The sequence below is a fragment of the Nocardia carnea genome, assembly GCF_029868325.1.
In the GTDB taxonomy this organism is placed as follows: domain Bacteria; phylum Actinomycetota; class Actinomycetes; order Mycobacteriales; family Mycobacteriaceae; genus Nocardia; species Nocardia carnea_C.
This window is the reverse complement of the sequence record NZ_JARWNW010000096.1, coordinates 1-54786: the sequence shown is the minus strand read 5'-3', so window position 1 is coordinate 54786 and position 54786 is coordinate 1. Positions and strand designations below refer to the sequence as shown.

The 54786-nt window shown below is 67.7% G+C and carries 62 protein-coding genes (1 of these 62 only partly in view); 33 read left to right on the top strand and 29 right to left on the bottom strand.

Features of this window, described 5'->3' with window-relative positions:
- On the bottom strand, positions 1-1028 hold the 5' portion of the coding sequence (locus QH196_RS06335) for a hypothetical protein (protein WP_280414851.1). 346 nt of this gene lie to the left of the window's left edge; 1028 of the gene's 1374 nt are visible here — the first part of the coding sequence; the start codon lies at positions 1026-1028; its stop codon lies beyond the left edge, outside the window.
- Positions 1029-1213: 185 nt separating this feature from the next.
- On the opposite strand from QH196_RS06335, the gene QH196_RS06330 reads away from it, so the two are divergent.
- From QH196_RS06330 to QH196_RS06320, 3 genes are read left to right on the top strand one after another with little or no spacing between them, the layout of a single operon-like run.
- Complete coding sequence (locus QH196_RS06330) at positions 1214-1969, top strand: NUDIX hydrolase (protein WP_280414805.1); 756 nt, start codon at positions 1214-1216, stop codon at positions 1967-1969.
- The gene (locus tag QH196_RS06325) at positions 1969-2799 is read left to right on the top strand and encodes a RibD family protein (protein WP_348538051.1); all 831 of its coding nucleotides are present in this window, start codon (positions 1969-1971) and stop codon (positions 2797-2799) included. The genes QH196_RS06330 and QH196_RS06325 overlap by 1 nt, the downstream gene beginning before the upstream one ends.
- On the top strand, positions 2769-3221 hold the full coding sequence (locus tag QH196_RS06320; RefSeq protein WP_280414804.1) for a deaminase: 453 nt from the start codon (positions 2769-2771) through the stop codon (positions 3219-3221). Before QH196_RS06325 ends, QH196_RS06320 begins: the two co-directional genes overlap by 31 nt.
- Positions 3222-3428: 207 nt before the next feature.
- Here QH196_RS06320 and QH196_RS06315 read toward each other — a convergent pair whose 3' ends face one another.
- Positions 3429-3749, bottom strand: coding sequence for a hypothetical protein (locus QH196_RS06315; protein ID WP_280414803.1), 321 nt, complete (start codon positions 3747-3749; stop codon positions 3429-3431).
- A gap of 400 nt (positions 3750-4149) precedes the next feature.
- Between QH196_RS06315 and QH196_RS06310 the strand changes: the two genes are divergently transcribed.
- A complete protein-coding gene (locus QH196_RS06310) occupies positions 4150-5277 on the top strand; it encodes a CHAP domain-containing protein (protein WP_280414802.1) in 1128 nt (375 codons plus the stop codon).
- 152 nt (positions 5278-5429) lie between these two features.
- On the opposite strand, the gene QH196_RS06305 is transcribed toward QH196_RS06310, so the two are convergent.
- The 6 genes from QH196_RS06305 to thiO form a co-directional block, all read right to left on the bottom strand.
- Positions 5430-6194 carry an adenylate/guanylate cyclase domain-containing protein gene (locus QH196_RS06305; RefSeq protein WP_280414849.1) on the bottom strand — a complete coding sequence of 255 codons (765 nt, stop codon included), beginning with the start codon at positions 6192-6194 and terminating at the stop codon, positions 5430-5432.
- Positions 6195-6911: 717 nt separating this feature from the next.
- Positions 6912-7679 carry an ABC transporter permease gene (locus tag QH196_RS06300; RefSeq protein WP_280414801.1) on the bottom strand — a complete coding sequence of 256 codons (768 nt, stop codon included), beginning with the start codon at positions 7677-7679 and terminating at the stop codon, positions 6912-6914.
- Positions 7679-8671, bottom strand: a complete 993-nt coding sequence (locus QH196_RS06295; protein ID WP_280414800.1) for an ABC transporter ATP-binding protein — start codon at positions 8669-8671, stop codon at positions 7679-7681. The genes QH196_RS06300 and QH196_RS06295 overlap by 1 nt, the downstream gene beginning before the upstream one ends.
- A gap of 173 nt (positions 8672-8844) precedes the next feature.
- A complete protein-coding gene (locus QH196_RS06290; RefSeq protein ID WP_280414799.1) occupies positions 8845-9603 on the bottom strand; it encodes a thiazole synthase in 759 nt (252 codons plus the stop codon).
- Positions 9596-9844, bottom strand: a complete 249-nt coding sequence (gene thiS, locus QH196_RS06285; protein WP_280414798.1) for a sulfur carrier protein ThiS — start codon at positions 9842-9844, stop codon at positions 9596-9598. Before thiS ends, QH196_RS06290 begins: the two co-directional genes overlap by 8 nt.
- On the bottom strand, positions 9841-10929 hold the full coding sequence (gene thiO, locus QH196_RS06280) for a glycine oxidase ThiO (RefSeq protein WP_280414797.1): 1089 nt from the start codon (positions 10927-10929) through the stop codon (positions 9841-9843). Before thiO ends, thiS begins: the two co-directional genes overlap by 4 nt.
- A 52-nt stretch (positions 10930-10981) precedes the next feature.
- Here thiO and thiE point away from each other — a divergent pair, with 52 nt between their 5' ends.
- A complete protein-coding gene (gene thiE, locus QH196_RS06275) occupies positions 10982-11677 on the top strand; it encodes a thiamine phosphate synthase (RefSeq protein WP_280414796.1) in 696 nt (231 codons plus the stop codon).
- 370 nt (positions 11678-12047) lie between these two features.
- On the opposite strand, the gene QH196_RS06270 is transcribed toward thiE, so the two are convergent.
- Complete coding sequence (locus QH196_RS06270) at positions 12048-12203, bottom strand: hypothetical protein (protein ID WP_280414795.1); 156 nt, start codon at positions 12201-12203, stop codon at positions 12048-12050.
- 168 nt (positions 12204-12371) lie between these two features.
- On the opposite strand from QH196_RS06270, the gene QH196_RS06265 reads away from it, so the two are divergent.
- The 8 genes from QH196_RS06265 to QH196_RS06230 all read left to right on the top strand — a co-directional run bounded on the left by QH196_RS06265 (position 12372) and on the right by QH196_RS06230 (position 22443).
- Positions 12372-14087 carry an acyclic terpene utilization AtuA family protein gene (locus QH196_RS06265; RefSeq protein WP_280414794.1) on the top strand — a complete coding sequence of 572 codons (1716 nt, stop codon included), beginning with the start codon at positions 12372-12374 and terminating at the stop codon, positions 14085-14087.
- Positions 14084-15235, top strand: a complete 1152-nt coding sequence (locus QH196_RS06260) for an acyl-CoA dehydrogenase family protein (protein ID WP_280414793.1) — start codon at positions 14084-14086, stop codon at positions 15233-15235. The genes QH196_RS06265 and QH196_RS06260 overlap by 4 nt, the downstream gene beginning before the upstream one ends.
- A complete protein-coding gene (locus tag QH196_RS06255; RefSeq protein WP_280414792.1) occupies positions 15232-16830 on the top strand; it encodes an acyl-CoA carboxylase subunit beta in 1599 nt (532 codons plus the stop codon). Before QH196_RS06260 ends, QH196_RS06255 begins: the two co-directional genes overlap by 4 nt.
- Before the next feature lie 8 nt (positions 16831-16838).
- Complete coding sequence (locus QH196_RS06250; RefSeq protein WP_280414791.1) at positions 16839-19049, top strand: acetyl/propionyl/methylcrotonyl-CoA carboxylase subunit alpha; 2211 nt, start codon at positions 16839-16841, stop codon at positions 19047-19049.
- 2 nt (positions 19050-19051) lie between these two features.
- Entirely contained in the window at positions 19052-20212 is a 1161-nt protein-coding gene (locus QH196_RS06245; RefSeq protein ID WP_280414790.1) for an acyl-CoA dehydrogenase family protein, read from the top strand.
- Between the two features lie 176 nt (positions 20213-20388).
- The gene (locus tag QH196_RS06240) at positions 20389-21273 is read left to right on the top strand and encodes an enoyl-CoA hydratase family protein (protein ID WP_280414789.1); all 885 of its coding nucleotides are present in this window, start codon (positions 20389-20391) and stop codon (positions 21271-21273) included.
- A gap of 6 nt (positions 21274-21279) precedes the next feature.
- Positions 21280-21882: a TetR/AcrR family transcriptional regulator gene (locus QH196_RS06235; RefSeq protein ID WP_280414788.1), complete on the top strand. Its 603-nt coding sequence runs from the start codon at positions 21280-21282 to the stop codon at positions 21880-21882.
- Between the two features lie 141 nt (positions 21883-22023).
- Positions 22024-22443 (top strand): nuclear transport factor 2 family protein, encoded by a 420-nt coding sequence (locus tag QH196_RS06230; RefSeq protein ID WP_280414787.1) that lies wholly within the window; start codon positions 22024-22026, stop codon positions 22441-22443.
- Between the two features lie 21 nt (positions 22444-22464).
- Here QH196_RS06230 and QH196_RS06225 read toward each other — a convergent pair whose 3' ends face one another.
- Positions 22465-22917 (bottom strand): MarR family winged helix-turn-helix transcriptional regulator, encoded by a 453-nt coding sequence (locus QH196_RS06225; RefSeq protein WP_280414786.1) that lies wholly within the window; start codon positions 22915-22917, stop codon positions 22465-22467.
- A 19-nt stretch (positions 22918-22936) separates the two neighbouring features.
- Between QH196_RS06225 and QH196_RS06220 the strand changes: the two genes are divergently transcribed.
- Positions 22937-23602 (top strand): SgcJ/EcaC family oxidoreductase, encoded by a 666-nt coding sequence (locus QH196_RS06220; RefSeq protein ID WP_280414785.1) that lies wholly within the window; start codon positions 22937-22939, stop codon positions 23600-23602.
- Between the two features lie 39 nt (positions 23603-23641).
- On the opposite strand, the gene QH196_RS06215 is transcribed toward QH196_RS06220, so the two are convergent.
- Complete coding sequence (locus tag QH196_RS06215; RefSeq protein ID WP_280414784.1) at positions 23642-24076, bottom strand: DoxX family protein; 435 nt, start codon at positions 24074-24076, stop codon at positions 23642-23644.
- A 4-nt stretch (positions 24077-24080) separates the two neighbouring features.
- Positions 24081-24848 (bottom strand): ankyrin repeat domain-containing protein, encoded by a 768-nt coding sequence (locus tag QH196_RS06210; RefSeq protein WP_280414783.1) that lies wholly within the window; start codon positions 24846-24848, stop codon positions 24081-24083.
- 104 nt (positions 24849-24952) lie between these two features.
- Between QH196_RS06210 and cynR the strand changes: the two genes are divergently transcribed.
- Positions 24953-25822, top strand: a complete 870-nt coding sequence (gene cynR, locus QH196_RS06205) for a transcriptional regulator CynR (protein WP_280414782.1) — start codon at positions 24953-24955, stop codon at positions 25820-25822.
- Between the two features lie 230 nt (positions 25823-26052).
- A complete protein-coding gene (locus QH196_RS06200; protein ID WP_280414781.1) occupies positions 26053-26376 on the top strand; it encodes a hypothetical protein in 324 nt (107 codons plus the stop codon).
- A gap of 86 nt (positions 26377-26462) precedes the next feature.
- Here the strand turns inward: QH196_RS06200 and QH196_RS06195 are convergent, their stop codons facing one another.
- The 4 genes from QH196_RS06195 to QH196_RS06180 all read right to left on the bottom strand — a co-directional run bounded on the left by QH196_RS06195 (position 26463) and on the right by QH196_RS06180 (position 28903).
- The gene (locus QH196_RS06195; RefSeq protein ID WP_280414780.1) at positions 26463-27350 is read right to left on the bottom strand and encodes an oxidoreductase; all 888 of its coding nucleotides are present in this window, start codon (positions 27348-27350) and stop codon (positions 26463-26465) included.
- A 125-nt stretch (positions 27351-27475) separates the two neighbouring features.
- A complete protein-coding gene (locus QH196_RS06190; RefSeq protein WP_280414779.1) occupies positions 27476-27901 on the bottom strand; it encodes an organic hydroperoxide resistance protein in 426 nt (141 codons plus the stop codon).
- A gap of 8 nt (positions 27902-27909) precedes the next feature.
- The gene (locus QH196_RS06185; RefSeq protein ID WP_280414778.1) at positions 27910-28353 is read right to left on the bottom strand and encodes a MarR family winged helix-turn-helix transcriptional regulator; all 444 of its coding nucleotides are present in this window, start codon (positions 28351-28353) and stop codon (positions 27910-27912) included.
- A 121-nt stretch (positions 28354-28474) separates the two neighbouring features.
- The gene (locus QH196_RS06180) at positions 28475-28903 is read right to left on the bottom strand and encodes a pyridoxamine 5'-phosphate oxidase family protein (RefSeq protein ID WP_280414777.1); all 429 of its coding nucleotides are present in this window, start codon (positions 28901-28903) and stop codon (positions 28475-28477) included.
- A 143-nt stretch (positions 28904-29046) separates the two neighbouring features.
- On the opposite strand from QH196_RS06180, the gene QH196_RS06175 reads away from it, so the two are divergent.
- The 3 genes from QH196_RS06175 to QH196_RS06165 all read left to right on the top strand — a co-directional run bounded on the left by QH196_RS06175 (position 29047) and on the right by QH196_RS06165 (position 30984).
- The gene (locus tag QH196_RS06175; protein WP_280414776.1) at positions 29047-29847 is read left to right on the top strand and encodes a class I SAM-dependent methyltransferase; all 801 of its coding nucleotides are present in this window, start codon (positions 29047-29049) and stop codon (positions 29845-29847) included.
- Positions 29848-29936: 89 nt separating this feature from the next.
- The gene (locus QH196_RS06170; RefSeq protein ID WP_280414775.1) at positions 29937-30425 is read left to right on the top strand and encodes a cupin domain-containing protein; all 489 of its coding nucleotides are present in this window, start codon (positions 29937-29939) and stop codon (positions 30423-30425) included.
- Between the two features lie 88 nt (positions 30426-30513).
- The gene (locus tag QH196_RS06165; protein ID WP_280414774.1) at positions 30514-30984 is read left to right on the top strand and encodes a PPOX class F420-dependent oxidoreductase; all 471 of its coding nucleotides are present in this window, start codon (positions 30514-30516) and stop codon (positions 30982-30984) included.
- A 1-nt stretch (position 30985) separates the two neighbouring features.
- On the opposite strand, the gene QH196_RS06160 is transcribed toward QH196_RS06165, so the two are convergent.
- The 3 genes from QH196_RS06160 to QH196_RS06150 all read right to left on the bottom strand — a co-directional run bounded on the left by QH196_RS06160 (position 30986) and on the right by QH196_RS06150 (position 33553).
- Complete coding sequence (locus QH196_RS06160; protein ID WP_280414773.1) at positions 30986-31726, bottom strand: DUF2332 domain-containing protein; 741 nt, start codon at positions 31724-31726, stop codon at positions 30986-30988.
- 290 nt (positions 31727-32016) lie between these two features.
- Entirely contained in the window at positions 32017-32601 is a 585-nt protein-coding gene (locus QH196_RS06155) for a hypothetical protein (protein ID WP_280414772.1), read from the bottom strand.
- A gap of 238 nt (positions 32602-32839) precedes the next feature.
- Entirely contained in the window at positions 32840-33553 is a 714-nt protein-coding gene (locus QH196_RS06150) for a GntR family transcriptional regulator (RefSeq protein ID WP_280414771.1), read from the bottom strand.
- 99 nt (positions 33554-33652) lie between these two features.
- Between QH196_RS06150 and QH196_RS06145 the strand changes: the two genes are divergently transcribed.
- Genes QH196_RS06145 through QH196_RS06125 form a run of 5 tightly spaced genes read left to right on the top strand, consistent with a single transcriptional unit; the run spans position 33653 to position 38734 of the window.
- Positions 33653-34339: a phosphonatase-like hydrolase gene (locus QH196_RS06145; RefSeq protein ID WP_280414770.1), complete on the top strand. Its 687-nt coding sequence runs from the start codon at positions 33653-33655 to the stop codon at positions 34337-34339.
- Between the two features lie 34 nt (positions 34340-34373).
- The gene (locus QH196_RS06140; protein ID WP_280414769.1) at positions 34374-35333 is read left to right on the top strand and encodes a phosphate/phosphite/phosphonate ABC transporter substrate-binding protein; all 960 of its coding nucleotides are present in this window, start codon (positions 34374-34376) and stop codon (positions 35331-35333) included.
- Positions 35334-35337: 4 nt separating this feature from the next.
- Entirely contained in the window at positions 35338-36156 is an 819-nt protein-coding gene (gene phnC / locus QH196_RS06135; RefSeq protein WP_280414768.1) for a phosphonate ABC transporter ATP-binding protein, read from the top strand.
- Entirely contained in the window at positions 36153-37745 is a 1593-nt protein-coding gene (gene phnE, locus QH196_RS06130; RefSeq protein ID WP_280414767.1) for a phosphonate ABC transporter, permease protein PhnE, read from the top strand. The genes phnC and phnE overlap by 4 nt, the downstream gene beginning before the upstream one ends.
- Complete coding sequence (locus tag QH196_RS06125; protein ID WP_280414766.1) at positions 37721-38734, top strand: zinc-binding dehydrogenase; 1014 nt, start codon at positions 37721-37723, stop codon at positions 38732-38734. The genes phnE and QH196_RS06125 overlap by 25 nt, the downstream gene beginning before the upstream one ends.
- Positions 38735-38741: 7 nt before the next feature.
- Here the strand turns inward: QH196_RS06125 and QH196_RS06120 are convergent, their stop codons facing one another.
- Complete coding sequence (locus tag QH196_RS06120; protein WP_280414765.1) at positions 38742-39038, bottom strand: HigA family addiction module antitoxin; 297 nt, start codon at positions 39036-39038, stop codon at positions 38742-38744.
- A gap of 25 nt (positions 39039-39063) precedes the next feature.
- Complete coding sequence (locus QH196_RS06115; RefSeq protein ID WP_280414764.1) at positions 39064-39345, bottom strand: type II toxin-antitoxin system RelE/ParE family toxin; 282 nt, start codon at positions 39343-39345, stop codon at positions 39064-39066.
- A 330-nt stretch (positions 39346-39675) separates the two neighbouring features.
- On the opposite strand from QH196_RS06115, the gene QH196_RS06110 reads away from it, so the two are divergent.
- Positions 39676-40059: a nuclear transport factor 2 family protein gene (locus QH196_RS06110; RefSeq protein ID WP_280414763.1), complete on the top strand. Its 384-nt coding sequence runs from the start codon at positions 39676-39678 to the stop codon at positions 40057-40059.
- Between the two features lie 56 nt (positions 40060-40115).
- On the opposite strand, the gene QH196_RS06105 is transcribed toward QH196_RS06110, so the two are convergent.
- Together QH196_RS06105 and QH196_RS06100 are read right to left on the bottom strand one after the other, a co-directional pair.
- Positions 40116-42272, bottom strand: a complete 2157-nt coding sequence (locus QH196_RS06105; protein WP_280414762.1) for a glycosyltransferase family 39 protein — start codon at positions 42270-42272, stop codon at positions 40116-40118.
- Positions 42269-43522, bottom strand: coding sequence for a bifunctional glycosyltransferase family 2/GtrA family protein (locus QH196_RS06100; protein WP_280414761.1), 1254 nt, complete (start codon positions 43520-43522; stop codon positions 42269-42271). The genes QH196_RS06105 and QH196_RS06100 overlap by 4 nt, the downstream gene beginning before the upstream one ends.
- Before the next feature lie 94 nt (positions 43523-43616).
- Here QH196_RS06100 and QH196_RS06095 point away from each other — a divergent pair, with 94 nt between their 5' ends.
- The 3 genes from QH196_RS06095 to QH196_RS06085 are packed head-to-tail and all read left to right on the top strand — an operon-like array spanning position 43617 to position 45020.
- A complete protein-coding gene (locus tag QH196_RS06095; RefSeq protein ID WP_280414760.1) occupies positions 43617-43769 on the top strand; it encodes a CopG family transcriptional regulator in 153 nt (50 codons plus the stop codon).
- Positions 43770-43798: 29 nt separating this feature from the next.
- On the top strand, positions 43799-44173 hold the full coding sequence (locus QH196_RS06090; RefSeq protein ID WP_280414759.1) for a VOC family protein: 375 nt from the start codon (positions 43799-43801) through the stop codon (positions 44171-44173).
- A complete protein-coding gene (locus tag QH196_RS06085; protein ID WP_280414758.1) occupies positions 44163-45020 on the top strand; it encodes a class I SAM-dependent methyltransferase in 858 nt (285 codons plus the stop codon). The genes QH196_RS06090 and QH196_RS06085 overlap by 11 nt, the downstream gene beginning before the upstream one ends.
- Before the next feature lie 153 nt (positions 45021-45173).
- Here QH196_RS06085 and thiD read toward each other — a convergent pair whose 3' ends face one another.
- The 3 genes from thiD to QH196_RS06070 form a co-directional block, all read right to left on the bottom strand.
- The gene (gene thiD, locus QH196_RS06080) at positions 45174-46013 is read right to left on the bottom strand and encodes a bifunctional hydroxymethylpyrimidine kinase/phosphomethylpyrimidine kinase (RefSeq protein WP_280414757.1); all 840 of its coding nucleotides are present in this window, start codon (positions 46011-46013) and stop codon (positions 45174-45176) included.
- A gap of 120 nt (positions 46014-46133) precedes the next feature.
- A complete protein-coding gene (locus QH196_RS06075; protein ID WP_280414756.1) occupies positions 46134-46712 on the bottom strand; it encodes a Uma2 family endonuclease in 579 nt (192 codons plus the stop codon).
- A 118-nt stretch (positions 46713-46830) separates the two neighbouring features.
- On the bottom strand, positions 46831-47388 hold the full coding sequence (locus tag QH196_RS06070; RefSeq protein WP_280414755.1) for a TetR/AcrR family transcriptional regulator: 558 nt from the start codon (positions 47386-47388) through the stop codon (positions 46831-46833).
- A gap of 31 nt (positions 47389-47419) precedes the next feature.
- Between QH196_RS06070 and QH196_RS06065 the strand changes: the two genes are divergently transcribed.
- From QH196_RS06065 to QH196_RS06055, 3 genes are all read left to right on the top strand, one after another.
- The gene (locus QH196_RS06065) at positions 47420-48676 is read left to right on the top strand and encodes a KasA/KasB family beta-ketoacyl-ACP synthase (protein WP_280414754.1); all 1257 of its coding nucleotides are present in this window, start codon (positions 47420-47422) and stop codon (positions 48674-48676) included.
- A gap of 128 nt (positions 48677-48804) precedes the next feature.
- The gene (locus QH196_RS06060) at positions 48805-49197 is read left to right on the top strand and encodes a YciI family protein (RefSeq protein ID WP_280414753.1); all 393 of its coding nucleotides are present in this window, start codon (positions 48805-48807) and stop codon (positions 49195-49197) included.
- The gene (locus QH196_RS06055) at positions 49194-50444 is read left to right on the top strand and encodes an RNA polymerase sigma factor (RefSeq protein ID WP_280414752.1); all 1251 of its coding nucleotides are present in this window, start codon (positions 49194-49196) and stop codon (positions 50442-50444) included. Before QH196_RS06060 ends, QH196_RS06055 begins: the two co-directional genes overlap by 4 nt.
- Before the next feature lie 164 nt (positions 50445-50608).
- Here QH196_RS06055 and QH196_RS06050 read toward each other — a convergent pair whose 3' ends face one another.
- On the bottom strand, positions 50609-50962 hold the full coding sequence (locus QH196_RS06050; RefSeq protein WP_280414751.1) for a nuclear transport factor 2 family protein: 354 nt from the start codon (positions 50960-50962) through the stop codon (positions 50609-50611).
- A 117-nt stretch (positions 50963-51079) separates the two neighbouring features.
- Here QH196_RS06050 and QH196_RS06045 point away from each other — a divergent pair, with 117 nt between their 5' ends.
- Positions 51080-51859: a helix-turn-helix domain-containing protein gene (locus tag QH196_RS06045; RefSeq protein WP_280414750.1), complete on the top strand. Its 780-nt coding sequence runs from the start codon at positions 51080-51082 to the stop codon at positions 51857-51859.
- Positions 51860-51973: 114 nt separating this feature from the next.
- Entirely contained in the window at positions 51974-52597 is a 624-nt protein-coding gene (locus tag QH196_RS06040; protein WP_280414749.1) for an NAD(P)-dependent oxidoreductase, read from the top strand.
- A gap of 48 nt (positions 52598-52645) precedes the next feature.
- Here QH196_RS06040 and QH196_RS06035 read toward each other — a convergent pair whose 3' ends face one another.
- Positions 52646-53794, bottom strand: coding sequence for a GTP-binding protein (locus tag QH196_RS06035; protein WP_280414748.1), 1149 nt, complete (start codon positions 53792-53794; stop codon positions 52646-52648).
- Between the two features lie 19 nt (positions 53795-53813).
- A complete protein-coding gene (locus QH196_RS06030) occupies positions 53814-54413 on the bottom strand; it encodes a hypothetical protein (protein ID WP_280414747.1) in 600 nt (199 codons plus the stop codon).
- Positions 54414-54786 lie beyond the last annotated feature (373 nt).

Below are 54786 nucleotides of genomic sequence, written 5' to 3'. Positions count from 1 at the left end.
TCGTTGAGCCGGGTGATGTTGGCGTCGAAGGTGTGGTCGTAATCGCCGGTGGTATCGCGCCGCACCAGCTTCAGGGTTTCCGCGGACCGCGCCTGCTGCGCCAGGATCCGGCTCTCGGTGAGCCGGGCAGCCGGTACCGTGCCGTCGGAGCGCCCGCCCGACATCGCCGACGCCGATACGGATCCGGCGATCACCGTCCACAGCAACAGGATCAGTACCGCAGCCGAGGCCAGCAGCAGGCCCGGGTTGAATGTCCGGTGCCAGCGCCGCGCCATCAGCCGCTGCGCCCAGACCAGCGCGGCCAGCGCGGCCAGCAGGACGACGATCGAGACCAGCGGCGGCCGCACATGCCGGTCCTGCGCCTCGTCCACGGCGTCCGCCCGGCGGACATACAGTTGTTCGGCCATCGGCAGCAATTCGCTCTGCATCTGGTGTGACGCCTCGCTGAGATACGCCGCCCCGACCGGGTGACCCTCGCGGTTGTTCGCCCGCGCGGTCTCCACCAGACCCGAATAGACCGGCAGCCCGGAACCGATACCGATCCGCTGCCGATCGTCTTCGGCGCCCTCCCCGGACAGGGTCACCAGTTCGGCGCCCGCCTCCCCCAGCGCCTGACTGTAGCGGTCGCGCACCTGCTGTGGTTCCAGGCCGGCGGAGATGAAGGCGGTGGCCGCGGCGGCGTCGGCGACCGAGAGCGAAGTGTAGAGCCGGTGGGCGGCATTGGCGTCGGGTTCGGTACCGGCGAGCAGGATGTCGAGATCGTGCTGGCGGTCGTGCACGCCGGCCGCGGTGATCGCCCCGGATCCCAGGCACAGCACCACCAGTAGCAGTCCGACCCCGATGAGCCGCCCCGGCGACGATTGCGCGAACTGACGCAGCCGCGTGGGATCCAGCCATTTCCAGGCCGTTTCGACCCGGGGCCGGACAAGGCCCGACCACCCGGTCGTGGGCGCGGGTTCCGGCCGGTCCGGTTCGGGCTGGGCCGGTTCGGGTTCGGAGACCACCCGATCCACCGCCGACCGCGTCATGTCCACCCTCCAACTCTGGGCGCCGTGTGCGCTGTATCGCTCTGCGGTATGTGGGCGATCCCGCTCACACCGCTGTCCTGAGCGTATTCGGTATTGTGCCCGCTCGCGCTTCGACGGCCACAACGACCATCCCCGCAGCCGGGTACGGCAGGATGGAAGGGGACGGTCGACGAGGACGGTGCGAGATGCGCGGTGATGGAGACGGGTGGGCTGTTAGCCCCGGTGGGGTACGGCACTGGGGGAAATTCGGTGCGGCCGGGCTGCTGCTGCGCGCCCCGATCGGGGCAGGTGGCGTGGCGGTATTGCTACAGCACCGGGCGCCCTGGAGTCATCAGGGCGGTACCTGGGCGCTACCCGGCGGGGCCCGCGACAGCGACGAGACCGCGGTGCACGCCGCGGTGCGTGAGGCCGACGAGGAAGCCGGGATCAAGGCCGCCGATATCCAGGTGCGCGCCGAACGGGTCACGGCCGTCGCACCCAGTGGCTGGACCTACACCACTGTGATCGCCGACGCCGGTAAGCCGTTGCCCGTCGAGCCCAATATGGAAAGCGTCGAACTGGCCTGGGTGCCGGAGCACGAGGTGGATCAGCGGCCGCTGCATGCGGCGTTCGCGGCGGCATGGCCGGACCTGCGCGCGACGCCGGCGCGAATGGATACCAGTGAATGCCCGCAGACCGATATCGCCGAGCTGGCCGCGACCCTTCCCCGCACGATCGATCTGGGGGCCGAGTTCGTGTGGTTGCACGCCGACCCGGAAGGCCCCGGGGAGCGTGCCGTCCTGCTGAACCCGCCGTATCCGGCCGAGAGGGCCGATGACAGCGAGGTGGTAGCAGCGGTATCGGCGGCCGGTGACCCCGCCGCGGATCCGGGTGCGGCCGTCCCGGCGGAGGCCAGGGTGCTGGGTATCCCGCGCAGCCGGGTGCTCGGCCCGGAGGCGTGATGGTTGCCGCGGGCGAGAACGGCCCGGGCGGTACCGCGGGCTCGCACGTGCCGGCCAGCACTCCCGGCGTGCCCCGCCCCTTTGTGTTGCTCTCGGTGGCGGTGAGTGTCGACGGGTATATCGACGACACCGCCGACGAGCGACTGCTGCTGTCGAACGAGGCCGATTTCGATCGGGTGGACGAGCTGCGCGCCTGGTCGGACGCGATTCTGGTGGGGGCCGAAACGGTGCGCCGTGACAATCCGCGGCTGTTGGTGAAGGACGAGGGGCGCCGTCGGGCACGCGTCGCCGCCGGGAAACCCGAGTACCCCCGGAAGGTCACGGTGACCGCCGCCGGCGACCTGGACCCGACCGCCCGATTCTGGCATCACGGTACGGCCGAACACCCACCGCTCGTCTACACCACCGAATCCGGCGCGCGACGGCTGGCTGAACGGCTGACCGCGCCTGCGGAGGAACGACCGACAGCGCCCGCGCAGGACCGAGGGACCGCATTCGCCGAGATCGTCGCGCTGGGTGCTGAGCTCGACTTCGGGGCTTTGCTCGACGACCTCGCTGCCCGCGGAATCTCGCGGTTGATGGTCGAGGGCGGTGGCCGGATCCACACCGCGTTCCTGGCCGGCGGTCTGGCCGACGAACTTCATCTCGCCGTCGGCCCCGCCCTGGTCGGCGACCCGGAGGCACCACGTTTCCTGTACCCCGCAGCATTCCCGGGTGGCTCCACCCACCGCATGTCGTTGCTCGGGGTAGCGCAGCTCGGGGATGTGGCAGTGTTGCGTTATCGACTCCAGGAGGCCCGATGCCCGAACCCGACCACCACCACTGGATGAACCGGGCGATCGGGCTGGCGCGGCGCAGCCCACCGGTGCCGGGTGCGTTCTCGGTGGGTGCGGTGATCGTCGCCGACGGGGTCGAGCTCGCCACCGGTTTCTCCCGGGAAGCCGATCCCAAGAATCATGCCGAGGAGGCCGCGCTGGCCAAACTCGATCCGGCGGATCCGCGGCTACGTCACGCCACCCTGTACAGCACCCTGGAACCCTGTTCGGAACGCGCCACCAAGACCAGGCTGCCGTGTACCGACCGGGTGCTCGCGGCGGGGATCCCGGCCGTGGTGATCGCCTGGCGGGAACCGGCGACGTTCGTCGTTAACTGTGTGGGTGTGGAGAAACTGCGGGAGCACGGGGTGCAGGTGCTGGAACTCCCGGAGCTGGCCGAGGCCGCGATGTCGATGAACCGGCATCTCGAGCTGTGAACTACACCGGGTAGCGCGCATCACAACCTGGCGGGAAATAGCTCGCCGGGTGCCCGGGTTGAATACCCATGTCGGCGTTCGGACAGCCCCGGGCCGCACCCCATTTGTCGCTACGAGCGACCACCCGCCGAGAGGCGCTTGTTGGACGTCGACCTCGAACAACGCCGCCGGGACCACCACCCGGCGGCGTTTTCGTGCCCGGAGCGTTCAACGCAGACAGGCCGGTCCGAACAGCGCTTTCAGTTCACCCATCAGAGCGGGTGAGGCGGCGATCCGGAACCGGGGGTCCAGCGCGAGCAGCCGGGGCCCCCGGGCGCCGATCAGATTGATGCGGAGCTCGGTGCCGCCGGGATGACGCTGCAGCGTTTCCCGCAGGGCGCGCACCGACCGCGGTGTACACGCGGTGGCGGCCAGGGTGAGAGTCAGGGCCCGGCCGGACCCGTCGGCGGTCAGTTCCGGATCACGCACCTGATCGCCGAGCAGCGACTGCCGGCCCTCGCGGATGCTGACCTGTGCGCCGACGGCCACGACGGCGTCCTCGACCAGAAGCGTGGCGGTATACCGGACAGCGACAGAGCACTGTTCATGCCGTGAACAGTGCCCAGCCGCCGCTTTGCGGGCGGGGGCTGCTGGGGGTTGGGTGATCCTGGCCCGGTCACTGTCCATGCGCTCATTTTGCGGACCGATTACTCTGCGGTAGTACAGGATCCGGCGCTGTGGCTGTTCCACGGCTCGCCCTCTTCGTGGTCGGGGGCTACAGTCCCCGGATATCACCAATGCCGGGAATGTCCGATAATCGAAGCGATCTGTGGTGGAGCACCGCCGATGAGCGACACGGCGGCCGAGACGAGTGCGTTCGTGAGGTGCTGATGAGGGTCGAGTGCTCGTTGGTCGGTCGCCTCCGCCTGGGCGTGAGACGGGCGTTCCTATGACAGACAAAGACCACGGCAAGCTGAATATCGAACTGACGCCGCCCGAGGGGATTCGGGAGGGCGCCAGGGCCGTCATAGAGGGTGTCGAGGAGAACATTCAGTCGCAGGTTCTGCTGCTGGCGTCGAACGAAACGACCTATGACCCGGATATGGTGAGCTGGCTGGACGATCGGGGCATGCTCAGCCCGAAAGGGCTCGACGCCCCGGAGGGCGAGTCCGTCATGATCGAGGGTTACGGTGGGCGCCGCGGTGAAATCGAAAACAGGACCGCGGATATGCAAGCCAACAACGATTCGGTCGACGCGGAGACCTACGCGGCGTTCAAAACCACGAATCACACCTTCCAGGACATCATGTCGAAGGTCCGGGCGCTGCAGGAAATCTTCGACGGGCTGCCGGGCGCCGTAGACATCGACGGCGACGGTGACGTCGACGGCAATGACCATATGCCGATCTCCGCGGAAGCCGAGGCCGTCGGCAGCGCCCTGAACACACTCGCCGAGGTCATCGAACTCGTCGACGGTGTCCAAGCCGAGTACAACGCCGGCGCCGAAAGAATCGAACGCCTCACTCCCGGCAACAGCGGGGACCCGAACACGATCTGGGGTGACCGTTCGCCGACCAGCAACATGACCTTCACCGTGACAGGCGACGCGACCCGGGACAGCATCCTCAGTATTGCCCGCGACGAACTGGGTCGCGGTGTGGCCGAGCGGGGCGGCAGTTCCAATACCGCGTACTACACCGATACCGGGAAGAACACCCCGTACAACATCGGCGACGCCTGGTGCGCCTCGTTCACCAGCTATGTCTGGGAGAAGGCCGGTTACGAGGTCGACTGGACGAACAAGAACTACGTGCCCGCGATCTGGAACGACGCCAAGGCCAACCTCGAGACCGCCACTGCCAACCAGGCCGAGCCAGGCGATCTGATCGTCTTCGATTGGCAGGGGGACGGGAACCCCGATCACATCGGCATCGTGGAATCGGTCAACGGAAGCACCATTACGACCATCGAGGGCAATTCCAGCAATCAGCTGCGGTCCAACAGCTACCAGATGGGCAACGCGGACCTGGTCGGTGTCGTCAAACCGCCCGCCGGCAAGTCGGGCACCGTCGTATAGCGCAGACCCGCTGCCCGCCTGTGCCGCAGCAGCGGATGCGGCTGTGCGCGGCAATCCTGCGCTGTGGGCGCGCACAGGGGCCGGGGAGCGACGATCCGTACGACGAACAGGCCGGCAGCAGTATCGCCCGGCCGCCGGGCCCGGAACGGTCGCTAGCCGGAGCTGACCCGGTAGATACGCAGATCCTCCGGAACTCCGCTGAGCGGCGCGGCGAAGAAACTGCGCCGGTAGGGGCGGGCGGTATGCCCGAGATCGGCCAGCGTCTCGGGTTCCAGCGCGGCGAGCGTGGATTCGGAAATCATCATCCGGCCGTTGCCCGCCGCCTCCATCACCCGGGCCGCGATGGTCACGTCCACGCCCAGCCAGTCGCCGCCGATCTCGCGCGGCGAACCGGTGTGCAGGCCGATCCGCATCCGGGGCCGATAGGTGCCGACGGTGATATCGGCGAGGTTGCGCCGGGCCGCGATCGCGGCTTCGACCGCGCGGTCGGCGGACGGGAACACCGCCATCACACCGTCGCCCATCCGTTTCACGACCTGCCCGCCGCGTTCGGCGATGGGCGGTTCGATGGCGCGGGCAACCTTGCGCAGCAGGTCCAGGGTGGCCTCGTCGCCGGCGGTCAGCGACCACGACGAGAACGACACCAGGTCGGTGAACATCACCGTCATTTCCTGTGTGCCCTTACCGCGGCCGAGGCGTTCGAGCGCGGCCTGCCACACCTGCAGGGCGCCGAAACCGATCTCCCGGGCAGCGCTGGGGCTGTCGCCGACCAGCCGGTCCGCGGCGCGGGCTACGGCGCGGGCGCCGCCGGGGCCGCTGACCGAGAGCGGATCGCCGAAGGCGGGATCGCCCGGGAGCTGCCGGCGGGCCTTACGCAGGACATCGATCACATCGGGACGGTTGTTCGCGGCGTACATGAATGCGGAGAGCGGACCGATCCTGGGGCGGGCCGGTTCGTCTACGTCCCCGGGGTCGGTGTCGACTGCGTCCTGCGCGGTGGTGCTGCCCGCGGCCTCGACCGGCGGGTACGACCCGGCCGTGTCACCGTATCGCCGGCGCTGCCCCCGTCGTGATCGTGTGGTCGCCGTATCACCGTTCTTCCGGACGGGGCTCGGGTCGACGGTCGGGCCCTCGTCGCCGACGCGAGCCGCGGTGTCGTTGTCGACCTCCGGCTCCGGCGCGGTGCTGCCGGAGGGTTTCTCGTTCACGTCCCGAGGGTATCTCAGGGGGTCTGCCGTGGTGGGAGTGCTGAGAATGGTCACCTGTCACCTCTCTATCGGAGGAGTGCGGCACGCCGTTGGGTCCGCCGATGGAAAACGTGTGGTGCCTGACCTCGTCGGTCTCGGGTTCGATAGTAGCCAGCGCCGCGGGGCAGGAGGTGAACTCCCGGTTACCGATAGTGGGCGTTCGCGCCGGCCGCGGATCGATGATCAGGTCAGACGTCCAGGCTGTGATAACGACCACCGGTGCGCGGGGTGGGGGCCCGCGCCCGGGGGGGGGCGCCCCCGCCCGGGTGGTTACCCCCCCCCGGCGGCGGGGCTGGGCCCGCCGAGGCGCGGGGCGCGCGAATTCTCCCGACAAGGTCGCGCACCCGATACCCGAGCGGCGAGGGAAGCGGCTCGGGCGATTCGGGGTCAGGCGTCGCGCCGGTTCACCACCAGCACCGCGATGCCCGCGACGACTACGACGAAGGCGGTGAAGTAGGCGAGGCTGCCCCACACACCCCAATGCCAGTTCGCCGAGGACAGCGAGTCGTCCATCGTCGCGAAGCGGCTCGCGTTCTGGAACGGCAGGAACGCGCTGATCTCACGTCCCACTTTACCCAGTGCGCCGACCAAGGGTTCGATGATCAATTGCCACAGGACGAGCAAGGAGATCGCCGCGGCGGATTGCCGGACCAGCACACCGATCGCGATGGCCAGCACCACATTGAGGAAGGCCAGGATCGGTACCGCATACAGCGCCCGCCAGTTGCCTTCGAGTACCAGCGTCGTGCCCGCGTCTCCCGCGACCGCCTTGGCGATGGCGTAGGCGGCGAACGCCAGCACCGTGGTCAGCACCGCCGCATACAGGCCCACCAGGAGCGCTTTCGCACCCATCACGGAGGTGCGGTTCGGGATGGCCTGGAACGTGGTCCGGATGATGCCGAACCGGTATTCGCTGGTCACGGTCAGGGTCGCCATGATGGACAAGACCAGGATGCCGAAACCGGTGACGCCGAGAAATGCGGTATCGACCGTGATGGCGGGGGGACCGGCGGCCTGTGGGTCGTCGGCGGCGATCCGCCCGATCAGACCGAACAGGGCGGCGAACCCGACGGCCAGCGCGACCACGATCACCGAACACCACCACGGCGAACGAGTGGAGGTGAGTTTGATACGTTCCGCGGCGATCACGCCCATTACTTCGTACCTCCCGTGAACAGCGGCTCCGAATCCGCCGGTTTGCCCGTGATCACGGTGGCATCCGCCGGTGATCCGATCTCGCCGTGGTACTGCACGTCCCCGCCGGTCATCCGCATGAACGCCTCCTCCAGGGAGCCGCGCTGCGGAGCGAGTTCGAAGAGGGTGATCTGATGTTCGGCGGCCAGCGTCCCGACGGCATCGCTGGTGACACCGTTCACGATGAGCGCCGCGCCGTCGGCATTGCCGTCGTTTTCCTTCACCGTCATCCCGTGCGAGGTCAGCAGGCTGCGCAGTTCGTCCAGTTGCGGGCTGCGCACCCGCACCGACGCCTCCGACGCCCGTTCGATGAAATCGGAGGTCGTGGAATCGGAGATGAGCCGGCCGCGTCCGATCACCACCAGATGGTCGGCGGTCTGCGCCATCTCCGACAGCAGATGGCTCGACACCAGAACCGTGCGCCCCTCGGCCGCGAGCCGCTGCATGAACCGGCGGATCCACAGGATCCCCTCCGGATCGAGGCCGTTGACCGGCTCGTCGAACAGCAGCACCTTCGGATCGCCGAGCAGCGCCCCCGCCAGACCCAACCGCTGCGACATCCCGAGCGAGAATCCGCCTGCGGATTTCCCGGCCACCTCCGAGAGGCCGACCAGCCGCAGTACCTCCTCGACCCGCGATTTCGGCAGATCGTTGGAGGCGGCCATCCATTCCAGATGGGCGCGCGCGGAGCGGTTGGGATGGACCCATTTCGCGTCGAGCAGCGCGCCGACCTCACGTAACGGATGCTTCAGCTCGGCATACGGCTTGCCGTGGATCAACGCGGTACCCGAGGTGGGCCGGTCCAGGCCCAGGATCATCCGCATGGTGGTGGATTTACCGGCGCCGTTCGGTCCGAGGAAACCGGTGACCTGCCCCGGTCGCACGGCGAAGGTCAGGTCCTGGACCGCGACGGTCTGCCCGTAATGCTTGGTCAAGCCCCGGACTTCGATCATGCCGACCAGCATGCCCTATCCCCGGAGTGCGCGCGTCGCCCGATGGTCGTGACTCGCGGTCATCCTCGAGGATGAGTCGCCCCCGAGCCACACCCCCGCTGAGTACGCGGGCAGACCAGGGGTACGCCGGATGCAGTATCCGGAGTCGCGACCTCGCGTGGCGGCGACCGCTTCTACAGCCCGGGCGACGAGGCCTGCGCCCAGAACCGTTTCGGTATGCGGCCCGCCTCGCGCGCCCGGTGTCCGGCCCGTACTGCATCCGCCATGGCGGCGGCCATCAAAGCCGGCTGCCGGGCCCGGGTGACGGCGGTCGCGAGCAGCACGGCGGAACAGCCGAGTTCCATGGCGAGGGCGGCGTCGCTGGCGGTGCCGATACCGGCGTCCAGGATCACCGGCACCTGCGCGCGGCTCACGATCATCTCGATATTGTGCGGATTACCGATCCCCAGCCCGGTGCCGATCGGCGCGCCCAGCGGCATCACCGCCGCGCAGCCGGCATCCTCGAGCCGCCGCGCCAGGGCCGGGTCGTCGTTGGTGTAGGGCAGTACCGTGAACCCGGCGTCGACCAGCTGTTCGGCCGCGTCGAGGAGTTCGATGGGGTCGGGTAGCAGGGTGCGCTCGTCGGCGATCACCTCGAGTTTGACCCAGTTCGTATCCAGCGCCTCGGCCGCCAGCCGAGCGGTGAGCACCGCTTCGGCCGCCGTGCGGCAGCCCGCGGTATTGGGCAGCGGGGCGATATCGAGGCGTTTCAGCAGGTCGAGTACGCCGGTACCGCCGGCGGAGTCGATGCGGCGCATGGCGACCGTGGTCAGTTCGGTTCCGGAGGCGAGCAGTGCCTCCTCCAGTACCGTCAGGTTCTCCGCTCCGCCGGTGCCCATGATCAGCCGCGAGCCGAAGGTACGGTCGGCGATCCGCAACGGTTCGTCAGCCACCTTGGACCGCCGTCAGCACATCGATCTCCCAACCGCGCCCGACCGGTTCGTCCCAGCGTGATTTCGGGAACACCGCGCCGTCCACCGCGAGCGCCACACCCTGGCACGGCAGCTCCAGCCGCTGCAGCAGTTCCCGGACGGTGAGCGGGGCGGCGAACTCGTGCTCGGTTCCGTTCACCGTGACACCGATCGGGACCGGCGATCCGGCCGCGGGTGACCCCGATGCTGATGACAATGTCATCGACTACCTCCTGACGATGTGGACGCACCGAATCGGTGCGGATCGGCCGCCGCGACTTCGGTCAGCGGTTGTCCGCCGAGTTCGGCGAGAACAGCGTCGGCCGTGAGCGCACTGGTCAGCATGCCATTACGGCCGTGCCCGGTGGCGGCGATCACGCGGTCGGACAGCCGGCCGATCAGTGGAAGATTATCCGGGGTGCCCGGGCGGGACCCGGCGCTCGCCTCGGTCAGTTCGTATTCACCGATCCCGGGGAGCACGGTTTCGGCGTCGGCGATGAGATCGCGAACCCCGGCGACGGTGACGGCGGTATCGAAACCCGCTTCGTACTGGGTCGCGCCCACCACCACGCCGTCGTCGCGCGGTACGAAATATACGGGCCGCCCGTGGACCCGGGCCCGCACGACGCGGGTGGGTGGCGGTTGCGTCCCCGGACGCTGCCGCAGACGCAGGATCTCACCCTTCACCGGCCGCACCGGCAGCCCCGGCCACAGCGCCGGCGATGCGGCACCGGCGGCGAGCACGATCCGGTCGTGGTCGAGTTCGGCGAGGTCGCGCACCCGTTCCGGGCGTACGGTGACACCGGCTTCATCGGCGGCCTTGCGCAGCGCGGTGACCAGCCGCCGGTTGTCGATGGCGGGTTCCGCGCCGGCGAGCAACCCGGCCCGCACGGTGCGGGCCAGCGCGGGTTCCAGCGCCCGCACCCCGGCGCGATCCAGGAGCCGCAGATCGTGTCCGTGCCCGTTCACCCAGTCGGCGATGGTGTGCAGATCGGCGGCGTCCGCGCCGTCCTGGGCGATGGTCAGCGTTTCGCCGGCCACGTAGACATCGACCCCGGTAACCGCCGCCAGCCGGGCCGCGAAATCCGGCCAGTGGGCCAGCGCCGCCGCCCCGAACGCGAGCACATCGTCCTCACCCGGCCAGCCTTCGGACAGGGGGGCGAGCATCCCACCGGCAACCCATGAGGCGCCGCTGCCGACGGCCGGATCGAAGAGGGTGACCGACCAGCCCGCTTCCGCGGCCCGCCATGCCACGCCGAGCCCGATCACACCGCCACCGACCACGGCGACGGTCGCGGATGTTCGCACTACGTTCCACCTCCTGCAACATTTCCACGTTAGCGCGGTTACGGTGGCAGTTGTGCAACCGTCCTCCGCTCGCCGACAGCTCCCGCCGCGCGATCGTCTCGCGACCGCCCGGCTGTACCTGTGCACCGACGCCCGCCGCGAGAAGGGTGATCTGGCCGCGTTCGCGGATGCGGCGCTGGCCGGTGGTGTCGATATCATCCAGCTACGCGACAAGGGGTCGCCCGGGGAGCAGCGGTTCGGTCCGCTGGAGGCCATGGGCGAACTCGCGGCGCTCGCCGAACTCCGGGCCGCCACCCGCCGTCACGGCGCCTTGCTGGCGGTGAACGACCGCGCGGATATCGCCCTGGCCGCCGCGGCCGATGTACTGCACCTGGGCCAGCAGGACCTCCCGCCCTGGTACGCCCGCCGGATCCTGGGCCCGGATGTGGTGATCGGCCGCTCCACTCGCGACCGTGAACAGGCTCGCCTGGCCGCCGCCGACGAACATCTCGACTACTTCTGCACGGGCCCGGTGTGGGCGACGCCCACGAAACCGGGTCGTGAACCGGCGGGGCTGGAACTGGTGCGGGAAACCGCCGCTGCGGCGCCGGCGCGACCGTGGTTCGCGATCGGCGGTATCGACGGGTCGACGCTGCCGGAGGTCCGGGCCGCGGGCGCGGAGCGTGTGGTGGTGGTACGGGCGATCACGGCAGCCGATGATCCGGAGGCGGCAGCACGAGAGTTGAAGGCCGCCCTGCTGGTGGACTGATCGAAACGGACGCCCGCGCATCGGTCTGCTTCCGGGGCGACCGGCGGTTGCCGCTTACTGCCGGGCCGCTTCTCGACGAACACAGCCGGGCAGCTTCTCGACCGGCTGCTGTGGCGGTACGCCGGTCCCACCCGGCGCAGATGGGCAGGACCGGCGTATCGACAGGGCCGGGAACCACCTGTCGCCGATGGCGGGGAGGCGGTTCCGGGACACCTGTCGATGACTGCCCCGTCGACCGCCGCCGGAAACCTCACAGCAGCGATTGCGCTGCCACGTGGACCGAGCGCAGTGCCGCGAGCCGCACACTCATTCGGCGCCGGGGGCGCGCCGGCTCGGCTCTACCGGCCGCCGGGAGTGGGCAGCAGCCTCGTCACAGCAACCAGAGCACCGCGCCCGCCGCCGCGAGCACCGCGGCCACGGCGAGGCTGATCGCGAGTGGGCGGGTGGTCTTCCAGGTGGAGTAGGCGCCGCCGATCAGGAATCCGGCGAGGGTGAACAAGAGCACTACGGCGACATCGGTGGACACGGCAACCCATTGTGCCTGGTCGCCCCGGGTCGACGCGGTCCGGCACGAACCTGCCGATTTAACAAGCACGCGTGCTTGATTTTTTTCCGGCCGCCTGTGATGCTGAACTCGTACACGACCAGCCCGGGCGCGCTTCCCCGCCCGTAGCGGTAGGAGGCGCAACCGCTGATGAGTGCTCTGGCCGACGATCCGGACATCATCCGGATCGGCAACTGTTCCGGGTTCTACGGTGACCGGCTGACCGCCATGCGCGAAATGCTCGAAGGCGGGCAGCTCGACGTGCTCACCGGCGATTATCTCGCCGAACTGACCATGCTGATCCTGGGTCGCGACCGGATGAAGGATTCCGGGCTGGGTTATGCCAAAACCTTCCTCCGCCAGCTCGAGGATTGCCTGGGTCTGGCGCTGGAACGCAAGGTGCAGATCGTCACGAACGCCGGGGGCCTGAACCCGGCCGGGCTGGCGGAGAAGGTGAGCGAACTGGCGGCCCGGCTCGGGCTGGACGTGCGGGTCGGTTTCGTCGAGGGCGACGACCTGCTCGATCGCGCCACCGAACTCGGTCTGGGCTCCCCGCTGACCGCCAACGCCTACCTCGGCGCCTGCGGTATCGCCGATTGCCTCACCGCCGGCGCGGATGTGGTGGTCACCGGCCGGGTCACCGACGCCTCGGTGGTCGTCGGGCCGGCGATCGCCCATTTCGGCTGGCAGCGCACCGATTACGACCGGCTCGCCGGTGCGGTGGTGGCCGGTCATGTGATCGAATGCGGCACCCAGGCCACCGGCGGTAACTTCGCGTTCTTCACCGAACTGCCCGATCTGGGCCGGCCCGGTTTCCCGCTCGCCGAGATCCGGGCGGACGGCAGCAGTGTGATCACCAAACACGCGGGCAGCGGCGGTGCGGTCACGGTCGATACGGTCGCCGCGCAGCTCATGTACGAGATCCAGGGTGCCCGCTATGCCGGACCCGATGTCACCACCCGGCTCGACACCGTCGAGTTGACGGCCGACGGCCCGGATCGGGTACTGATCAGCGGAGTGCAGGGCGAGCCGCCACCGCCGCAGCTCAAGGTCTCGCTGAACACACTGGGCGGTTTCCGCAACGAGATGGAATTCATCCTCACCGGACTCGATATCGAGGCGAAAGCCGAACTGGCGCAGCGGCAACTGGAATCCTGGCTACCGCAGCGCCCGGCCGAACTCGACTGGACCCTGGCCCGGCTCGACCGCCCCGATGCCGAGACCGAGGAACAGGCGAGCGCCCTGCTGCGCTGCGTGGTCCGCGACCCCGACCCGAACAAGGTGGGCCGCGCCTTCTCCAGTGTCGCCGTGGAACTCGCCCTGGCCAGTTATCCGGGCTGTAGTTTCACCACGCCACCCGGTAACGGTTCGCCCTACGGCGTCTACCGCCCGGGTTTCGTCGACGCCGCCGAGGTTCCGCATACCGCGGTGCGGCCGGACGGTTGCCGGGTTCTGGTGGGTGCGCCCTCGGAAACCCGGGAGCTTGCCGAGGTGCCCGAACCCGAACTCCCCGAACCGCTTCCGGTCGCACCTACGAAACGTGTTCCGCTCGGCAGTATCGCGATGGCCCGCAGCGGTGACAAAGGCGGTGATGCCAATATCGGTGTATGGGTCCGCACCGACGAGCAGTGGCGCTGGCTGGTGCATACCCTCACCGTCGATCGCCTGCGTGAACTGCTGCCGGAGACTGCCGGCCTGGCGGTCACCCGGCATGTTCTGCCGAACTTGCGGGCGCTGAATTTTCTGATCACCGGTCTGCTCGGCGAAGGCGTGGCCTATCAGGCCCGTTTCGATCCGCAGGCCAAGGGCCTCGGCGAATGGCTGCGGTCCCGCCATATCGATATACCGTGGGAGCTGTTGCCGTGAGCACTGTCTGGAACACGCCCGAACGCCGCGAATTGCGCGCTACCGTCCGCGCTTTCGCCGAACGCGAGATCCTGCCGTATCTGGACGATTGGGAACGTGACGGCGAGATCCCGCGGGACCTGCACAAGAAGGCCGGAGCGCTGGGACTACTCGGAATTCAGTTCCCGGAGGTCGTGGGTGGCGCCGGTGGGGACGGAATCGACGGGGCGATCGTCTGCGAAGAACTGCACTACGCGGGTGTTTCCGGCGGACTCTTCGCCTCGCTGTTCACCTGCGGTATCGCCGTACCGCATCTGATCGCCGCGGGCGATACCGAACAGATCGACCGATGGGTGAAACCGACCCTGGCCGGCGAGAAGATCGGCTCCCTGGCCATCACCGAACCCGGCGGCGGCTCCGATGTCGGTCACCTCACCACCAGCGCGCGCCGCGACGGCGACCACTACATCGTCAACGGTGCCAAAACCTACATCACCTCCGGTTGCCGGGCCGACTACGTGGTGACCGCCGTGCGCACCGGCGGTCCGGGCTCGTCCGGGGTATCGCTGCTGGTGGTGGAGAAGGGCACTCCCGGTTTCACCGTCGGCCGGAAACTGGACAAGATGGGCTGGCGCGCCTCCGATACCGCCGAGCTGTCGTACGAGGATGTGCGAGTGCCGGTGGCGAATCTGGTGGGTCCGGAGAATTCCGGATTCCTGCAGATCGCGGCGGCCTTCGTCAGCGAGCGGGTGGGCCTGGCCGTGCAGGCCTATTCGAGTGCGCAGCGCTGCCTGGATCTCACCCTGGACTGGGTGCGTAACCGGGAGACCTTCGGCCGCCCGCTCATCAGCCGGCAGTCCGTGCAGAACACCGTCACCGAGATGGCGCGCCGCGTCGACGTCGCCCGCGTCTACACCCGTGAGGTGGCCGCCCGCGCCGCAGCCGGGGAAACCGATCTGATCGCCGAGGTCTGTTTCGCCAAGAATACGGCTGTCGAGGCCGGGGAGTGGGTCGCCAACCAGGCCGTGCAGTTGTTCGGCGGCCTGGGTTATATGCGCGAATCCGAGGTGGAGCGCCAGTATCGCGATATGCGAATCCTCGGTATCGGCGGCGGGACCACCGAAATCCTCACCGGCCTGGCCGCGAAACGATTGGGGTATCAGGCATGACGACACTGCGCAGCACGCTCGACACCACCACCGCGGAGTACACGGCGGCGGCCGAGGCCATGACGGCCAAACTCGCCGAGGTCGAGGCAGAATTCGAGAAGGTTGTCGCCGGCGGCGGCCCGGAGAAACTGGCTCGGCACCGCAAACGCGGCAAGCTGACCGCCCGCGAACGGATCGAACTGCTCATCGACGAGGATTCGCCGTTCCTCGAACTGTGCCCACTCGCCGCCTGGGGCAGCGAATTCCAGGTCGGGGCGAGTACGGTCGCCGGAATCGGAGTCGTGGAGGGCGTCGAATGCATGATCGTCGCCCCCGACCCCACCGTGCGGGGCGGCACCTCCAACCCGTGGACGCTGCGGAAAACGCTGCGCGTCAACGACATCATCCGCGAGAACCGCCTGCCGGTGATCTCACTGGTGGAGTCCGGTGGCGCCGATCTGCCCACCCAGAAAGAGGTGTTCGTCCCGGGCGGCCGGATGTTCCGCGACCTCACCCAGGCCTCGGCCGCCGGGATACCGACCATCGCACTGGTTTTCGGTAACTCGACCGCGGGCGGCGCCTACATTCCCGGTATGTCCGACCACGTGGTGATGATCAAGGAACGCTCCAAGGTGTTCCTGGGCGGGCCGCCGCTGGTGAAAATGGCCACCGGCGAGGAATCCGACGACGAATCGCTGGGTGGCGCCGATATGCACGCCCGCGTTTCCGGTCTCGCCGATTACTACGCGCTCGACGAACAGGACGCCATCCGGATCGGGCGGCGCATCGTCAAACGGCTGAACTGGCGGAAACAGGGTCCCGCACCGCGGCCGTCGGTGCCGGCACCGCTTTTCGACCCCGAGGACCTGCTGGGTATCGTCCCGCCCGACCTCAAGATCCCGTTCGACCCGCGCGAGGTGATCGCCCGTATCGTCGACGGCTCCGATTTCGACGAATTCAAACCGCTCTACGGTTCGAGCCTGGTCACCGGCTGGGCCGAATTGCACGGCTACCCGGTCGGTATTCTCGCCAATGCCCGCGGCGTGCTCTTCTCCGAGGAATCGCAGAAGGCCACCCAGTTCATCCAGTTGGCCAACAAGACGAACACTCCGCTGCTGTTCCTGCACAACACCACCGGCTATATGGTCGGTAAGGAATACGAGCAGAAGGGCATCATCAAACACGGCGCCCAGATGATCAACGCGGTCTCCAATTCGAAGGTCCCGCATATCTCGGTGCTCATGGGCTCCTCCTACGGCGCCGGGCACTACGGTATGTGCGGCCGCGCCTACGACCCCCGGTTCGTGTTCGCCTGGCCCAGCGCGAAATCCGCGGTGATGGGCGGGGCGCAACTGGCCGGCGTGATCTCCATCGTCGGCCGCGCCTCCGCCGAGGCCCGCGGGCAGGCGTTCGACGAAGAAGTCGACGCCGGGATGCGCGCCATGGTCGAAGCGCAGATCGAGGCCGAATCGCTGGCCATGTTCATGTCCGGGCGGCTCTACGACGACGGTGTCATCGACCCGCGCGATACCCGCACAGTGCTCGGTATGGCCCTGTCGGCCATCCACACTGCACCTGTCCAGGGCGCCGAGGGCTTCGGCGTCTTCCGAATGTGAGGCCGGTCGTGACCGAACCACAGCTCATCACCACTGTTCTGGTAGCCAACCGCGGCGAGATCGCCCGCCGGGTCTTCGCGACCTGCCGCCGGATGGGGCTCGGCACCGTCGCCGTGTACTCCGACGCCGACGCGGCAGCCCCGCACGTGGCCGAGGCGGATGCGGCGGTCCGCCTGCCCGGAAACACCCCCGCCGAGACCTACCTGCGCGCCGACCTCATCATCGCCGCCGCGCAGGCCGCGGGCGCCGACGCCGTCCATCCCGGCTACGGTTTCCTCTCCGAGAACGCGGAATTCGCGCGCGCGGTACAGGCGGCCGGACTGGTGTGGATCGGGCCGCCCGTGACCGCCATCGAAGAGATGGGTTCCAAGGTCGCGGCCAAGAAGATGATGGACGCCGCCGGGGTGCCGGTGCTGGCCGAACTCGATCCCGGCGAAGTCACCGAGGATCAACTGCCGGTCCTGATCAAGGCTTCGGCCGGTGGTGGCGGGCGCGGGATGCGTGTGGTGCGCACCCTGGCCGAACTTCCCGAGCAGTTGTCCGGTGCCCGCCGGGAAGCCGAATCGGCATTCGGCGACCCTACGGTGTTCTGCGAGCGCTACCTCGAAACCGGCCGCCATATCGAGGTCCAGGTGATGGCCGATACACACGGCACGATCTGGGCGGTCGGCGAGCGGGAGTGCTCGATCCAGCGCCGGCACCAGAAGGTCGTCGAGGAGGCGCCGTCGCCGCTCGTCGAGCGCATCGATGCCGCACGGGCCGGTGACGCGAATGGATCTCCCCTCGCAGGTTCCACGGACGGGGCGCAAGGGCACGTGTCGGATGGACCATCGGACTCTGCGCCCACAGGTGGAGCGGACTCGGCTGCTTTCGGCGGCGCCCCGCCGGTCGCAAGGGACGGAAACCGGGTCGGAGCGGGTACACCGGCAGACGGCAGTATGCGTGGCCGGCTGTACGCAGCGGCCCGTCAGGCAGCCGCCGCAATCGGATACACCGGCGCCGGGACAGTCGAATTCCTGGCCGACGAATCCGGTGAGTTCTTCTTTCTCGAGATGAACACCCGGTTGCAGGTGGAACACCCGGTCACCGAATGCACCACCGGCCTGGATCTGGTCCAGCTCCAGCTGGAAATCGCCCAGGGCGGACAGCTCCCGGCGCAACCTCCCCCCATGCGCGGTCATTCGATCGAGGTCCGGCTCTATGCCGAGGACCCGGCGCAGGACTGGCAGCCGCAGAGCGGAACCGTACAGTGCATCGAGATCCCGGCGGTGGCAACCGAGTTCGATCTGCTCGAACGACCCGGTATCCGCTTGGATTCCGGTGTCGCCGACGGTTCGGTGGTGGGCGTCCATTACGACCCGATGCTGGCGAAGGTCATCTCCTACGGCCGCACCCGCGACGAAGCCGCCCGGCTGCTCGCCGGCGCGTTGCAGCGGGCCCGCATCCACGGCCTGGTCACCAACCGTGACCTGCTGGTCCGCGTGCTGCGCCACCCCGCATTCCTGGCCGGTGATACCGATACCGCTTTCTTCGCCACCCACGGCCTGGACAGCCTGTCCGAGCCGCTGGTGAGCCCGGAAGACGAGAAACTGTCGATCGTCGCTGCCGCGCTCGCCGAATCCGCCGCCAACCGGGCGCGTGCCACCGTGGTCGCGGGTGCGCCCAGCGGCTGGCGCAATCTGCCTTCGCAATCGCAACGCAAGTCCTACGAGAGCCGGACGAGCGGCATCCACGAGATCGGCTACCGGTTCACCCGCGCCGGGGTGACGGTCGCCGGGTTCGACGGCCTCGAACTGATCTCGGCCACACCCGATCAGGTGATCCTCGCCGTGCCGGGTGCGCACGGGCCGGTACGCCGCCAGTTCAACGTCGCCCGCTACGACGACCTGGTCTGCGTGGATTCCGCCCTCGGCCCGGTCGCGGTGCGGCGACTGCCCCGGTTCACCGACCCGGCCGACCAGGTCGCCACCGGTTCGCTGCTCGCTCCCATGCCGGGCAGTGTGATCCGGCTCGGCGCCGAGGTCGGCAGCACTGTCAGCGCCGGTCAGCCCATCCTGTGGCTGGAGGCCATGAAGATGGAGCACACCATCGCCGCCCCGGCGGACGGCGTGCTCAGCGCGGTCAACGTCGTGGTCGGTCAACAGGTCGATGTCGGCGCCGTACTCGCCGTGGTGGATCCCTCCGCCGAGGACCACGAACAGCCCGGAAACCAGGAGTAGCAATGAGCTTCATCGAAACCGACGAACGCAAAGAGCTGCGGGCCGCCGTCGCCGCGCTGGCCGCGAAATACAGCTACCGCGACTATGTACTGCCCAAGGCGCGGAACAACGAACCGCTCGACGAACTCTGGCAGGAGGCGGGCGGCCTCGGCTTTCTCGGCGTGAACCTGCCGGAGGAATACGGTGGTGGGGGCGCCGGTATGTACGAGCTGGCGCTGGTGATGGAGGAATTGTCCGCCCAGGGGGCCGGCCTGCTGCTCATGGTGGTCTCGCCCGCCATCTGCGGCACCATCATCACCAAATACGGCACCGACGCGCAGAAGTCCGAATGGTTGCCGAAACTCGCCGATGGTTCGGCCAAAATGGTTTTCGGTATCACCGAACCCGATGCCGGCTCCAATTCGCATCAGATCACCACCACCGCCCGCCGTGACGGGGACGACTGGCTGCTCACCGGCCGCAAAATCTTCATCTCCGGAGTCGATCAGGCCGAGGCCGTGCTGATCGTGGCCCGCACCGAGGACCACAAAACCGGCAAACTCAAGCCCGCGCTGTTCATCGTCCCCACCGACGCTCCCGGGTTCGAGAAGACCCCGCAAGAAATGGACATCATCGAACCGGACCACCAGTTCACCCTGTTCCTGGACGATGTCCGGCTCCCCTCGTCGGCCCTCGTCGGCAAGGAGGATGCCGCCCTCATGCAGCTGTTCGCGGGCCTGAACCCGGAACGCATCATGGGCGCGGCGATGGCCGTCGGAATCGGCCGCTACGCCATCGACCGGGCCGTCGAATACGCCAAGGAACGCACCGTGTGGAAATCCCCGATCGGGGCCCACCAGGGAATCGCGCATCCGCTGGCCCAGGTGAAAATCGAGGTCGAACTGGCCCGGTTGATGATGCTCAAGGCCGCCACCCTCTACGACGCCGGCGACGAGATGGGCGCCGCCGAGGCCGCCAATATGGCGAAATACGCGGCCGCGGAGGCCAGTATCAAAGCACTGGACCAGGCCATCCAGACTCACGGCGGTTCCGGGCTCACCACGGAATACGGCCTGGCCGCCATGCTCGGCGCGGCCCGGATCGCACGTATCGCCCCGGTGAGCCGCGAAATGATCCTCAACTTCGTCGCCCAGCATTCGCTGGGACTGCCGAAGTCCTACTGAGGTCCGGCCGGCAACCGGTCGGTCAGAAGAAGAGGAGGTCCGCGGATGACGAGGCTGAATACCCCGGCAGCGTCGCCGGTGGGCCCCGGCGATCCAGTGGTTCGTCCGGTGGCGCGAGCGTCGGGCCGGGTCGTCGCCTATCACGAATCGCCGCATACTTGTAAAGGCAGGCTCCCGTGACCGAATCTCCCGGCCAGGTGGTGCGCTACGCCGTCGAAGACGGGTTCGCGACCCTCACGCTCGACTCCCCGCACAACCGCAACGCCATCTCGTCCGCACTGGTGACCCAGCTTCTGGAAGGGTTCGAACGCGCCGCCGGCGATGCGGCCGTGCGCGGTGTGGTGCTCACCCACACCGGCAACACCTTCTGCGCGGGCGCCGATCTGAAGGAGGCGGTGGATGCCGACCCGGCCGCGGCGGCCGATATCCGCACCCAGTGGATGGTCCGGTTACTGCGCACGGTCCTGGAGCTGCCGAAACCGGTGGTCGCCCGGGTGGACGGCCATGTCCGGGCCGGCGGTATGGGTTTGCTCGCGGCCTGCGATATCGCCGTCGCGGGCCGCGGCAGCAGTTTCGCCCTCACCGAAGCCCGGCTCGGTTTGGCGCCCTTCGTCATCTCCTTGACCCTGTTGCCCAAGCTGACCGCCCGCGCCGCCGACCGCTATTTCCTGACCGGTGCGAAATTCGACGCCGATACCGCCGAACGGATCGGGCTCATCACCCTCGCCGCCGATGATCCGGCGGCGGCGACAGCCGGTCTGCTGGCCGAACTCCGGCAGGGCTCACCCCAGGGCCTCGCCGAGAGCAAACGCCTCACCACCGCCCGAGCGCTTGCCGAATTCGACCGCAGCGCGGAGGAATTGGCGCAGCGCTCGGGCCGTTTCTTCGGTACCCCGGAGGTGATCGAAGGAATGACGGCGTTTCTGCAGCGCCGGCCACCCCGGTGGGCGGCGGAACCGAGCGCGCCGCCGGCCGAGCCTGCCACCGCACGACAGACCCCGTCGCCACAGGACTCCGCCGGCTCCGCGGACCGGGCCGCGGAATCGCGCTCGGCAGAATAGACCGTTATGGCGACACCGAACGAACCCAAACAGGACCGCAGCCGGGCCACCCGGCAGCGGCTCCTGGAGGCGACCATCGACTGTCTGGCCGAAATGGGCTGGGCTGCCGCGACGGTTTCGGTGGTCGCCGAACGGGCCGGAGTCTCCCGCGGTGCCGCACAGCATCATTTCCCCACCAGGGAAGACCTGATCACCGCCGCCCTCACCTACATGTTCGACACCCGCACGGACCAGGCGATGAAGGCGGCGGTCACCGAACCCGGACCGGCCCGCACCGAAGCGGTCGTCGCGGGTCTGGTCGAGTCCTACACCAGCCCCCTCTTCAAAGCGGCTCTACAGGTGTGGACCCACGCCGCCGCCGACCCGGCGCTGCGCGAACGGATAGTCCCACTGGAGGCCCGTTTCGGTCGTGGCGCCCACCGCCGCGCTGTCGAAGCCCTCGGCGTCGACGATTCCGACCCGGTAACCCACCACCTGGTCCAGGCGACCCTCGACCTCGCCCGCGGCCTGGGCCTCGCCGATGTCCTCACCGATGATTCCGCCCGCCGCAAACAAATCGTCCACCAGTGGGCCGCCACCCTGCACGAAGCCCTCGAGGCTCGGCGGTAACTCCTGAGCAGCCGGGTCGTATCCGGGCGGCGGGTTGTCGTCGCCTCCGTCCTGCACGGATTCCTTTACCTCCCAGGTAATCGCCACACCGCATCGCGCACTGCGAATATCGGCTGACACGGAACGAATCAGGAGAACCCAGTGACCGAAACCGCCGTTGCCGAGACCACCCGCGCCACCGTCGAGAGGTTTCTCGCGGCCCGCTCCACCGCCGATACCGCGGCTCTCACCGCGTTGTTCGCCGACGAGGTCGATTGGCAGCTGGCCGCGAACCCCGTGGTGCCCTGGATCAAGCCCCGCCGCACCGCCGCCGAATGTGCCGCTCAGTTCGATGACCTGATGGCGCATGTCGTCCCCGAGGACGCCCGCGCCGATATCGATACCTTCCTGGTCGACGGAGCGGAGGCGGTTCTGTTCGGTCACGTCGCCGGTCGGGTACGCGCCACCGGAAAAACCTTCGAAGGCCCTTTCGCCCTGCGGCTGACCGTCGAGAACGGCCGCATCACCCGCCACCATCTCTACGAGGACAGCGTCTCCATCGCCCAGGCCTGCGTCCGCTGACCGGGGCCACCTCGCACCGATTCAGGCGTTCAGACTGGTCGTCACTTCGCGGTACGCCTGCGTGGCGGCGGTGAAATAGGCGGTCAGCCCATCCCGCTGTGCGGGAGTGAGTTCGGTGATCGCGGCGGCGATCGGTGCCTGCACGCGGCCCAGGATTTCGCCCAGTTGCTCGGGTTGCCGGCCGGTGGCGCGTACGAGTACTCGGCGGCGGTCCGCTTCGTCGGGTACTCGTTCGGCGAGGCCGGCGTTCGCCAGGCGGTCGACTGCGCGGGTGGTGGCGCTCGGGGATAAGCCCAGTCGTTCGGCCAGCTGTCCGGTGGTCATCGGTCCGTCCACATCGAGCAGGCTCAGGGCCTGGTAATCCGTGGCGCCGAGCCCGCATGCCTCGGCGGCGGCCAAGTGGAATTGGACGACCGAGGCGAGGTAGCGGCGATAGATCTCCGGGGCGACGGCGCCGTTGACATTCGATTGCATGGAAGCAATTATTGCATGCATGCACACAAAATCGAACTCGCCGGAGCACCCAACCGATACCGGCAAGACGCCCCCGCGTCCCGAGCGCACGCGCCGCAGATGGCCGTATGTCGCGGGTGCTGTGGCCGCGGCGATCGTGCTGGCGGGCGTGGGCGTCTATGGCTGGCTCCGGGCCACCTCCACAGTGGCGAACCCGGGAGCCGGCTCCTGCGAGGAAGTTCCGGTGAGTTGGGGCAGCACACCGCCGGACAGTCAGGCCCTCGCGGATATCTGCGCCACCATGGCCGGTCTCGTCACAGCCTGGGGTGAGAACGACGCGGCGGCATACGGCGCCTGGTTCACTCCCGACGCCACGTACACGACATGGGTCGGCACTCACTACGTGGGCCGCGACGATATCGTGCGCAGCCACCGCGCGCTCTTCGAGGGGCCGCTGGCCGGAACCGAGTTGGCGGACCGGTATCTCAGTTTGCGGTTCCTCACCGGAGAGGTCGCAGTACTGGTCACCCGCGGCGATACCTACGAGGGCGACGTGCCGGATTCACTCGCGAAAGTCCAGTCCTACACGTTGGTGCGGCAGGACGACGGCTGGCGAGTCGCCGCATTCCACAACACCGAACGCGGCAAGGTCATGGAACGTATCCAGTTCCTCTGGTATCCCGGAACTCGTCCCACTGCCGAATAGCGCCGTGCGGTCCATCGCCCGAACCGGCTGCGGCGCATATCAGGCCGGCACCGTCGACAGACGGTGCCACGGGACTCGCCCGCCCAGGATTCCGTCGATACTGAATCGGCCCGCGCCGGTACACAGCAACAGCAGCGCGCCGGCGCCGAGTGCCACCACCAGTTCGCCACCGCCCTCGCTCACGAACAGCCCTTTACCGATATGCGCGATCAGGTAAGCGCCGGTCATATTCGCGAACAGCAGCGCCGCCCAAATCGGTGTGATGGCACCGAAGATCAGGCCGGCACCGCCGACGAGTTCGATGGTGGCCGCGATGATCGCGGAGAGGTCCGGTAGCGGGGCGCCCATCGACTCGAACCCCTGCTGGGTTGCCGAAATGCCGTTGGTGAAGAACTTCTGCCAACCGTGGGCGAGGAAAACGATACCGAGGCCTGCGCGGGCCACCAGGATCAGCAGATTACGGAGAGTGCTCATGGTTTCAGTCCTTGTTCAGTAGTTCGACGATCGCCGACTGCCCGAGCCGCCGGGCATTGTCCAGAGCGGTGCGCCCGGCCCCGTCGCGGATCGACGGGTCGGCACCCGCCGCGAGCAGCGCCGCGACCACCGTCCGATACCGCGGCGACCCGTCGCCGTAGACGATCGCCTCGTGCATCGCGGTCCAGCCCGAGTCGTTGACGTGGTTCACATCCACACCCGCCTCGATCAATCGCCGTACCGTTTCGACGTGGCCGTGTTCGCAGGCGGGAATGAGCGCGGTTCCCCCGTAACGGTTGAGGCTGCGCAGATCGGCCCCGTGGGTGAGTGTCATCTCCAAGATCTCGTCCAGACCTTCCGCGCCGGCATACAGGTACGCCGAATCCGCGAGGTCGTCCGCGGCGTTGACATCGGCGCCCGCGTCGATGAGAGCCCGGGCGGCCGCGGTGGCACGATTCTTGGTGGCGGCGACCAGCGGTGTGCGGCCGCGCTCTCCCCGGGCCTCCACGTCGGCGCCCCGGCCGATCAACTCCCGGACCTGTGCTGCCTCGTTGTCGGCGGCCGCCTGCCACAGCTGCGCGTCGAGCGCGGGATCGGCGATCGGGGGTTGCGATACCGGCGGCGCGGCCGTGTGCTCGACAGGTGTGGCGGTGCCGGCGAATGGGGAAGGCGGCGGCGAGTCCGTCGGTTCCGTCGTGCACGCCGCAGCCCCGACGGATACCGCGGCGAACGCGGCGATAAGCGCTGCGCCGGGGCGCACGGTGGGCCTCATGGGTTCCTCCTGGTCGAGCGGTCCATTCCACCGTGCCCAACAGGAGGGATAGCGTCCAAGACTTGCTACCCATGGTCTCGATAGGCAGCATCTATAGTTGCTCGATGGAGCTGCGCCACATCCGGTACCTGCTCGCCGTCGCCGATCACGGGAACTTCACCCGGGCCGCCGCTGCCCTGCATATTTCCCAGCCGACCCTGTCGCAGCAGATCAAACAACTCGAGCGTTCCCTGGGGGTGATACTGCTCGACCGTTCGGGCCGCACCGTACGCCTCACCGATGCGGGCGAGGCCTACACCCGGCACGCCCGGCTCGCCCTCCGCGACCTCGACGCCGCCGAACGCGCTGTCCACGATGTCCAGGATCTTTCCCGCGGGCACCTGCGGATAGCGATGACACCCACCTTCACCACCTACCTCATCGGCCCGCTCGTCCACCGGTTCCGGGCTGCGCACCCGGGTATCTCGCTCACCGTCACGGAGATGACCCAGAACCGAATCGAAGCGGACCTGATGGCCGACCGCCTCGACCTCGGCATCGCCTTCGCCGGCGAACACGTCACCGGAATCGACCACACCGCCTTGTTCACCGAAGAACTCAGCTTGGTGGTCGGGTCGCAGCACCACCTGGCGACCACGCCGCAACCACTACCGGTCGAAGAACTCACCGGTGAACCACTCGGTCTGCTCACCGGCGATTTCGCCACCCGCCTGCATATCGACCGATATTTCGCCGAATCCGGCATCACCCCGTATGTCGCGGTCGAAGCCAATTCCATCAGTGCCCTACTGCAATTCGTCCGCCGTGGTTCTACGGCCACCGTGCTTCCGGATGCGATCACCCGAGAGCGTCCCGATCTACAGCCGATCGCTCTGAGCCCGCCCCTGCCCACGCGAACCGTCGAACTACTGCGCCGCGCAACGGCATACCATTCCGCGGCCGCCTCGGCGTTCACCGCGATCGCCAGGGGCTGATGTGCCGATATCGGTAACACGCGGCGGCCTCGAACGAAAGAACACGGAGAAGGCCCAGGTAGCGAGCGTGGTCGGTAGTTGGTGAGACGGTTCGGTCTCTCAGGTGGGGCGACCCGGCTCACGCTGTTGTTCGATCACGATCGGCGTTCGCGAACGGTGCCTTCGGTAGTCCGGGTTCGTTGCGCAGCGGGGCATGCGAATTGCGGCCCCGCCCATGAGAAGGGGCGTGCATGGCTGATACACGACGTTCTAGACATACCGACCGAGTCTTCGCCGCGGTTTCGGCATTGGGCGCCAGGCTTTCCGGCGGCTGGTTACGCCATGAACTGCTGGTGGCGTCCATCGTGCTCTCGTTGTTCACGCTGGTGATGGGACTGACATCCGAACACGTGGGGTGGCGGATCGGGTATTGCGCGGCGGGTACCGCGGGTGTCACCGCCTCGGTGCTGGTGCTGCGCAGGGAGGGGCCCCGGCAGTGGGTGGCTTCCCTCGGAATCGCGGTGTCGAACGTGATCCTGCTGGTCGTGTACGGGCGGATGTCCGGCGACCTGTAGACATCTGCGAACTCACTGAGGCAGCCCGTATGCCGGTGACGTGGTCCGCGGCGCAGTCGGACCACGTCACCGGTGCCGCTGTCGACTCAGCCCAGGCCGAACGAGACCCCGGTGAGTTCCTCGGAGACCTCCCACAACCGTTGCGCGGTTCGCACATCACTCGCACCGGCCGAACGGCCGACCAATGCGGGGTAACCGTGGAGTTCGCCGCGGCCGTCCGGCCCCACATAGCTCGCTCCGGGCAGGTCCTGGGTGGCGGCGAACAGGGTGGTCCGGGCGGCCTGCTCCGGTGTCTGGGCAAGGAACCGGCCCGCCAGGTGCACGATCCCGACCAGGTATTTGTTGCGGTCGCGGGTGCCCAGCTCGGTGGCGGCGTACCCGGGATGTGCCGCCGTCGAGCGGATATCCGAACCGGCCCGGCGCAGCCGGCGTTCGAGCTCGAGGGTGAACAGCAGGTTCGCGAGTTTGGCGCGGGCGTAGGCCTTCACCGGGTTGTATCCGCGTTTCGCGAAATCGAGATCGTCGAAGTCGATGGAGCCCGAGCGATGTAAGCCGGAGGACAGCGTCACCACGCGGTCGGTGATCTGCGGCAGCAGCAGGTTTGTGAGCGCGAAATGCCCGAGATGGTTGGTGCCGAACTGCATTTCGAAACCGTCCGCCGTACGGGATTCGGGTACCATCGCCACCCCGGCGTTGTTCACCAGGATCGCGATCTTCCCGTCCCAGGCTTCGGCGAACGCTCGCACGGAGGCGAGATCGGCGAGGTCGAGTCGTCGTACCTCGTTACTGCCACCGATCCGCCGCGCGGCCTCGGCACCGCGGTCGAGGTCACGGACGGCGAGCACGGTATGCGCCCCGGCGCGGGCGAACGCGGTGGCGGTACCGAACCCCACGCCGCTGTTCGCGCCGGTGACGATGACGGTTCGGCCGTCGAGCGCGGGCAGGTCCGCCGCGGTCCATTGGGTGGAACTCATGACCCGACGGTATCGGGCTCGGCCGGTCCCGGCGACCCTTCCGCAGAGTCGTCATCGCGAACTCCGCCCCGGCGCGACCTTCCGAAGCCCGCGCCGGGCGGATCCTGCATCATCCCGGGCACTGCTCAGTCGTCGGTGACGACCACGTCGACGTCGATATTGCCGCGCACCGCGTTCGAATACGGGCACACCTGGTGCGCGGCATCGGCGAGTTCCTGGGCGGCGGCATGGTCGAGGGTAGGGATGACGACCTCGAGGGTGACCGCCAGCCCGAATCCACCGTTGCCGTTGGGGCCGATACCGACCCGGGCACCGACGCTGGAGTCGCCGATCTCGACCTTCTTCGTGCGGGCCACGAGTTGCAGCGCGGAGTGGAAGCAGGCGGCGTAACCGGCGGCGAACAGCTGCTCCGGGTTGGCCCCGTCACCGCTGCCGCCCATTTCCTTGGGCATGGCCAGTTGCAGGTCGATCCGCCCGTCCGGGGTGCGGGTGCGGCCGTTGCGGCCGGCGCCGGTGGAGATCGCTTCGGCGGTGTAGGCGATATCGGGCATGGAATTCCTCATTCCTGGTTGTCGTCCCCGGCCTGCGATTCGCAGAACCGGGTAGCGAGATCACGCAGCAGAACGGCTTCTTCGGGGGACATCTGGAACTTCAGCTGAACTCGGCGCTGGACCGCGGCAACTTGCGGCTGCAAGCGCCGGCCTGCTTCGGTGAGGTGGATGGTGACCAGCCGCTCATCGGCATCCGCACGCCGTTTCTCGACGATCCCGAGCGTCTGCAGCCGCCGCAGCAGCGGTGACAACGTCCCGCTGTCCAGCCGCAACCGTTTGCCGAGCGCCGAGACGGTGATCCCGTCCTCCTCCCATAACGCCAGCAAAGTGACGTATTGGGTGTAGGTGAGACCGAGCTCGCCGAGCCCGTCCCGATAGGCGTTGGACGCTACTCGCGCCGCCGAGTACAGCGCGAAGCAGACTTGCGAGTCCAGCAGCAGGTCTTCATCCACGCCGTTAATAGTGCCACGCAACCTAACCGTGCGCAACTAAGTTGCGCGCAATTCAGTTGCGGCCCGTTCGCCGCTGAGTCGACGGCGGTGTTCACACTCCTCTGGTCGGGCAGTTGCTCGGTCAGAGCGCGTAGCGGTGCACTTTATCGGGGTGGATGACGACGCGGAGCAGATCGCCTGCGAGTATCTCGGCGAGTGTGTCGGCTCGGGACCGGTCGTCGAGGTCCCAATAGCGCTGGGCGAGCCGGGAACACAGATCGTGCGCGCCGTCGGGCTCGATGGCGGCGCTGCCGGAGAGGGACACCCAGCGTTCGAGCTCGCCTACCGGTGCCGCGACGACGATCGAGGCGCGGGGGTCGCGGCGCAGTCGGCGCACCTTCAGCGAGTCCGGTTCCGTGAAGAGCTGGATAGTTCCTTCGGTGGTGGCCTCGAACCAGACAGGCCGGGGTTGCGGCGGCTGGGTGGCTCCGGCGACGGACAGGAATCCGTGCAGGGGGCGTGCGAGGAATTCGAGATCGGCAGCGGTGAGGTGGGCGGAGTCGTCGCTCATAGCAGCGAGTCAACGGCATTTGCCGTTTTGAATCCATAGGTGGAACGCCAGACGATCTGTGTGATCGTCCAGGTGCCGGTGGTGCGCACGGTCCGCGCTGCGGGGTGTAGCCGGAATAGTTGAAAACCATTATCGTTACGGCTATGTCTGTCAACGACCGCTCCACTCGGGCCTTCGATACCGCCGCCACCGATTTCGACCGCCTCGGTGAGTATCTGTGGCGGCCGATTGCCGCGGCGACGTTGGCGAGCACCGCCCCGGCATCCGGTGAGCGAGTGCTCGACGCCTGCTGCGGTACCGGTGCGTCGGCGCTGCCCACCGCGGAGCGCGTCGGGACGGCCGGACAGGTGGATGCGGTCGATCTGTCGGAAGCGTTGATCGATGTCCTGCGGCATCGGGCGTCGGGCTACCCGCAGCTGCACCCACATATCGGGGACGTCACCGCCTGGCCGCACGACGGCTACGACCTGGTGCAGGTCGTGCTGGGGATTTTCTTCTTCCCCGATATGACCGCCGGAACCGAACACCTGATCGGCCGGGTGCGTTCCGGCGGCCGGGCCGGGTTCACGATCTGGCGGCGTGGTGCCGTCGAAACCGCGGGTAAGCATCTGGGTGCGGCGGTTGCCGCGGTTACCGGCGCGACACCGCCACCGCCGCGGCCACCGCATCTCGTCGACGAGCTCAATCAACCGGCCCCGTTCCGCGACTGGCTCGGCGCCCGCGGACTCACCGAGGTCACCGTCACCGAGCACGAACTCCTGCTTCCGATGACGCCCGAGATCGCCTGGCTGCTCGTCACCGGCTCCGGATACGCCGGTGCCCTGGCCGAACTCGACGAGGGGCAGCGAGCTGCCGTGCGCGATGCCTACCTGTCCTCTCTCGACGCCGCCGGAATCCGCGAACTCGACGTCACCACCCTGATCGGTGTCGGCGTTCGCCGGTAGCGGCGTTCGCCTGCCGCGTCGCCGACTGCCCGTTAAAGTCGGTGGGGCCGGCGAAATCGCCGGTCCGGCAAGACGAAAGAGGGCTGATCATGACAGCGATCGGTCGTGGTGGCGTCCGTAATCCGTGGACGCAGCCGACATACGGTTACTACAACACCCAATTCGAGCAGTCGCTCACTGTGCAGGACACCGCCGGGCAACTGACCATGATGCGGATGACCCTCAACCCCGAATCCGCGCCACCGCTGCATTTCCACACCCGGGAAGACGAATTCTGGACAGTGGTATCGGGCCGGGTGCGGTTCTGGCTCGGCGGATCGACGTTGGAGAGCTGCGCGGTGCAGGAAGCCGACCCCGGCGCCTTCGTATTCGGTCCACGCAATGTCGCGCACACGTTTCAGACGATCACCGAAACCGCCGAGGTGCTGATCGGTAACACCCCGGGTGCGCTGGAGGGGTACTTCACCGGCGTCGGTTCGGCGGACGCCCGTCACGACGACGCGAACACCGATGTCCTGGAGGACTACGGTGTCTTCTTCATCGGGCCGGCACCGGTGTGGAGCGACTGGAACAGCTGATCTCGGCTGCCTGTCGGTGGCTCGGGTGAGAATCCGTCCATGCCCGCCGGACGGGACCCGTCCGGTCCACGACAGTGAGGAGTGGATGATGGCCGAGATCATTCGCGATGCCGATAAGGATGTCGACAGCATAAAAAGGCTGACCGGGAGCGGCAGGGGGCGTACTGCCGAAATCCCGGACAGTCATATCGATCTGCTCGACAAGGTGAGCTTCGCTCACCTCTCTACGCTCGGTCCGGACGGAGCGCCACAGTCACACCCGGTGTGGTACGACGCCGTGGACGGACAGCTGCTCATATCCACCGGCACCGACCGGCAGAAATACCGCAATATCCGGCGCGACCCACGAGTCTCGGTCTCGATCCTCGACCCCGGCGATCCGTACCGCTACCTGGAAGTGCGCGGCCGGGTGGTCGAGATCGAGCCGGACCCGCAGAAGGCTTTCCTCGACAGGTTGGCGCGCAAGTACCTGGATCGGGACACCTACCCGTATGCGGAGCGGCGCGGTGTCGAGCGGGTGATCCTCCACATCCGGCCCGAGCACGTAGTGGCAGGCTGAGTCAGGAGTTCGTCAGCCAGCTCAGCATGCGGCCACGGGACCAGCAACGGCCGATGGCCTCGGTGTGCAGGGCCGAACCGTCGAAGATCGCCAGGCCGATGATGCTGTGGCCGGAAGCGTGCCGATCGCCGAGTGTTGGGATGGCCGGGGCCACGCCGACCCCTTCGGCCGAAACCCAGGCCACCACGCGACCGGTCGCCGATTCGTCCAGTCGGTGCAGGAAGCGCAGGCGATGTTCCCGCGAGAAGCGGGACAGGGCCCAGGTCGTGGTGACGACGGGTAGGGCGTCCGCGGGTATCCGGGCGATGGCGTCGGGTAGCAGGTCGATGGCGTTGCCGCGCAGGAGTTGTGGGGTGGTCGCGGTGGTCAACGCGATATCGGCGTCCAGTCGAGCTGAATGTTCGGGGTGCTCCGGGGAGACGGAGTCGCGTAGCCGTTGGGCCGCAGCCGGATCGGTCACGTCGATCGGATCGCTGTCGATACCGATACGGGCGAGGACCCGCGGCATGGCCTGCACGGGGACGAGGCGTCGGCCGACGACCGCGGACGACAGTTGGACAGGAGAATGCGGGTCGCCCAGCAGGTGGCCGTTGCGGTATGTGATGCCGACGCGATCTACGGTCAGGTCGAAACCGGCACCGCAACCCACATCTATCAGTCCGATAGCGTTCGCGCTCACCCGGCGGGCTGCCTCGGTGACGGCCGGATACAACACGGCTCGGACCTCGGTCGACGTGGGCACGGTCTTCCTTGCGGTTCGACTCATGTATGTGAATCGTATCCTTGAAACAACGGTTGAGACCTCGGCGGAGAAACTCGGCGGAATCTCTGGTCAAGTCTCCAAACCATGGTGGTTACCGAGTCGAGTTGGCCGGCGCCGGCTTGTCAGGCCCCCATCCTGGCGTGAAATCCGATCACTCTCGGCGACAGTTGCTGAGGTGCTTCGGCCGGACCCGCGGTCAGCGGGTCCGGCCGTACGTCAAAGAGTCATCACAAGACGAACCGTTGAACAACGGCGCGATACTCAGGGAGTCAGAAGGCGCTACCAGTGCCCGGCAGACCCGGCAGCCGGGCCATCGGCAGGGGCAGATGCGGCAGCGACGGCAAGTGCAGCGCGGGGATCGCCGGCAGCAGAGCGGGCGGGGGCGGCGGGATGTACGGGTTGGGCATGTTCCAGGTCTGGGGCTGGGTGCCGCCGCCGTTGTTGTGTCCATGGCCGGCCGGTCCGTCGTGGTCGCGTCCCCCGTCGTAACCGGCGTGCGAATCGCGGTTCCCGCGGTCGGTGTGACCGCTGTTGAACTGGTCGTTCCAGCCGTCGTAGTTCTGCCGGTTGTGGTCGCGGTATCCGTAGTGGCCGTTATCGTCCCAGCCGAAGTCGTTATCGCCGATGCCGTAGTCGCCGGGTTCGTTGTCGCCCAGCCGGTTGTCGCCGAAGTTGTGGCCGCCGTCGTTGTCGCGGCCGCCGGAACCATGGGAATCGCGGTCGCTGATCTGTGTCGCGCCTGCCGGGTCTGCGAGGGCGGTACCGGTGACGGCCAGGGGTGCGAGGGCGATAACCGCGATCGCGGCGATCCGGGCGGTGATGCGGCGGGTGCGCTGTTCGGGGTTTCGGTTCATCGGTGGAGTCCTCACTCGTCGCGCCCCGTGTGCCCCGGGGGTTACATCTTCGGGAGCGGTTATCGATACATTCACTACCGTACCGCTAGATAACGGCACATTCAATAGGAACAAGTGGCTGGACTGGTAAGTGGGGTTGTCAACGGCTTCGGCCGTGCCGATACCGGCCGTCGACCGGTCGATATCGGCCCACCTGGCATCAGGGGCAATGTCGTGGACCGCCCGTGCGGGCCCGGTGTCAGGGGGTTTGGATGGCGGTGAAGGTCATGCGGTCGCCGCGGTAGAGGGAGCGGCGGTGTTCGATGGGAATCCCGGCCGGGTCGTAGGAGACGCGTTTGAGCAGGAACATCGGGGTGCGGGTGTCGACGGTGAGCAAGGCCGCTTCGCGGGCGTCGGGCAAGGTGGTTTCGATGCTGTCCACCGCCTTGGCGAAAGCGATTCCGCGGCTCGCGATCTCGGCGTACAGCGACTGGGTGTAATCGAAGGTGTCGATCAGCCCGGGGTAGCGGTAGGCGGGGAGCCGGGTGGTTTCGAGACCGAGGTGTACGCCGTCGGTGGTGAGGACGCGTTCGAGCTGGATCACCGGATCGCCCGGGGCGATGGCGAGTTGGCCGGCGAGATCCGCGTCGGCGGTGAGCCGGGTCCAGCCGACGAGAATTCGGGTGGCGGTGCGGCCTTCGGCGCGGGCGGCTTCGGTGTAGGAGCCGAGAGCGAGGGGGAGAACGAGTTTCGGGCCGGCCACCAGGGTCGTCTTGCCCTGGCGTTCGATCCGGCCGGCGACGAGTAGTTCGCGCAGCGCCTGCCGCACCGTTTCCCGGGCCACATCGAAGCGTACGGCGAGATCGCGTTCGGAGGGGACGGTGTCGCCGACGTCCAGCCCGTCGAGCAGTTCTTCGATGCTCGCGCGCACGATCTGATGTTTGAGAACCCGGGGTTCGACGGTCGACGTCACGGTCCAACCCTACCGCGATGGTGGTCTATACCAGCTGTTAACTCAAGGTTCGCTCAACGGCAGCCCCCTGGTCTATACCAGCATGGCATTCTCGGTCCCGTGCAAGACAACAGCGATATCGCCCTGGCAGTACTGGATATGGCCGGAACCACGGTCGCCGACGACGGCGCTGTGATCGCGGCCTTCGACGATGCCGCCACCGCGGTGGGGCTGCCGGCGACCGGCCCCGAGCGCGACAATGCCCGCCGCTACGTGCTCGACACGATGGGTCAATCCAAAATCGTGGTGTTTCGTGCACTGTTCGGTTCCGAGCACAAGGCAGCCGAAGCCAACGCGGCCTTCGAATCCGCCTACGAACGCTACGTCGACGAAGGCGCGATCACGCCGATTCCCGGTGCCGAAGAAGCCATCGCGAAATTGCGCGCGGGCGGTATCAAGGTTGCGCTGACAACTGGATTCAGCCGTTCCACTCAGCGTCGCATCCTCACCTCCCTCGACTGGACCGAAGTAGCCGACCTGGTGCTGGCCCCCGCCGACGCCGGTCGCGGCCGCCCCTACCCCGACCTGGTGCTCACCGCATTGCTCCGCGCCGAGGTCGACGATGTCCGCCGAGTGGCAGTCGTCGGTGACACCGCCAGCGATATCACCTCCGGCCTCCGCGCCGGCGCCGCCATCGTGGCGGGCACCCTCACCGGCGCGCACAACGCGCAGACCCTGCGCGAGGCCGGGGCCACCCACCTCCTCGACACCGTTGCCGAACTCCCCGACCTGCTCTTTTCCGCCTGATCCCGTTCGACCCCGACTCCTCCGAGGACGTTCCATGTTCTTCCGCCGCAGTCATACCGTGGCCGCCGTACTCGCCGGCCTGGCACTCACGTTGTCCGCCTGTTCCGGCTCCGATTCCGAGGCGCTGAACGAACAGGGCTATCCCGAAACCCTGACGCTCGCCGCCATCCCGGCCGAGAACTCCACCGACCTGAAGGCCAGCTACGAACCGGTGATCGCCCTGCTGGAGCGCGAAACCGGCTCGGAGATCGACTTCGTGCAGGCCTCCGACTATGCGGGGGTGGTCGAGGGACTTATCGCCGGCAATGTCGACCTCGCGTTCTTCGGCCCGTTCGCCTACGTCGTGGCCGGAGTGAACGGCGCGGAGATGACCCCGCTGGGCGCGGTCGTGCAGGACAAGGGCACACCGCCCGGCTACCAGTCCTATGGCCTCACCCGCTCGGACAACGACCAGGTCGACGACCTCGGCGACTTCAAGGGCAAGAAGGTCTGCTTCGTCGACCCGGGTTCGACCTCCGGATTCCTCTATCCCACAGCCGGACTGATCGAGAACAAGGTGATCGAGTCCGGGTCGGAGGCGGATCTTTCCGCCGGTCTCCAGCCGATCTACGCCGGCGGCCACGACGCCTCCGCACTGGCCATCGCGGCCGGTGACTGCGATGCCGGATTCGCCTTCGACACCATGGTCGACAAAACCCTGATCGAAAAGGGCGACCTGAAACCGGATCAGCTGAAGACGGTCTGGAAATCGGAAACCATCGCCGGCTCCCTGTTCGCCGCGAACAACGATCTCGGCACCGAAACCATCGACAAACTGCGCACCATCTTCACCGAGAAGGTCAATGCCGACTACATGCTCGGCGAAGGTCTGTGCACCGGCGACTGCCGGATCACCGACGAACGGGTGTGGGGCGTCGTTCCCGCCACCGACGCCGACTACAACGGCGTACGCCACGTCTGTGAAGTAACCGGCTCCGAGAAGTGCAAGGGCTGATTCGATGCCTCCCGCGCCGCACCGTCCGACCGTCGCCGGCGACGACACCGTCATCTCCGCACAATCGGTCACCAAGAAATTCGGCGAAACCACTGCGCTCGACGAGGTGTCGTTCGAGGTGCACCGCAGTGAAATGGTCGTGCTGCTGGGACTTTCCGGGTCCGGCAAATCGACCCTGCTGCGCTGCCTCAACGGCCTGCACCCGGTGAGCTCGGGCCGGGTCGAGGTCGACGGGACCCGCGTCGACCTCGCCTCCGGGGCCCGCCTGCGCGCACTTCGGCGTGACGTGGGATTCGTCTTCCAGCAATTCAACCTGGTCGGGCGGCTCAGCTGCCTGGAGAACGTGCTCATCGGCGGGCTCGGCCGGATCGCGCTGCCCCGCTACGGGGCGCTCACCTACCCGAAACGGATGCGGGCCGAGGCGCTCCAGCATCTGGACCGGGTCGGGCTCGCCGATCTCGCCGAACGCCGCGCCGATACGCTGTCCGGCGGCCAGCAGCAGCGGGTCGCGATCGCCCGCACCCTCATGCAACAACCCAAGGTGCTGCTCGCCGATGAACCCGTGGCCTCCCTCGACCCCGAGAACGCGGGCGTGGTGATGGATCTGCTGTTCCGGGTGTGCATCGAGGAGAAACTGACGGTGCTGTGCACCCTGCACCAGGTGGATCTGGCGATGGGCTGGGCGCACCGGCTGATCGGGTTACGGGGCGGGGCGAAGGTGCTCGACCGTCCCGCGGTGGGGTTGTCCCGGGACGAGGTCATGGAGATCTATCAGCGGGTCGAACCGGCGGTGGCCGGGTCGAACGCGGTCGAACCACGATGAATGCGTTACTCGCCCCGGTACGCCCGGCCGCGAAACCGCCGGTACCGAACACGATTCGCACCGTGCTGCTGCGGGCCTGCGCCGCGGCCGCGGTCCTGGCCACCCTGGCCGGCGCCTGGTACATCGATTTCGCGCCGGCCACCCTGATCGACGGTCTCGACGAGATCGCCGCGCTCCTGGAACGGATGCTGCCGCCGCGGCTCGACGACCCCGGCCGCATCTCCTCCCTCGCCGTCGAAACCCTGCTGATGGCGATACTCGGCACCGTACTGGCCGCGCTGGTCTCGGTGCCGCTGGCGTTCCTCGCCGCCCGTAACACCACTCCTCATCCCGTGGTCTACGGTGCGGCGAGGGCCGTCATCACGTTCTGCCGGGCCATGCCGGATCTGCTGTTCGCGGCGCTGTTCGTCCGCGCGCTCGGAATCGGCGTACTGCCCGGGATTCTCGCGCTGGCGCTGCATTCGATCGGGATGCTCGGCAAACTGTTCGCCGATGCCATCGAGCAGACCGATCCGGGCCCACGCGAAGCGGTGCGCGCGACCGGCGCCGGCTACTTCCGGGAAATGCTGAACGCCGTCGTCCCGCAGGCGATTCCCTCCTGGATCAGCACCTTCGTCTACCGCATCGATATCAATCTGCGGATGTCGGTGGTACTCGGTTTCGTCGGTGCGGGCGGCATCGGTTTCGCCCTCCAGGACGCGCTGCGCGGTCTGATCTACCCGCGTGCCCTCGGCATCGTCGCCGTGATCCTCGTGATCATCGCGGCCATGGAAGTCCTCACCATCGTCATCCGCCGCACCCTGCTGACGCCGTCGAAGGCGGGTCCGCGCCGCGACCGGCGGATACGCTTCGCCTTCGGTGCGCTGCTCGCAGTCACCAGCCTGGCGTCGCTGGTCGTCCTCGATATCGACCCGTTCGCGCTGTTCACCTGGCCGTGGCCGTCGTTCGAGGTATTCGGCCGGATGATCCCGCCGGACTTCGGCGCACTCGGCGCCGACCTTTTCGACGCCGCCCTCCAGACCATCGCCATCGGCCTGGTGGCGACCGCGATCGGGGTGGTGCTCTCGATTCCGCTCGGGATTCTCGGTGCCGCCAATGTCGCACCGCATCCAGCGCTGTATTGGCCGGCCCGAACCTGGATCCTGGTGGTGCGGGCGGTCCCGGAACTGATCATCGCGGTGGTGTTCGTCGCGGCGCTCGGCCTCGGCCCGATCGCCGGAACCTGCGCGCTGGCCATCGGATCCATCGGTTTCCTGGGCAAACTCGTCGCCGACGCGGTCGAGGAGATCGACCCCGGGCCCATGGAGGCGGTACGCGCGGTCGGTGGCGGCTGGTGGAAAACCCTGTTCGCCGCGGTCATCCCGCAGGCCGTCCCGGCATTGATCGGCTCGAGCCTCTACCTGCTCGACGTCAATATCCGCACCTCGACAGTGCTGGGCATCGTCGGCGCGGGTGGTATCGGATACCTGCTGTTCGAAGCCATCCGGACACTGAACTTCGATATCGCGGGCGCGATCGTCCTGGTCGTCTTCGTCATCGTCTACACCATCGAAAGGCTTTCCGGATGGATACGCTCACTCGTCGTCTGACCCGCGCCGCCGTCTGGTCCGCCGACGGGGTCCGGGTCCGCGATGTCGAGCTACCCACTCCCGGCCCGGGGGAATTACTGGTCCGCGTGGACCTGGCCACCGTCTGCGGCAGCGATCTGCACACCGTATCCGGGCGCCGCCCGGCGCCGTCACCGTCGATCCTCGGACACGAAGCGGTCGGACACGTGGCGGCCGCGGGCCCCGGAGCCGAACGGGAGATCGGTGAGCGGATCGTCTGGTCGGTCACCGCCACCTGCGGCCGGTGCGGGCGCTGCCGGCGCGGCTTCACGGCCAAATGCGAACAGGTGCGCAAGGTCGGGCACGAGGCGTTCACGGGTGACTGGCCGCTGTCCGGTGGATACGCCGAACACATCCTGCTCCCCGCCGGCGTCACCACGGTCACGGTCCCGGAGAAGGTTCCCGACGCGGTCGCCGCACCCGCCGGATGCGCTACCGCGACCGTCATGGCCGTACTCGAGGCGGCCGGCGAACTGGGAGGTCGCCGCGTCCTGATCTGTGGTGCGGGCATGCTCGGCATCACCGCTGCCGGAGCCTGTACCGAGCGGGGCGCGCAGGTGCTGATCAGTGACCCGCATCCGGAGCGACAGCACCTGGCGGCGCGATTCGGCGCGACCCCGGACCTCGGCGGTCCGGTGGATATCGCACTGGACTTCTCCGGTTCACCCGACGCCGTGGCAGGCGCTCTGGCCCGAGTCGACCTCGGCGGGCGCCTGGTGCTGGCCGGTTCGGTGACACCCGGTCCTACCGTCGCGCTCGACCCGGAGGCCGTGGTCCGCGGCTGGCTGACCATCACCGGTGTGCACAACTACGAACCCCGCCATCTCATCCGGGCTGTCGAATTCCTGGCCCGGACACACGGCACCATGCCCTGGAACGATCTGGTCGCTGACCCGGTCGCCCTGGACGCGATCGGCGCGGTTCTGGAACCCACACCGCGGGCGGTGCTGCGCGCATCGATCACCCCGTGAACTGATATCAGGCCGACAGTGGAACGATCCGATCGAGGGAATCGCCGAGCTTGTCCGCGGTTACGTCGAGGTCGTAGCGATCCTGCAGGTTGAGCCAGAATTGAGCGCTGTTACCGAACACTTTCCCGAGCCTCAGCGCGGTATCGGCAGTGATGGAACGCTTGCCGTGCACGATCTCGTTGATCCGGCGGGGCGGAACTCCGATGATGACGGCCAGCCGGTGCTGGGTGATCCCGAACGGCTCCAGGAAATCCGCGACCAGGATCTCGCCGGGGTGGATGGGCGAAGCCAGTGGATTGTTCATCTCGTGTACCTCATAGGGGGTGCGGTCAGTGGTAGTCGGTTATTTCGACACGATGTGCAGCGCCGGTATGCCAGGCGAAACAGATCCTGTACTGGTCGTTCACCCTGATGCTGTAATGGCCCGCACGGTCGCCACTGAGCTTTTCGAGCCGGTTCCCGGGCGGTATCCGAAGATCGTTGACGTCGGTTGCCGCATCGATGAGGAGTAACTTGCGGCGGGCGGTGCGCTGGATGCCCTGCGGCAACTTCGTGGACACAACCCGGTGGAACACGAGTTCTGTCTCCTTGTCTGCGAACGATGCGATCACAGACATAATATAACGCTCATCGTTAATAACGAGAGACGTTATGATTTCGGTACCCCGGTCGGGTCAACGGCGCGGGATGCGGGTGCTCACACGCCACAGTGCACTCTGTGCGACCGCTGCTGGAGGTGTCACCTACACCTGCTACACCGCGCGCTGAAATGTGGTCGGCCGGGCGTGTCCGGCCGGCGGATCCTTATGGGCTTGCTCACCAGCAGTGAAAGCGAGTTCCGAGTTGCGCTCATCGGGCGCGCGGGACGCGATGTTGGACTACCCTGGGCACGCATTACGGAAAAGCGTTACCCACGTGGGTAACTCGGCAAGGAGTGGTTGATGGCGGTACGGAAACTGGCGGAGGAATACTACGAGCTCATCGACTCCGGGCGGCTCGACGAAGCGGCCGCGCTGATGACCGATGACGTGAAGCTGACCTTTGCGAACGCCGAACCGGTGACCGGCCGGGACGCGGCGACCGCGTCCATCCAGTACGTACTCGACCAGACCACGAAGATCGAACACAAGGTGGTGCACTGGATCGAACCGCATCCGGCGACCGACGGTATCACCGAGGTGATGTTCGAAATCCGGATCCACTACTGGCTGAAGAGCGGTAAAGAGGTCGATATCCCGGGCGCGGTGTACGCGACGGTCAACGCGGACAACAAGATCACCGAACAGCGCCTCTACGGTGATCTCACCGAGGTTTTCGCCGGCTGACCCCAGCGCCATCCATGCGGCCCCGGGCGAATCTGCCCGGGGCCGCTTGTCTGTGCCTACTTCGGTGCGGTCAGGTCGTAGACGGTTACGCCGTCGACCTCCTGCGCGGTGAAATGCTCCTGCACCCATCGCGTGATATCCGCACCCGTCCCGGTTCGGCCGCCGGGACCGCCGCCGCTACCGCCGAGGAAGTAGTGGACCTGCCCGGATTCGACGTACTGCCGGAACTGTTCCAGGGTGGGTGAAGGGTCGCTGCCGTTGAATCCGCCGATCGGCATGACCGGCTCTTCGGTGGCCAGCTGGTATCCGGCCGCACCGTTGGCGGATACGGTGGCCGCGGCCCAGGTGTAGGCGTCGGCATTGTCCGTCAGCAAGGTGATCAGGGCGTCGCCGGGTTCGCTCGCACCCATCACGCCGCCGCCGGGGCCACCGCCCATCCCGCCGGGCCGGCCCATTCCGCCGTCCGCGCCGCCGTTGCGTGAGGTCCCGTCGCCCGCGGGCGCGCCGTTGCCGGGGGCCGCGCCGGGAATCCCACCGGGTCCGCCGGCAGCGCCGTCGCCGGTGCCACCCGCAGTCCCGGAATCCCCGGCCCCGGTGCCGTGGGTTCCGCCGGGCATAGTGGGCATGCCGGTTCCGTCCGGCGCACCGGGTGTTCCGCCGGGCGTACGCGGTACTCCACCCGGCCCGTTACCGCCGTTCGGCATACCCGGCGGCCGCATACCCCCGAACATCCCGGTGCTCGGGCCGGCGGTCGGGATCGGGCCGCTGTGAGCGGAATTCAGTGTGTCGACGGTATAGGCGATCGGGCCGCCCAACCCCACCGCCGCGGCGAGCAGGGCTGCCGCCACAGCGGCGCGCCGGGGGAGCGGTAGCAGGAGCGCGAGGGTCGCGATGATGCCGCCCACCAGGATCGTCCACCGCAGCCACGGCAGGAAATCCGCACTGCGCGACAGCAGCAGCCACGCGGTGGCAGCGGTCGACCCGACCGCGGCGGCCGCCGCCGTACGCACCCACCAGCGCGACCGGTTGCGCCAGAACAACACCGCACCGATACCCACCAGCGCAGCGATCGCGGGCGCCAGTGCCACCGTGTAGTACTGGTGGAAAATTCCCGCCATGAAGCTGAACACCAGTCCGGTGATCAGCAGCCACCCGCCCCACAGCAGCACCTGCGCCCGTGCGCCGTCGGTACGTGCCGCCCGGCCGCGCAGCAGCAGACCCGCGACCAGCGCGATCAGTGCCGCGGGGAGCAGCCAGGCGATCTGCCCGCCCTGGGCGTGATCGAACATCCGGGTTATCCCGGTCTGCCCCCACATTCCGTTTCCACCCGGCGGTAACTCGCCGCCCGGCCCCACGCTGCCGGTCTCGTTGCCGTTCAGCCGGCCCAGCCCGTTGTAACCGAGAGTGAGCTCGATAATCGAGTTGTTCTGCGAGCCACCGATATACGGACGGGAATCGGACGGCCACAGTTCCACCGTCAGCAGCCACCACCCGGCCGCGACTACCATGGCCGCGCCCGCGGCGAACAACTGCGCGATCCGCTTACCGAGTTTCGGCGGACCCGCGAACAGGTACACCAGCGCGAGCACGGGCACCACCAGCATGACCTGCAACTGTTTCGCCAGGAAACCGAAACCGATACAGGTGCCGGTGAGCACCAGCCAGCGCCAGCGGCCGTCCTCGAGTGCGCGCGTCATCGCCCACACCGCGGCGACCATCAGAAATACGAGCAGGGCATCGGGATTGTTGAACCGGAACATGAGGGCGAACACCGGTGTCACCGCAACGACGAGACCGGCGATCAGCCCCGCGGCGGGACCGAACGAACGCCGGACGGTCGCCCAGAGCAGCGCCACGGTCGCCAAACCCAGTAGGACCTGCGGGATCAGCATGCTCCAGCTGTTCAACCCGAACAGCCGGACCGACAGTTCCATCACCCACAGCGAGGCAGGGGGTTTGTCCACGGTGATGGAATTCGCGGCATCTGAGGAGCCGAAGAAGAACGCCTTCCACGACACCGAACCGGCCTGGACAGCCGCCGAGTAGAAGGAGTTCGCCCAACCGTTCGCGCTCAGGTTGTACAGGTAGGAGAGTCCGGTGGCGAGCAGCAGCACAGCCAGTGCCGGATACTCCCAGCGGGCGGCGCGGGAGCGCCCGGTTTTTCGGGCGGGGACAGGTTCTGTTGTCGAAGGGGGCACGACGGTGAGAGTCATCGGCCGACCTCCACGGTGCGCTGTGCGGGCCGGGTGGTGTCGCGGAACACCCAGCGCAGTCCGACGAAACGCATGAGTGTCGCGATCAGGTTCGCCGCGACCAGCACGAACAGTTCCAGCTGGACCGGTGCCGCGGGCGCCCAGTGATGCAGCGAGAACAGCGATCCGCTGGTCACCAACAGCCCGAACCCGAATATCAGCAGGCCCTGGAACTGATGCGACGCCATCCCGCGTTGCCCGCGCACACCGAAGGTGAACGCGCGGTTGACGGCCGTATTGGCAACCGCCGTCACGAACAGCGCCGCGAAATTCGCGACCTGCGCGCCGGTCACCGGTTGTATCAGCAGATAGAGCAGTACGTACGCGAGCGTCGAACCGGCGCCGACCAGCGCGAACCGGATCAACTGACCGACCATGCCCAACGGCACCCCCGGGACCAGCGGCTCCCGGCCCACCGCCCGGCGCAGCTCGGCCAGCGGTAGTGACCCGGTGGTCAATGCCCGGCCCATCCGCCAGATCCCCCGCAGGTCCTTGCGGGCGGTATCGACGATATCCACTCGGCTGTCGGGGTCATCGATCCAATCCACCGGGATCTCGTGGATCCGTAGCCCGGCGCGTTCGGCCAGTACCAGCAGTTCGGTGTCGAAGAACCATTCACCGTCCTCGACCAGCGGCAACAGTGTGCGCGCCACCTCGGTGCGCATTGCTTTGAACCCGCATTGGGCATCGGAGAAACGGGCCCGCAGCGAAGCCTTCAACAGCAGGTTGTAGCAGCGGGAGATGAATTCGCGTTTGGGTCCGCGCACCACCCGCGAGCCGGCGCTCAGCCGGGTGCCGATCGCCAGATCGGAATGGCCCGAGACGAGCGGGGCGACCAGCGGGAGCAGGGCATCGAGATCGGTCGACAGATCGACATCCATATAGGCGACGACCTGCGCGTCCGACTCCTGCCACACGGTTCGCAACGCCCGGCCGCGGCCCTTCGCTTCGAGATGCACCACGCGGACATCGCCGAGTTCGGCGGCGAGCAGTTCTGCCACCGCGAGCGTGGCATCGGTGCTGGCGTTATCGGCGACGGTGATCCGGGCCGGGAACGGGAATCCGCTACCCAGGTATTCGTGCAGGCGGCGTACGCAGACGCCGAGGTCGGTCTCTTCGTTGTACACGGGGACGACCACATCCAGCACTGGGGGCGATGATGGGCCGTCGACTTGGTCCGCCGGTCCGGCGACGGTCACGGTCTCGGTCATATCGACCAGATTCGACCGGCGAGCTGGGCCCGGGCTCCAGCCGACCTGGGAGGTTCCTGTGTGCGCGATGCGGCTAGGATGCTAGCATCCTAGAGTGGGCGATGAAGACGTCAAACAGTTCAACGTGTACCTGCCGGTCGGATTGATCAAGCAGGTCAAATACCGCGCCATCGAATCCGAGCAGTCCCTGTCCGCATTGGTGGCCGACGCGCTACGCGCCTACCTCGAGACCGAAGAAGAGCAATGACGACCGGGACCCCAGAAGGGAATAGAGATATGTCGACCGAAGGTATCGAGGCCGTATTCCTGGAGACACACAACTGGGGCCGAGCGGCCAAATTCTTTCAGGCATTGGGTTACACCCTGGAATTCGAAACAGACCATGCGTCCGGGCAATTCCGGAGCAGCACCGGGCCCTATGTGTTCATCGCCGAGGTGCCCGCAGACAAACAGCCCCGGACGCAGCTCGTGCTGAAGGTGCCCGACGCCGATGCGCTCCGGCTCGACCCTGCCGTCGAGGTGGTCACACCGTTCGAGAACACCCACTTCGGTACACGCGAGATGACCGTACGCGACCCCGACGGACGACTCTGGAGCCTGCAGGCTCCGCGCGGCGAAGCGCACGAGGAGGGAGAGCATCATGCCGGCTGATGCGGCCGAGGCCCCGGAGATCACCGCGGAACGCGTCGCCCTCTGGCGGGCGATGCATCTGCAAGTCGATCCGCCGCCGCATGTGCTCGCCGACGAGATCGGCCTGCAACTACTCGCACCCCATGACGGATGGCGTTCCCGTCCCGATATGGACCCACAGGCCACCAGTACCTTCCGGGCAGCCATTGTCGCCCGGGCGCGATTCATCGAGGATCTCGTTGCCGGGCAAGTCGACCAGGGCGTTGCGCAGTACGTCATCCTGGGTGCCGGCCTGGACACTTTTGCCCAGCGCAGACCCGAGCTGATCGCCCGCCTCCAGGTGTTCGAGGTGGATCAGCCCGGCCCGCAAGCCTGGAAGCGCCGCCGGCTACTCGAACTCGGCTATGGGATTCCCGACGGGCTGCATCTGGTGCCGGTCGATTTCGAGGCGAGTGAGAACTGGTGGGACCAACTTCGCGCCGCGGGTTTCGACCCCCATCGGCCCGCGGTCGTCGTCTCCACCGGCGTTTCGCACTACCTCACCGAGGCCGCGACTACGGCGACGTTGCGTCAGATCGCGGGGCTGGCGCCCGGATCGACATTCGCGATGACCTTCCTCCTGCCCTCCGAGCTCCTCGACGATGCGGACCGTCCCGGGCTGCGGACCAGCGAAGAAGGCGCCAAGAGCTCCGGAACGCCGTTCATCAGCTTCTACACCCCCGCCGAAATGACGGCACTCGCTCGCGCAGCCGGGCTCACCGAAACCCGCCACGTCGCGGGCGCTTCACTTGCCGACCGTTATTTCTCCGGCCGGACCGACGGCCTGCGCCCGTCCAGCGGTGAGGATCTCCTCCTGGCCACCCTCTGACCGGTTCGCCTCCGGCCACGGTTCAGTTGTCGGAGGTGCCGATGCATCGGCGGTTCGGCCACGGACCAACCGGAACTTCGTTGTTCGCGCCACTCCGTTGTGGTGTTGTTCCGTAACGCCCTCAGTATGCGCGCGGGCACCGACAGGTTCAGGTCAGTGCAGCCGCCATAGCGGGGATACCGGGCCGTGCCCTTTGCCCAGGTCGTAGGCGGCGTCGAGGCAGCGGCGGGTCCATTCCTTCGCGAATTCGAACGCGTCGGGTACCGAGTAGCCGTTGGCCAGTGCGCAGGCCAGTGCGGCGGCCAGGGTATCGCCGCCGCCATGGTCGTTACCGGTGGCGATGCGGGGCGCCCGGAATTCGAGGAAACGTTCGCCGTCGAACAGCAGGTCCGTGCTGTCGGCGGAGGTGCGCAGATGTCCGCCCTTCACCACCACCCATTGCGGGCCCAGCGCGTGCAAGGCCTCTGCCGCCGTTCGTGCCGAGGCCGTATCGGTGACCCGCACCCCCGTCAGCAGCCGGATCTCGTCGAGGTTCGGCGTCACGATCGTGGCCAGGGGGAACAGTGTGTAACGCACCGCGTCCAAGGCCTCGGTGTGCAGCAGCGGGTCGCCGTGCATGGACGCCGCAACGGGGTCCACCACCAGCGGCGCCGAGCCGTCGCGCCCGATCCCGACCTCCCGGCAGACCGCGGCCACCGCCTCGATGATGGCGCTGGAGGCGAGCATTCCCGTCTTCGCGGCACCGATCCCGATATCGCCGGCCACCGACCGCACCTGATCGGCCACCACCTGCGGCGGGACCTCATGGAACCCGCTGACCCCCACTGAATTCTGCACGGTCACCGCGGCAATCGCCACCAGCGCATGCACGCCGCACAGCGCCATGGTGCGGGTATCGGCCTGGATTCCGGCGCCGCCACCCGAATCGGTCCCGGCGATGGTGAGCACCCGCACCGGGGTCTGTCCCGGCGGGGTCAACGGCAACAAATTCACGCAGTTACCCTACGTGGGCCCGGTCGCGGCAGGGGTCGGTGCCGACGGTCCACCCGAACCGGTAAGCGGAAACGAGCAGATCGCAGTGCCGTCGGACGCCGGCCTGGTGCCGGGGACCTGTCAGACCCAGGCCTTGATCGGTTCGGTGTCGAGGGTGAGTCCGACCGGGTCGGGCAGCTCGACGCTGTCACCGATCGACACCGTCACACGCCGCTGGTAGCGATCATTCACCGGCTGGCTGAACACGGTGATCTCGGCACGCTCCCGGTCTACCAGAAGGTAGACGGGGATACCGGTGGCCGCGTAGGCGGTGGGCTTCTCACGGCGATCCCGGTGCTCGGTGTCACGGTCGTGGGAAGTCACCTCCACCGTCATCAGGACCGGAGCCGGGTCCGCCCATTCGCCCTGCCCGACGAATGCGTCGGCATCGGCGAGGACACCGTCCGGCCGGGCCCTGCCTTTGCGGTATGCCTCGACCTGCAAGCCTTGCTCGATGCTGAGGAACAGTTCGGGCCTGACCAGGATGAACATGCGGACCAGCCACTGCAGGATCCGCCCGTGGTCGCCGTCCGCCAACGCCTTCGCCCCCAGCCGCCCGTCGATGAACTCCAGCCGAATCCCCTCTGACACTCGACCGGCCAACCGGGCGAGTTCCTCGAACTCCTCGGTAGTCATGATTTCCTCATGAACGGCGGTCATGCGATAACGATACCCGCCTGCTGGTTGCTACTCATCCGAACAAACCAACGGCGACCGGGCGGCGCGCCCGGCCCCGCGGATGGCGCGAAGGTCGTCGGAGTGCCGTGCGACCGGGCCCTCAGCGGATGGTCTGGTCGATGAGGCGGCGGGCCGCTCGGTCGGTGCGTTCGGTATCGCCGGTGATGAGGCGGTCCTGGAGGATTCCGCGCAGGCCGGAGATCAGCAGGGTGGCGACGACTTCGGGGTCTTCCGGCGAAACGAGTTCGCGCAGCCGGTCGGTCAGGGCGGAGGTGAAGGTGGCGATGGCCTCGTCGGCGTAGCGGGCGTACGGGGCCGAGGGGGCGCAGGCCGCGCCGAGGACCTGCAGCATGACGGTGTTGCTGACGGCTTCGGGGCCGGTGGCGTTGGAGCGATAGAAGTTCCACAGGCGTTCGCGGAGCCCGGTGGCGTCGTGGATATCGGCGAATACGGCGTTGAGGTCGGGGCGGTGTGTGGACAGGGCCTGCACCAGCAGTTCTTCTTTGGTGCCGAAGTAGTAGATCAGCATGCGGGAGCTGGTGCCGAGTGCGGCGGCCAGGGGGCGGAGGGAGAGGTCCGCGAGGCCGTGTTCGGCGATATAGCGGACCACGGCGTCGAGGAGTTCGGCGCGTTTGGCGTGGTCGAGGGGGCGGGCCATGGGTTGACTGTAGCGAACGCTACAGGTATTGATGAACCCCGTGAATGTACCGATCGCTTCAGGAACTCGGCCGGATTCCGACCACGTGGTTGTCACCGCCTATGCGGGAGCCACCTCGCTGGCCGACGATATGGACGACACCTGGGCCGCGCTGCTCCGCGGCGAAACCGGTATCACCACCCTCGACGACGATTTCGTCGCCGAATACGACCTGCCGGTACGTATCGGGGGCAAGCTGAAATCGCATCCCGGCGCCGAGCTCACCCGGGTCGAACAGCGGCGGCACTCGTATGTCGAGCAGCTCGCCTTGGTGCTGGGCCGGCGGGTCTGGGGCGCGGCGGGCCGCCCTGAGGTGGAGGGTGAGCGGTTGGCGGTCTGTATCGGTACCGGACTCGGCGGCGGCGACGCGCTCATCGACGCGGTGGACGCCATGCGGGCGGGCGGGTATCGCAAGGTTTCACCGATGTCGGTACCGATGGTCATGCCGAACGGTCCCGCCGCGACAGTAAGTCTCGAAATCGGCGCGAAAGCCGGGGTTTTCGCACCGGTCTCCGCATGTTCCTCGGGAACCGAGGCGATCGCTCATGCATGGCGGCTGATCGTCACCGGGGAGGCCGATGTCGTTGTCGCGGGCGGTGTGGAAGGCCATATCCACGCCGTGCCGATCGCGAGTTTCGCCATGATGCGCGCGATGAGCACCCGTAACGACGAACCGGAGCGCGCCTCCCGCCCGTTCGACCGGGACCGCGACGGTTTCGTGTTCGGTGAGGCCGGCGCCCTGATGGTCCTCGAATCGGAGCGGCACGCCCGCGCCCGCGGCGCCCGTATCCACGCCCGGATTCTCGGGGCGGGTATCACCTCCGACGCCTACCACATCGTTGCCTCCGACCCGGCCGGCGTGGGCGCGGCCCGGGCCATGCGTAAAGCGATCGCGACAGCGGGATTGCGGCCCGCCGATATCCGGCATGTGAACGCCCACGCCACCTCGACCTCGATCGGCGACGCGTCCGAGGCCGCGGCGATTGCCGCGGTGACACCGGAAGCCTCGGTCTATGCGCCCAAATCGGCGCTGGGTCATTCCATCGGTGCGGTCGGTGCGCTGGAAACGATCCTGACCGCGCTCACGTTGCGCGAACAGGTCGTCCCGCCCACGCTCAACCTCGACAATTCCGACGCCGACCTCGATATCGTGCACGGCTGCGCGCGCCCGCAGGCTTGCGAGTACGCACTGACGAACTCCTTCGGATTCGGCGGGCACAACGTCACCCTCGCCCTCGGCCGGGCCTGATACGGCGTTGCCGGGCGAGTAGGTCGACATCGGGGCCGGATCGATGTCGACTACGTGGGCACGGCTCCGACGTTCCCGGTGAGGATGGATCGGACGGGTCCATCCGCCACCGAGCGAGGAGCAAGGTCGTGAAATACGTGATTCTGATCCATTCGAACCCGCAGCCGTGGGGCCACCCGACCGGTGACTACCTGGCCGAATTCCAGGCGCTTCCGCAGGCCGAGCAGGACCGTATCAGCGGTGATTTCGAACGTTTGCTCACCGAGATGCAGGAGAAGGGGGAGTTGCTGGGCGGTGAGGCGCTGGGATCGCCGGATGCCGCGCAGTTGTACCGGTGGGAAGCGGGCCGGCCGGTGGCCGGTGACGGCCCCTACTCCGAGGCCAAGGAGCATCTGGCCGGGTTCTTTCTCATCGATGTGGAGGATCACGCGCGGGCCGAGGAGATCGCGGCGGTATTCGCGGGACCCGGTGAGACCGTGGAACTGCGTCCCACGATGTGGCCGGGAGGCGACGACAGATGACCGCCGACACCCTGGCGGTGGCCGAGGTGTGGCGCCAGGAGGCGCCGCATATCCTCACCGCGCTGCTGCGCCGCCACGGCGACCTCGGTGAATGCGAGGACGCCGCGCAGGAGGCGGCCGAGGCGGCCACGGTGCAGTGGGCCCGGGACGGGGTACCGGACAATCCGCGGGGCTGGCTGATCCGGGTGGCATCGCGGCGTCTCATCGACCGGCTACGCGCCGAGCATGCGCGGGCCGGGCGCGAAGTGGCAGCAGCCGTGGTGCAGCCGGCCGATACCGGTTTCGGGCCCGCCGCCGAGCTCCCCGGCTCCGAGTCCGCCGACGATACGCTGCGGCTTTTCCTGCTGTGCTGCCATCCGAGCCTCACCCGGTCGTCACAGGTGGCGCTGACGCTGCACGCGGTGGCCGGGATACCGGCCGATCGGATCGCGGCCGCCTATCTGGTCCCCGAACGCACGATGGCGCAGCGACTCACCCGGGCGCGAGCGATATTGCGCCGAGCGGGTGCCCGGTTCGAACTACCCGGTCCGGCGGATCTGCCGGACCGGGTCGCTGCGGTGCTCGACACCTGCCATGTCATGTTCACGGCCGGACACACCCTCAGCGCCGGTGCGTCCGTGCATGATCCGGGCCTGGCGGCGGAGGCGATCCGGCTGACCCGGATTCTGCACCTGGCGGTCCCCGACCACGACGAGGTCGCCGGTGCCTTGGCGCTCATGCTGCTCACCCACGCCCGCGCCGCCGCACGAACCGATACGCGCGGTGAACTGGTGCCGCTGTCGGAGCAGGATCGTGGCCGGTGGGACGGCAACGCGATCGCGGAGGGGGTCGGCATACTCGAACGGGTGCTGCCCCGCGGGCATATCGGTCGCTACCAGCTCGAGGCTGCGATCGCTGCCGTCCATGCCGAAGCTCGCACCTGGAAGAGCACCGACTGGCGGCAGATCGTCGTGCTCTACGCCATGCTCGACCGCGTGGCGCCGAGCCCTGCGGTAACCCTCAACCGGGCAGTCGCGGTCGCGATGGTGGCGGGCCCGGAAGCCGGGCTGCGGCTGACCGAGCCGCTGCTCGACGAACCTGCCATGCGACGCCATCATCGCACCTACGCGGTCCGTGGTCACCTCTTCGAAATGGCCGGCGACCCGGAGGCGGCACGGGTGAGTTATCGCCGTGCCGCCGCGCTCACGGCAAGCCTGCCGGAACAGCGTTATCTCAACGCCCGCCTGCGCCGCCTCGATCTGCCCTGAGTTCGTCCTGTTCGAGCCCGGGGCCGGGACAGGACTACGAGCGCCGGGCTGTGCCGGGCGGCGGAACGGCCGCAGGAGCCGGTCGGCAGCACCTGGAGCGAAGGTCGTCCGAATGCCGTGTCCGCGGACCCGGCACCCGTTGTCCCGGCGGCCGTCCCGGTATCTCAGCCCGGAACCTTGTCCAGAAAACCGAGGACTGTGTCGATACGGCCCTGTTCGTCGGTGACCAGGACATCGAAGCCGATGATCACCGGTTCCGCACCGGCCGGTCCCAGGCCCCACTGGAAGCGGACCTGGCGGTGGTGATTGTCCGGTTCGCCGACCTGGGTGAAGACGAAACCCGGGAACTGTTCGTGCACGGCGCCGATGGTGGTGGCGATGGCATCGCGGCCGGCCGCGTCGGCGAGCGGATCGGTGTAGGTGGCCTCCGGTGCCCAGTGTTCGCTGAGCAGTGCGGTGCGGGCCTGCGGGTCGGTGCTGTTCCAGGTCTGCAGGTAGGTGCGGACGATGTCGTTCATCGGGTGATCCTTCCGGGGTGGGGTGATGTTGTGCTCACAGCATCGCCACGAAACCGCGTGCTGACGATTACCTCGGAGGTAATGGGATCGGCTACCGGAACGGCTAGCCTTTGAGGTGTGGCGACAGTGGACACCGAACCTCAGGTAGGCGGGCTGATCCGCGCGTGGCGGGAGCGGCGGCGGCTGAGCCAGTTACAGCTGGCCGCGCAGGCGGAGGTTTCCACGCGGCATCTGAGTTTCGTGGAGACCGGCCGGTCGCGACCCACCCGCGAGATGATCGAGCGGCTTGCGGCGCATCTGGACGTACCGCTGCGGGAACGCAATGAACTGCTGCTCTCGGCCGGTTATGCGCCGCGCTACGGCCAGCGTGATCCGGACGCACCGGAACTGCGTGCGGTGATGGATGCCTTCCGCACTTTGCTCGACGCGCACCTGCCGCATCCGGCGTTGGTATTGGACCGCTGCTGGGACGTGGTCGATCGCAATACCGCCACCGACGTGCTGCTCGAGGGATGCGCCCCGGAACTGCTCGAACCGCCGGTCAACGCGATCCGGATCTCCCTGCACCCGGACGGTCTGGCGCCGCGGATCCGCAACCTGGGCCAGTGGCGGGGGCATCTGCTGAGTCAGATCCGGTCCCGGCTGGCATCCACCGGCGATCCGCGTCTGCGGTCACTGCTGGAAGAGGTGTCGGCCTACCCGTGCCGGGATACCGGGACTGCGGCACGGGCGGATGTGGTGGTGCCGCTGCGGTTGAGCATGGGGGATACGGAGTTCTCCTTTTTCAGTGTCACCACATCGGCGATGTCGGCCACCGATGTGACGATCGACGAGTTGCATATCGAGGCGTTCTACCCGGCGGACGAGCCTACGGCGCGGGCCTTCCGCGCGCCGTAGGACCGATGTAGACGCTCGCTTATGTAGGAGAGCGTTCGAGCGATGTTCCGTCTCGCTGTTGTCGGATGTACTGGATTCAGTCATCAGCCAACAGTTTTCGACCAGGAGCGGAAAATGCGAATCGCGATCTTCGGAGCCACCGGCACTCTCGGACGGCATATCGTCGACCAGGCGCTCGAACGCGGGTACGAGGTCACCGCGCTCACCCGGAACGCCGCCCGGATCAGCCGGGTACACGAACGGCTGCACATCGTGGAAGGCGATGTGCTCGACCCCGGTGCGGTCGAACGAGCCGTCACCGGCCAGGACGCGGTCGTGGTGGCGCTCGGTAACGGCCGTAAGGGCGTGGTGCGGGCCGAGGGCACCCGGACGGTGATCGAGGCGATGAACCGGGCCGGGGTGAAACGGCTCATCTGCCAGTCCACCCTCGGCGCGGGCGACAGCCGCGGAAACCTGAACTTCGTGTGGAAATACATCATGTTCGGCCTGCTGCTGCGCCCCGCGTACGCCGACCATCAGCAGCAGGAGAGCTACGTGCGGGCCAGTGACCTGGATTGGACCATTGTGCGCCCCAGCGCCTTCACCGACGGCCCCCGCACCGGTACCTACCGCCACGGATTCGGCCCGGACGTAACCGGTCTCGATCTGAAGATCGCACGGGCCGATATCGCGGACTTCTTGCTGGACCAGGTCACCGACCGCACCTATGTGCACCGGGCTCCGGGGCTGTCCAACTGAACTCGGCCGGAGTTCACCGCAGCCGGGCAGTACGACTTGTACGGGGTTTCAGGAGTGTTCGTGGACGGTGTCCCACGCGGGGAGCGGGTCGGGATAAGTGGTCCAAACCCCCGGCCCGGCCGCGTATTCGGTGTCGGTGAGAAGCGCACCGTCCAGCCTGTCCCGCAGGGCGGCGCGATCGAGCCGCACGCCGATGAAAACGATTTCCTGACCTGCCGGGATCTCCAGCGACGACCACCAGGCGGCGGGTTCGAAGGTGAGGTTCGGGCCCGCCTGCGACCAGATGGCGGCAAGTCCGGGACGGCTGGCTATCCAGCAGAAACCCTTGCTGCGCAACAGCCGGCGCACCTGGGTCAGCGCGTCGGCCAGGCGCTGCGGGTGGAACGGCCGGTCGGCCCGGTAGGTCATACTGCTGATTCCGTATTCCTCGGTTTCCGGTATATGCCCGCCTGTCAGCTCGTCCGCCCAGCCCTCGGTGTTCGCCGCGGTCACCGGGTCGTAGCGGCCGGTGCCGAGTACCTCGCTCAGGTCCACGATGCCGTTGCTGGTGCGGATCAGTTCGGCCCGCGGGTTCATCCGCCGCACGGCCGCTTCCACGGCGCCCACAATCTGCGGGCTCACCAGGTCGGTCTTGTTGATCAACAGCACATCGGCGAATTCCACCTGGTCGGCGAGTAGATCGGCGATACCGCGTTCGTCGCCCTCGCCGGCTTCCAGGTTGCGGGCAGCCAGGGTTTCGCCGCGGGTGATCTCGGTGAGGAAGGTGGAGGCGTCCACCACGGTCACCATGGTGTCGAGGCGGGCGAGTTCGCCGAGGGAGAAGCCGTCCTCGAATTCCCATTCGAAGGTCGCCGCCACCGACATCGGCTCGGAGATACCGGTGGATTCGATCACCAGCTGGTCGAAGCGGCCCTCGCGGGCCAGTTTTCCCACCGCCTCGATCAGATCCTCACGCAGGGTGCAGCAGATACAGCCGTTGGTGAGTTCGACCAGCTTCTCCTGGGTCCGGTCCAGATGTCCTTGGCCGGCGACGAGGGCCGCGTCGATGTTGACCTCGCTCATATCGTTGACGATGACCGCGACCCGGCGTCCTTCGCGGTTGGCGAGTATGTGGTTCAGCAGGGTGGTCTTACCGGCGCCGAGGAATCCGGACAGCACGGTCACCGGCAGCGGGCGGAGAAGCGCAGAACGAGTCACAAGCAAATGATAACCATTTTCATTTAGGTGGCGTGGTTCGGCTCCGGACCATGCGCTGCCGGAGCACGATGATCAGGCAGAGTCCGACCCCCAACGTGGTCGCGTAGACCGGGAACGCCCATACTGCGGGTTCCCACACGGTGATCGTGAGCAAGGTGATGATCCCGTTCACCGCCACGAGCCCGAAGACGAGCGGATTCTCGGTACCGGGCGCCGACCAGGCCTTACGGAAGGTCGGGATCGCCGCGGCCAGATCGCCGAGCACGGCGAAGATCACCGCCGTCTGCGGGTCATCCCACGCGAGCCAGATGGCCAGCGCCATCACCGAGGCGGCACCGCAGAGCAGATCGGCGAACGACAACCGCCAATAGCTCGACCTGTTCGCGAACGACGCGAGGAACACAATTGCCGGGCCGGCGCCCATCGAGAAGGTGAGGACCGCGGGCAGGCCGACACCGTCGTCGAGCTGGGCGCCGAATCCGGTCAGCGACGCGGCGGCCCACAGGAACCACGACAGCCTGTTCGGTTTCACCTCGCCACGCACGGTGAGCAGGGCGTAACTGAGCGTTCCCACCATGCTGAGGGCAGCGCCGAGGAAGACAAACCTTGGATCGATCACCGGTCCACGAGAACACCGGGATCACGGCCCGGCAAGCAAAGCGCCCGGACCGCGGAGTCAGGGGGCGGCGCCCCCCCCCCCCCCCCCCCGGCGCGGCGCGCCCGGTCTCACCTACGCACCGCCGCGGGTCGCGATACCGCAGGCGCATGCGGAACAGGTGTGTGCCGCGGTGAACGCGCTCGCACCCGGTCGTTGCGCCGGGGCGGCGCACGGCATGGGGGGTCGGGCTGTGGGGCGGCTGGTACAAACTCAACCCACCCGACGGGACCTCCATCGACGACCCCATAATTTTTCCCCGCCTGCCTGTTTGAACACGGTCGGGTGAATCTGTTCAGTGGTCGGTGCCGGCGCACCGGCCTGCGTAGGCGCGGCG

What these genes read in the sequence shown, in the direction of transcription:
- QH196_RS06170 (WP_280414775.1), top strand. Translation starts at nt 29,937, where the DNA reads ATGACAGCGATCGGTCGTGGTGGCGTCCGTAATCCGTGGACGCAGCCG.
- QH196_RS06040 (WP_280414749.1), top strand. Translation starts at nt 51,974, where the DNA reads ATGCGAATCGCGATCTTCGGAGCCACCGGCACTCTCGGACGGCATATC.
- QH196_RS06180 (WP_280414777.1), bottom strand. Translation starts at nt 28,903, where the DNA reads ATGAGCGACGACTCCGCCCACCTCACCGCTGCCGATCTCGAATTCCTC.
- QH196_RS06155 (WP_280414772.1), bottom strand. Translation starts at nt 32,601, where the DNA reads ATGAACCGAAACCCCGAACAGCGCACCCGCCGCATCACCGCCCGGATC.
- QH196_RS06200 (WP_280414781.1), top strand. Translation starts at nt 26,053, where the DNA reads ATGGCTGATACACGACGTTCTAGACATACCGACCGAGTCTTCGCCGCG.
- QH196_RS06140 (WP_280414769.1), top strand. Translation starts at nt 34,374, where the DNA reads ATGTTCTTCCGCCGCAGTCATACCGTGGCCGCCGTACTCGCCGGCCTG.
- QH196_RS06055 (WP_280414752.1), top strand. Translation starts at nt 49,194, where the DNA reads ATGACCGCCGACACCCTGGCGGTGGCCGAGGTGTGGCGCCAGGAGGCG.
- QH196_RS06245 (WP_280414790.1), top strand. Translation starts at nt 19,052, where the DNA reads ATGAGCTTCATCGAAACCGACGAACGCAAAGAGCTGCGGGCCGCCGTC.
- QH196_RS06125 (WP_280414766.1), top strand. Translation starts at nt 37,721, where the DNA reads ATGGATACGCTCACTCGTCGTCTGACCCGCGCCGCCGTCTGGTCCGCC.
- QH196_RS06105 (WP_280414762.1), bottom strand. Translation starts at nt 42,272, where the DNA reads ATGACTCTCACCGTCGTGCCCCCTTCGACAACAGAACCTGTCCCCGCC.
- QH196_RS06110 (WP_280414763.1), top strand. Translation starts at nt 39,676, where the DNA reads ATGGCGGTACGGAAACTGGCGGAGGAATACTACGAGCTCATCGACTCC.
- QH196_RS06100 (WP_280414761.1), bottom strand. Translation starts at nt 43,522, where the DNA reads ATGACCGAGACCGTGACCGTCGCCGGACCGGCGGACCAAGTCGACGGC.
- QH196_RS06120 (WP_280414765.1), bottom strand. Translation starts at nt 39,038, where the DNA reads ATGAACAATCCACTGGCTTCGCCCATCCACCCCGGCGAGATCCTGGTC.
- cynR (WP_280414782.1), top strand. Translation starts at nt 24,953, where the DNA reads ATGGAGCTGCGCCACATCCGGTACCTGCTCGCCGTCGCCGATCACGGG.
- QH196_RS06255 (WP_280414792.1), top strand. Translation starts at nt 15,232, where the DNA reads ATGACGACACTGCGCAGCACGCTCGACACCACCACCGCGGAGTACACG.
- QH196_RS06050 (WP_280414751.1), bottom strand. Translation starts at nt 50,962, where the DNA reads ATGAACGACATCGTCCGCACCTACCTGCAGACCTGGAACAGCACCGAC.
- QH196_RS06295 (WP_280414800.1), bottom strand. Translation starts at nt 8,671, where the DNA reads ATGATCGAAGTCCGGGGCTTGACCAAGCATTACGGGCAGACCGTCGCG.
- QH196_RS06305 (WP_280414849.1), bottom strand. Translation starts at nt 6,194, where the DNA reads ATGTACGCCGCGAACAACCGTCCCGATGTGATCGATGTCCTGCGTAAG.
- QH196_RS06210 (WP_280414783.1), bottom strand. Translation starts at nt 24,848, where the DNA reads ATGAGGCCCACCGTGCGCCCCGGCGCAGCGCTTATCGCCGCGTTCGCC.
- QH196_RS06165 (WP_280414774.1), top strand. Translation starts at nt 30,514, where the DNA reads ATGGCCGAGATCATTCGCGATGCCGATAAGGATGTCGACAGCATAAAA.
- QH196_RS06070 (WP_280414755.1), bottom strand. Translation starts at nt 47,388, where the DNA reads ATGGCCCGCCCCCTCGACCACGCCAAACGCGCCGAACTCCTCGACGCC.
- phnE (WP_280414767.1), top strand. Translation starts at nt 36,153, where the DNA reads ATGAATGCGTTACTCGCCCCGGTACGCCCGGCCGCGAAACCGCCGGTA.
- QH196_RS06235 (WP_280414788.1), top strand. Translation starts at nt 21,280, where the DNA reads ATGGCGACACCGAACGAACCCAAACAGGACCGCAGCCGGGCCACCCGG.
- thiS (WP_280414798.1), bottom strand. Translation starts at nt 9,844, where the DNA reads ATGACATTGTCATCAGCATCGGGGTCACCCGCGGCCGGATCGCCGGTC.
- QH196_RS06065 (WP_280414754.1), top strand. Translation starts at nt 47,420, where the DNA reads ATGAACCCCGTGAATGTACCGATCGCTTCAGGAACTCGGCCGGATTCC.
- QH196_RS06325 (WP_348538051.1), top strand. Translation starts at nt 1,969, where the DNA reads ATGGTTGCCGCGGGCGAGAACGGCCCGGGCGGTACCGCGGGCTCGCAC.
- QH196_RS06075 (WP_280414756.1), bottom strand. Translation starts at nt 46,712, where the DNA reads ATGACCGCCGTTCATGAGGAAATCATGACTACCGAGGAGTTCGAGGAA.
- QH196_RS06195 (WP_280414780.1), bottom strand. Translation starts at nt 27,350, where the DNA reads ATGAGTTCCACCCAATGGACCGCGGCGGACCTGCCCGCGCTCGACGGC.
- QH196_RS06300 (WP_280414801.1), bottom strand. Translation starts at nt 7,679, where the DNA reads ATGGGCGTGATCGCCGCGGAACGTATCAAACTCACCTCCACTCGTTCG.
- QH196_RS06220 (WP_280414785.1), top strand. Translation starts at nt 22,937, where the DNA reads ATGCACACAAAATCGAACTCGCCGGAGCACCCAACCGATACCGGCAAG.
- QH196_RS06225 (WP_280414786.1), bottom strand. Translation starts at nt 22,917, where the DNA reads ATGCAATCGAATGTCAACGGCGCCGTCGCCCCGGAGATCTATCGCCGC.
- QH196_RS06175 (WP_280414776.1), top strand. Translation starts at nt 29,047, where the DNA reads ATGTCTGTCAACGACCGCTCCACTCGGGCCTTCGATACCGCCGCCACC.
- phnC (WP_280414768.1), top strand. Translation starts at nt 35,338, where the DNA reads ATGCCTCCCGCGCCGCACCGTCCGACCGTCGCCGGCGACGACACCGTC.
- QH196_RS06265 (WP_280414794.1), top strand. Translation starts at nt 12,372, where the DNA reads ATGAGTGCTCTGGCCGACGATCCGGACATCATCCGGATCGGCAACTGT.
- QH196_RS06320 (WP_280414804.1), top strand. Translation starts at nt 2,769, where the DNA reads ATGCCCGAACCCGACCACCACCACTGGATGAACCGGGCGATCGGGCTG.
- QH196_RS06310 (WP_280414802.1), top strand. Translation starts at nt 4,150, where the DNA reads ATGACAGACAAAGACCACGGCAAGCTGAATATCGAACTGACGCCGCCC.
- QH196_RS06085 (WP_280414758.1), top strand. Translation starts at nt 44,163, where the DNA reads ATGCCGGCTGATGCGGCCGAGGCCCCGGAGATCACCGCGGAACGCGTC.
- QH196_RS06190 (WP_280414779.1), bottom strand. Translation starts at nt 27,901, where the DNA reads ATGCCCGATATCGCCTACACCGCCGAAGCGATCTCCACCGGCGCCGGC.
- QH196_RS06330 (WP_280414805.1), top strand. Translation starts at nt 1,214, where the DNA reads ATGCGCGGTGATGGAGACGGGTGGGCTGTTAGCCCCGGTGGGGTACGG.
- QH196_RS06215 (WP_280414784.1), bottom strand. Translation starts at nt 24,076, where the DNA reads ATGAGCACTCTCCGTAATCTGCTGATCCTGGTGGCCCGCGCAGGCCTC.
- QH196_RS06090 (WP_280414759.1), top strand. Translation starts at nt 43,799, where the DNA reads ATGTCGACCGAAGGTATCGAGGCCGTATTCCTGGAGACACACAACTGG.